The sequence below is a fragment of the Paracoccus shanxieyensis genome (genome assembly GCF_009711265.1).
Lineage (GTDB): Bacteria > Pseudomonadota > Alphaproteobacteria > Rhodobacterales > Rhodobacteraceae > Paracoccus > Paracoccus shanxieyensis.
In genome coordinates, this window is the sequence record NZ_WMII01000001.1 from 224,755 (window position 1) to 279,627 (window position 54,873).

At 65.5% G+C, this 54,873-nt stretch carries 60 protein-coding genes (2 of these 60 cut by a window edge); 35 read left to right on the plus strand and 25 right to left on the minus strand.

Going from position 1 to position 54,873, the window contains the following annotated elements:
* Positions 1–312 carry the 5' portion of an L-threonylcarbamoyladenylate synthase gene (locus tag GL284_RS01105; protein WP_155042804.1) on the minus strand. It extends 645 nt beyond the left edge of the window, so 312 of the gene's 957 nt are visible here — the first part of the coding sequence; it begins with the start codon at positions 310–312; its stop codon lies off the left edge, out of view.
* Positions 313–421: 109 nt separating this feature from the next.
* Here GL284_RS01105 and GL284_RS01110 point away from each other — a divergent pair, with 109 nt between their 5' ends.
* From GL284_RS01110 to GL284_RS01125, 4 genes are read left to right on the plus strand one after another with little or no spacing between them, the layout of a single operon-like run.
* Positions 422–2,113 carry an acyl-CoA dehydrogenase family protein gene (locus GL284_RS01110; RefSeq protein WP_155042805.1) on the plus strand — a complete coding sequence of 564 codons (1,692 nt, stop codon included), beginning with the start codon at positions 422–424 and terminating at the stop codon, positions 2,111–2,113.
* Complete coding sequence (locus GL284_RS01115) at positions 2,110–3,132, plus strand: MBL fold metallo-hydrolase (protein ID WP_341870259.1); 1,023 nt, start codon at positions 2,110–2,112, stop codon at positions 3,130–3,132. The genes GL284_RS01110 and GL284_RS01115 overlap by 4 nt, the downstream gene beginning before the upstream one ends.
* A gap of 60 nt (positions 3,133–3,192) precedes the next feature.
* Entirely contained in the window at positions 3,193–3,345 is a 153-nt protein-coding gene (locus GL284_RS01120) for an aa3-type cytochrome c oxidase subunit IV (RefSeq protein ID WP_155042806.1), read from the plus strand.
* A gap of 17 nt (positions 3,346–3,362) precedes the next feature.
* On the plus strand, positions 3,363–4,010 hold the full coding sequence (locus tag GL284_RS01125; protein WP_155042807.1) for a hypothetical protein: 648 nt from the start codon (positions 3,363–3,365) through the stop codon (positions 4,008–4,010).
* Here the strand turns inward: GL284_RS01125 and GL284_RS01130 are convergent.
* Both GL284_RS01130 and GL284_RS01135 read right to left on the minus strand, forming a co-directional pair.
* Positions 3,995–4,324 (minus strand): AzlD domain-containing protein, encoded by a 330-nt coding sequence (locus tag GL284_RS01130; protein WP_155042808.1) that lies wholly within the window; start codon positions 4,322–4,324, stop codon positions 3,995–3,997. The genes GL284_RS01125 and GL284_RS01130 overlap by 16 nt on opposite strands.
* A complete protein-coding gene (locus GL284_RS01135; protein ID WP_155042809.1) occupies positions 4,321–5,136 on the minus strand; it encodes an AzlC family ABC transporter permease in 816 nt (271 codons plus the stop codon). The genes GL284_RS01130 and GL284_RS01135 overlap by 4 nt, the downstream gene beginning before the upstream one ends.
* An 80-nt stretch (positions 5,137–5,216) precedes the next feature.
* On the opposite strand from GL284_RS01135, the gene GL284_RS01140 reads away from it, so the two are divergent.
* The gene (locus tag GL284_RS01140; protein WP_155042810.1) at positions 5,217–5,804 is read left to right on the plus strand and encodes a GNAT family N-acetyltransferase; all 588 of its coding nucleotides are present in this window, start codon (positions 5,217–5,219) and stop codon (positions 5,802–5,804) included.
* Positions 5,805–5,810: 6 nt separating this feature from the next.
* Here GL284_RS01140 and GL284_RS01145 read toward each other — a convergent pair whose 3' ends face one another.
* On the minus strand, positions 5,811–6,818 hold the full coding sequence (locus GL284_RS01145) for a hypothetical protein (protein ID WP_196216687.1): 1,008 nt from the start codon (positions 6,816–6,818) through the stop codon (positions 5,811–5,813).
* A gap of 9 nt (positions 6,819–6,827) precedes the next feature.
* Entirely contained in the window at positions 6,828–7,298 is a 471-nt protein-coding gene (greA, locus tag GL284_RS01150) for a transcription elongation factor GreA (RefSeq protein ID WP_196216686.1), read from the minus strand.
* A 286-nt stretch (positions 7,299–7,584) separates the two neighbouring features.
* On the opposite strand from greA, the gene GL284_RS01155 reads away from it, so the two are divergent.
* From GL284_RS01155 to GL284_RS01205, 11 genes are all read left to right on the plus strand, one after another.
* Positions 7,585–9,231 (plus strand): electron transfer flavoprotein-ubiquinone oxidoreductase, encoded by a 1,647-nt coding sequence (locus tag GL284_RS01155; protein WP_155042811.1) that lies wholly within the window; start codon positions 7,585–7,587, stop codon positions 9,229–9,231.
* Positions 9,232–9,333: 102 nt separating this feature from the next.
* Positions 9,334–11,178 (plus strand): tetratricopeptide repeat protein, encoded by a 1,845-nt coding sequence (locus GL284_RS01160; protein WP_341870258.1) that lies wholly within the window; start codon positions 9,334–9,336, stop codon positions 11,176–11,178.
* Positions 11,179–12,000, plus strand: coding sequence for a 4-(cytidine 5'-diphospho)-2-C-methyl-D-erythritol kinase (locus GL284_RS01165; RefSeq protein ID WP_155042812.1), 822 nt, complete (start codon positions 11,179–11,181; stop codon positions 11,998–12,000).
* Positions 12,001–12,028: 28 nt separating this feature from the next.
* Entirely contained in the window at positions 12,029–12,763 is a 735-nt protein-coding gene (locus GL284_RS01170) for a pyridoxine 5'-phosphate synthase (protein WP_155042813.1), read from the plus strand.
* Between the two features lie 43 nt (positions 12,764–12,806).
* Positions 12,807–13,220, plus strand: a complete 414-nt coding sequence (acpS, locus tag GL284_RS01175; protein WP_155042975.1) for a holo-ACP synthase — start codon at positions 12,807–12,809, stop codon at positions 13,218–13,220.
* Between the two features lie 78 nt (positions 13,221–13,298).
* Entirely contained in the window at positions 13,299–14,090 is a 792-nt protein-coding gene (lepB, locus tag GL284_RS01180; RefSeq protein WP_155042814.1) for a signal peptidase I, read from the plus strand.
* Between the two features lie 37 nt (positions 14,091–14,127).
* Positions 14,128–14,817, plus strand: a complete 690-nt coding sequence (gene rnc / locus GL284_RS01185; RefSeq protein WP_155042815.1) for a ribonuclease III — start codon at positions 14,128–14,130, stop codon at positions 14,815–14,817.
* Entirely contained in the window at positions 14,814–15,725 is a 912-nt protein-coding gene (era, locus tag GL284_RS01190) for a GTPase Era (RefSeq protein WP_155042816.1), read from the plus strand. The genes rnc and era overlap by 4 nt, the downstream gene beginning before the upstream one ends.
* Before the next feature lie 24 nt (positions 15,726–15,749).
* Positions 15,750–16,085 carry a DUF1491 family protein gene (locus GL284_RS01195; RefSeq protein ID WP_155042817.1) on the plus strand — a complete coding sequence of 112 codons (336 nt, stop codon included), beginning with the start codon at positions 15,750–15,752 and terminating at the stop codon, positions 16,083–16,085.
* A gap of 268 nt (positions 16,086–16,353) precedes the next feature.
* A complete protein-coding gene (gene gyrB / locus GL284_RS01200; protein WP_155042818.1) occupies positions 16,354–18,792 on the plus strand; it encodes a DNA topoisomerase (ATP-hydrolyzing) subunit B in 2,439 nt (812 codons plus the stop codon).
* Positions 18,793–19,016: 224 nt separating this feature from the next.
* The gene (locus tag GL284_RS01205; RefSeq protein ID WP_155042819.1) at positions 19,017–19,724 is read left to right on the plus strand and encodes an outer membrane protein; all 708 of its coding nucleotides are present in this window, start codon (positions 19,017–19,019) and stop codon (positions 19,722–19,724) included.
* Between the two features lie 69 nt (positions 19,725–19,793).
* On the opposite strand, the gene GL284_RS01210 is transcribed toward GL284_RS01205, so the two are convergent.
* A complete protein-coding gene (locus GL284_RS01210; RefSeq protein ID WP_155042820.1) occupies positions 19,794–20,495 on the minus strand; it encodes a glutathione S-transferase C-terminal domain-containing protein in 702 nt (233 codons plus the stop codon).
* A gap of 97 nt (positions 20,496–20,592) precedes the next feature.
* Here GL284_RS01210 and mscL point away from each other — a divergent pair, with 97 nt between their 5' ends.
* Together mscL and GL284_RS01220 are read left to right on the plus strand one after the other, a co-directional pair.
* Positions 20,593–21,033, plus strand: coding sequence for a large conductance mechanosensitive channel protein MscL (gene mscL, locus GL284_RS01215; protein ID WP_155042821.1), 441 nt, complete (start codon positions 20,593–20,595; stop codon positions 21,031–21,033).
* A gap of 119 nt (positions 21,034–21,152) precedes the next feature.
* A complete protein-coding gene (locus GL284_RS01220) occupies positions 21,153–21,614 on the plus strand; it encodes an Lrp/AsnC family transcriptional regulator (RefSeq protein ID WP_155042822.1) in 462 nt (153 codons plus the stop codon).
* 70 nt (positions 21,615–21,684) lie between these two features.
* On the opposite strand, the gene rpsU is transcribed toward GL284_RS01220, so the two are convergent.
* The gene (gene rpsU / locus GL284_RS01225; RefSeq protein ID WP_011748553.1) at positions 21,685–21,891 is read right to left on the minus strand and encodes a 30S ribosomal protein S21; all 207 of its coding nucleotides are present in this window, start codon (positions 21,889–21,891) and stop codon (positions 21,685–21,687) included.
* 113 nt (positions 21,892–22,004) lie between these two features.
* On the opposite strand from rpsU, the gene GL284_RS01230 reads away from it, so the two are divergent.
* From GL284_RS01230 to GL284_RS01240, 3 genes are all read left to right on the plus strand, one after another.
* Positions 22,005–22,682 (plus strand): COQ9 family protein, encoded by a 678-nt coding sequence (locus GL284_RS01230; protein WP_155042823.1) that lies wholly within the window; start codon positions 22,005–22,007, stop codon positions 22,680–22,682.
* Entirely contained in the window at positions 22,679–23,668 is a 990-nt protein-coding gene (locus GL284_RS01235) for an NAD(P)H-quinone oxidoreductase (protein WP_155042824.1), read from the plus strand. Before GL284_RS01230 ends, GL284_RS01235 begins: the two co-directional genes overlap by 4 nt.
* Positions 23,669–23,758: 90 nt before the next feature.
* Positions 23,759–24,088: a TM2 domain-containing protein gene (locus tag GL284_RS01240; protein ID WP_155042825.1), complete on the plus strand. Its 330-nt coding sequence runs from the start codon at positions 23,759–23,761 to the stop codon at positions 24,086–24,088.
* Between the two features lie 57 nt (positions 24,089–24,145).
* Here GL284_RS01240 and pheS read toward each other — a convergent pair whose 3' ends face one another.
* The 7 genes from pheS to pyk all read right to left on the minus strand — a co-directional run bounded on the left by pheS (position 24,146) and on the right by pyk (position 29,758).
* Positions 24,146–25,228 carry a phenylalanine--tRNA ligase subunit alpha gene (pheS, locus tag GL284_RS01245; protein WP_155042826.1) on the minus strand — a complete coding sequence of 361 codons (1,083 nt, stop codon included), beginning with the start codon at positions 25,226–25,228 and terminating at the stop codon, positions 24,146–24,148.
* 59 nt (positions 25,229–25,287) lie between these two features.
* The gene (locus GL284_RS01250; protein WP_155042827.1) at positions 25,288–25,626 is read right to left on the minus strand and encodes an arsenate reductase family protein; all 339 of its coding nucleotides are present in this window, start codon (positions 25,624–25,626) and stop codon (positions 25,288–25,290) included.
* Between the two features lie 32 nt (positions 25,627–25,658).
* Complete coding sequence (locus GL284_RS01255) at positions 25,659–27,008, minus strand: cytochrome P450 (protein WP_155042828.1); 1,350 nt, start codon at positions 27,006–27,008, stop codon at positions 25,659–25,661.
* Positions 27,009–27,172: 164 nt separating this feature from the next.
* Positions 27,173–27,532 carry a 50S ribosomal protein L20 gene (gene rplT, locus GL284_RS01260; protein WP_028721130.1) on the minus strand — a complete coding sequence of 120 codons (360 nt, stop codon included), beginning with the start codon at positions 27,530–27,532 and terminating at the stop codon, positions 27,173–27,175.
* 12 nt (positions 27,533–27,544) lie between these two features.
* Positions 27,545–27,745, minus strand: coding sequence for a 50S ribosomal protein L35 (gene rpmI, locus GL284_RS01265; RefSeq protein WP_024843601.1), 201 nt, complete (start codon positions 27,743–27,745; stop codon positions 27,545–27,547).
* 108 nt (positions 27,746–27,853) lie between these two features.
* Positions 27,854–28,270: a hypothetical protein gene (locus tag GL284_RS01270; RefSeq protein ID WP_155042829.1), complete on the minus strand. Its 417-nt coding sequence runs from the start codon at positions 28,268–28,270 to the stop codon at positions 27,854–27,856.
* Positions 28,271–28,312: 42 nt separating this feature from the next.
* Positions 28,313–29,758: a pyruvate kinase gene (gene pyk / locus GL284_RS01275; RefSeq protein ID WP_155042830.1), complete on the minus strand. Its 1,446-nt coding sequence runs from the start codon at positions 29,756–29,758 to the stop codon at positions 28,313–28,315.
* A gap of 122 nt (positions 29,759–29,880) precedes the next feature.
* Here pyk and GL284_RS01280 point away from each other — a divergent pair, with 122 nt between their 5' ends.
* Positions 29,881–30,621, plus strand: a complete 741-nt coding sequence (locus tag GL284_RS01280) for an N-formylglutamate amidohydrolase (protein WP_155042831.1) — start codon at positions 29,881–29,883, stop codon at positions 30,619–30,621.
* A gap of 26 nt (positions 30,622–30,647) precedes the next feature.
* Here GL284_RS01280 and GL284_RS01285 read toward each other — a convergent pair whose 3' ends face one another.
* The gene (locus GL284_RS01285; protein ID WP_155042832.1) at positions 30,648–31,133 is read right to left on the minus strand and encodes a MarR family winged helix-turn-helix transcriptional regulator; all 486 of its coding nucleotides are present in this window, start codon (positions 31,131–31,133) and stop codon (positions 30,648–30,650) included.
* Between the two features lie 439 nt (positions 31,134–31,572).
* Positions 31,573–33,774 (minus strand): primosomal protein N', encoded by a 2,202-nt coding sequence (locus tag GL284_RS01290; protein WP_341870257.1) that lies wholly within the window; start codon positions 33,772–33,774, stop codon positions 31,573–31,575.
* A gap of 252 nt (positions 33,775–34,026) precedes the next feature.
* Between GL284_RS01290 and fsa the strand changes: the two genes are divergently transcribed.
* The 4 genes from fsa to GL284_RS01315 all read left to right on the plus strand — a co-directional run bounded on the left by fsa (position 34,027) and on the right by GL284_RS01315 (position 37,172).
* Positions 34,027–34,680, plus strand: a complete 654-nt coding sequence (gene fsa / locus GL284_RS01300; protein WP_155042834.1) for a fructose-6-phosphate aldolase — start codon at positions 34,027–34,029, stop codon at positions 34,678–34,680.
* Positions 34,680–35,390 (plus strand): DUF484 family protein, encoded by a 711-nt coding sequence (locus tag GL284_RS01305; protein WP_155042835.1) that lies wholly within the window; start codon positions 34,680–34,682, stop codon positions 35,388–35,390. Before fsa ends, GL284_RS01305 begins: the two co-directional genes overlap by 1 nt.
* On the plus strand, positions 35,387–36,325 hold the full coding sequence (locus GL284_RS01310; RefSeq protein WP_155042836.1) for a tyrosine recombinase XerC: 939 nt from the start codon (positions 35,387–35,389) through the stop codon (positions 36,323–36,325). The genes GL284_RS01305 and GL284_RS01310 overlap by 4 nt, the downstream gene beginning before the upstream one ends.
* 94 nt (positions 36,326–36,419) lie before the next feature.
* On the plus strand, positions 36,420–37,172 hold the full coding sequence (locus tag GL284_RS01315) for a TSUP family transporter (RefSeq protein WP_155042837.1): 753 nt from the start codon (positions 36,420–36,422) through the stop codon (positions 37,170–37,172).
* 13 nt (positions 37,173–37,185) lie between these two features.
* Here the strand turns inward: GL284_RS01315 and GL284_RS01320 are convergent, their stop codons facing one another.
* A complete protein-coding gene (locus GL284_RS01320) occupies positions 37,186–38,172 on the minus strand; it encodes an asparaginase (RefSeq protein ID WP_155042838.1) in 987 nt (328 codons plus the stop codon).
* 150 nt (positions 38,173–38,322) lie between these two features.
* On the opposite strand from GL284_RS01320, the gene GL284_RS01325 reads away from it, so the two are divergent.
* The 7 genes from GL284_RS01325 to GL284_RS01355 all read left to right on the plus strand — a co-directional run bounded on the left by GL284_RS01325 (position 38,323) and on the right by GL284_RS01355 (position 46,104).
* Positions 38,323–38,850: an invasion associated locus B family protein gene (locus GL284_RS01325; RefSeq protein ID WP_155042839.1), complete on the plus strand. Its 528-nt coding sequence runs from the start codon at positions 38,323–38,325 to the stop codon at positions 38,848–38,850.
* Between the two features lie 119 nt (positions 38,851–38,969).
* Positions 38,970–40,142 (plus strand): dual-specificity RNA methyltransferase RlmN, encoded by a 1,173-nt coding sequence (gene rlmN / locus GL284_RS01330; RefSeq protein ID WP_155042840.1) that lies wholly within the window; start codon positions 38,970–38,972, stop codon positions 40,140–40,142.
* Positions 40,143–40,238: 96 nt separating this feature from the next.
* On the plus strand, positions 40,239–41,330 hold the full coding sequence (locus GL284_RS01335) for a transglutaminase-like domain-containing protein (protein WP_155042841.1): 1,092 nt from the start codon (positions 40,239–40,241) through the stop codon (positions 41,328–41,330).
* Positions 41,331–41,445: 115 nt separating this feature from the next.
* Entirely contained in the window at positions 41,446–42,969 is a 1,524-nt protein-coding gene (gpmI, locus tag GL284_RS01340) for a 2,3-bisphosphoglycerate-independent phosphoglycerate mutase (protein WP_155042842.1), read from the plus strand.
* Positions 42,966–44,192, plus strand: coding sequence for a murein hydrolase activator EnvC family protein (locus tag GL284_RS01345; protein ID WP_155042843.1), 1,227 nt, complete (start codon positions 42,966–42,968; stop codon positions 44,190–44,192). Before gpmI ends, GL284_RS01345 begins: the two co-directional genes overlap by 4 nt.
* Positions 44,189–45,604, plus strand: a complete 1,416-nt coding sequence (locus tag GL284_RS01350) for a S41 family peptidase (protein WP_155042844.1) — start codon at positions 44,189–44,191, stop codon at positions 45,602–45,604. The genes GL284_RS01345 and GL284_RS01350 overlap by 4 nt, the downstream gene beginning before the upstream one ends.
* Positions 45,601–46,104, plus strand: a complete 504-nt coding sequence (locus GL284_RS01355) for an RNA pyrophosphohydrolase (protein ID WP_155042845.1) — start codon at positions 45,601–45,603, stop codon at positions 46,102–46,104. Before GL284_RS01350 ends, GL284_RS01355 begins: the two co-directional genes overlap by 4 nt.
* Here GL284_RS01355 and GL284_RS01360 read toward each other — a convergent pair whose 3' ends face one another.
* Positions 46,105–46,497, minus strand: a complete 393-nt coding sequence (locus tag GL284_RS01360) for a RidA family protein (RefSeq protein ID WP_155042846.1) — start codon at positions 46,495–46,497, stop codon at positions 46,105–46,107. It lies immediately after the preceding gene.
* Between the two features lie 108 nt (positions 46,498–46,605).
* Between GL284_RS01360 and GL284_RS01365 the strand changes: the two genes are divergently transcribed.
* Complete coding sequence (locus GL284_RS01365) at positions 46,606–47,262, plus strand: TetR/AcrR family transcriptional regulator (RefSeq protein ID WP_155042847.1); 657 nt, start codon at positions 46,606–46,608, stop codon at positions 47,260–47,262.
* Between the two features lie 45 nt (positions 47,263–47,307).
* Entirely contained in the window at positions 47,308–47,628 is a 321-nt protein-coding gene (locus GL284_RS01370) for a DMT family transporter (protein ID WP_155042848.1), read from the plus strand.
* Between the two features lie 21 nt (positions 47,629–47,649).
* Here the strand turns inward: GL284_RS01370 and GL284_RS01375 are convergent, their stop codons facing one another.
* From GL284_RS01375 to GL284_RS01405, 7 genes are all read right to left on the minus strand, one after another.
* A complete protein-coding gene (locus GL284_RS01375) occupies positions 47,650–48,117 on the minus strand; it encodes an SRPBCC family protein (protein WP_155042849.1) in 468 nt (155 codons plus the stop codon).
* Positions 48,118–48,153: 36 nt separating this feature from the next.
* Positions 48,154–48,867: an urea ABC transporter ATP-binding subunit UrtE gene (urtE, locus tag GL284_RS01380; RefSeq protein ID WP_196216684.1), complete on the minus strand. Its 714-nt coding sequence runs from the start codon at positions 48,865–48,867 to the stop codon at positions 48,154–48,156.
* Entirely contained in the window at positions 48,864–49,607 is a 744-nt protein-coding gene (urtD, locus tag GL284_RS01385) for an urea ABC transporter ATP-binding protein UrtD (RefSeq protein WP_155042850.1), read from the minus strand. The genes urtE and urtD overlap by 4 nt, the downstream gene beginning before the upstream one ends.
* Entirely contained in the window at positions 49,604–50,761 is a 1,158-nt protein-coding gene (gene urtC, locus GL284_RS01390; RefSeq protein WP_155042851.1) for an urea ABC transporter permease subunit UrtC, read from the minus strand. The genes urtD and urtC overlap by 4 nt, the downstream gene beginning before the upstream one ends.
* 1 nt (position 50,762) lies before the next feature.
* Positions 50,763–52,685 (minus strand): urea ABC transporter permease subunit UrtB, encoded by a 1,923-nt coding sequence (gene urtB / locus GL284_RS01395; RefSeq protein ID WP_155042852.1) that lies wholly within the window; start codon positions 52,683–52,685, stop codon positions 50,763–50,765.
* 45 nt (positions 52,686–52,730) lie between these two features.
* Positions 52,731–54,014, minus strand: a complete 1,284-nt coding sequence (gene urtA / locus GL284_RS01400; protein ID WP_155042853.1) for an urea ABC transporter substrate-binding protein — start codon at positions 54,012–54,014, stop codon at positions 52,731–52,733.
* A 206-nt stretch (positions 54,015–54,220) separates the two neighbouring features.
* A protein-coding gene (locus GL284_RS01405; protein WP_155042854.1) for a lytic murein transglycosylase crosses the window boundary here: on the minus strand, positions 54,221–54,873 show its 3' portion. 601 nt of this gene lie beyond the right edge of the window; the window shows 653 of its 1,254 coding nt (coding positions 602–1,254); its start codon lies beyond the right edge, outside the window; the stop codon is at positions 54,221–54,223.

Genomic DNA, 54,873 nt, shown 5'->3' on the forward strand with positions numbered 1-54,873 from the left:
GCCCGCATCCTTGCGCAGCGGCAGAACCATGGTCAGCGCGCCGGGCCAGAAAGCCTGCGCGAGCGCCAGCGCGGGCGCGTCAAAGACCGCAATGCGCTGCGCCGCCTGCAGGTCGGGCAGATGCACGATCAGCGGATTGAAGCTGGGCCGCCCCTTTGCGGCATAGATCGCGGCCACCGCGGCCGGATTGCGCGCATCGCCCGCCAGCCCATAGACCGTCTCGGTCGGAATCGCCACGACCTGCCCTGCGGCCAGCAAGGCGCTGGCTTCGCTAAGCCCTTCGGCATCGGGTTGGATCAGGCGGGTCTGCATCTGTTACGTTGGGTAGCGGTTGCTGAGAAAGGCGCGGCACATATGATAGCACTCGGGGAACAATTATGCGCCACAGCGCAATTTGCCAAGGCGCCGGAGGGAACGGGACATGGCCTATCAAGCACCGGTCGAGCAGATCGCATATATCCTTGACCGCGTGGTGGACTTCGCCCGCATCGGCGACACCGACCGGTTTGCCGAGGCCACGCCCGAAACCGTGACCGCCATCCTGACCGAGGCGGGCAAGCTTGCGACCGATGTGATCGCCCCGGTCAACCGGGCGGGCGACCTGCATCCGGCGCGGCTGGAAAACGGTGTGCTGCGCTCATCTCCGGGGTTTGCGCAGGCGTTCCGGGCCTTGGCCGAAGGCGGCTGGATCGGTCTGGCCGCCGATCCCGAACATGGCGGCATGGGGCTGCCGCAGGCGCTGAACATGGCGGTGAATGAAATGACCGCCTCGGCCTGCCTTGCGCTGCAACTGAACCCGCTGCTGACGCAGGGCCAGATCGAGGCGCTGGAGCATCACGGCAGCGATGCGCTGAAGGCGCTGTATCTGCCCAAGCTGAATTCCGGCGAATGGTCCGGCACGATGAACCTGACCGAACCCGGCGCGGGATCGGATGTGGGCGCGCTGACGACCAAGGCCGAACGCGCGCCCGACGGCACTTATCGCATCACCGGACAAAAGATCTTCATCACCTGGGGCGACAGCGATGTGACCTCGAACGTCTGCCATCTGGTGCTGGCGCGGCTGCCCGATGGCGGCGCGGGGACCAAGGGCATCAGCCTGTTCATGGTGCCGAAGCTGATCCCAGACGATGCGGGCGATCCCGGCCAGCCCAACGATCTGCGCGTGGTCAGCCTTGAACACAAGCTGGGCATCCATGGCAGCCCGACCTGCGTCATGTCCTTCGAGGGCGCGACCGGCTGGATCGTCGGCGAGGAGCACAAGGGCATGGCGGCAATGTTCACCATGATGAACTGCGCCCGGCTTGGCGTGGGCATCCAGGGCGTGGCGCAAGCCGAAGCCGCACTGCAACAGGCGGCGGCCTATGCGTCCGAACGGGTGCAGATGGGGCCGATCATCCGCCACCCAGATGTGCGCCGGATGCTGGCGACATCGCGTGCGGAAATCTTTGCCGCGCGGTCGATCTGTCTGGCCTGCGCCGTCGCCATCGACATGTCGCGCGCCTCGGGCGAAGCCGACTGGGCGGCACGGGCGGCCTTCCTGACCCCGATCGCCAAGGCGCATGGCACGGATGTCGGCACCCGCGTCGCCGATACCGCCGTGCAGGTCCATGGCGGCATGGGCTATATCGAGGAGACCGGCGCGGCGCAGTATCTGCGCGATGTGCGCATCACCTCGATCTATGAGGGCACGAACGGCATTCAGGCCATGGACCTCGTGGGCCGCAAATTCGCCGATGGCGGCGCGGCGGCGATGACGCTGCTGGACGAAATCCTTGACGGGGCCAAGTCGGCGCAGGGCGAACAGCCGGATCTGGCGCATGATGTCTGGCAGGCCGCCGAAACGCTGCGCGAGGCCACGCAGGATCTGCTGGACCGCGACCTGACCGACCGTTTTGCGGGGGCCGTGCCCTATCTGGCGGCCTTTGCCCGTGTTCTGGGCGCGCATTACCACCTGCGGGCGGCGACGCGCGGCGGCTCGGTCGCGCTGGCGCGGGTCTATGTCAGCCGCGTCCTGCCGCAATATGCCGGAGATCTGGCGGCGGCACGGGCCGGGCTCGCGGATCTTGAGGCGCTTGACGATGCGGTGTTCCTGGGCCAGATGGCCGGGTGATCCGAAACATCCCCCATCAAGCGCCCGCCGAAGGCGAGGCCGTCGAAATCGCCCCGGGCGTTCTGTGGATGCAGATGCCCCTGCCCTTCAAGCCGACCGTGGTGAACGTCTATGCCTTCCGCGACGAGGATGGCTGGACGGTGGTCGATACCGGCATCGACACGCGGCGCGGACGGGCCATCTGGCAGGTGCTGCTGGACGGGCCGATGGCGGGCGCGCCGGTCACCCGGCTGATCGCCACGCATCACCACATCGACCATATGGGTCTTGCGGGCTGGTTCGTGGCACAGGGCGCCCAGCTTTGGACATCGCGCACCGCGTGGCTGATGGCGCGCATGTCGATGCTGGACGTGCAGGACCGCCCGACGCCGCAGGCCGTGGCCTTCTGGCGCGATGCGGGCATGCCGCCCGACCTGATCGCCGAGCGGTCGCGGGAACGCCCCTTCAACATGTCCGATGCCAGCACGCCGCTGCCCCCCGGCTATCTGCGCCTGCACGAAGGCCAGACGGTCAGCTTCGGCAATCGCCGCTGGGCCGTCCGCATGGGCGAAGGCCATGCGCCGGAACATGTCACGCTGTGGTCCCTTGACGATCATCTGGTGATCGGCGGCGATCAGCTTCTGGCCTCGATCTCGCCCAATCTGGGGGTCTATCCGAATGAGCCGGGGGCCGATACCGTCGGCGCGTGGCTGGACAGCTGCCGCGCCTTTCTAAGCCATGCCCATGCCGATCAGCTTGTCCTGCCCGGCCACAAGCTGCCGTTCAACGGTCTGCCCACGCGGCTGCGGCAGTTGATCGACAACCAGATGGCGGCCAATGACCGGCTGGCGGCGGGTCTTGCCGCCCGGCCCCGCACGGTCGTCGACTGTTTCGAGCTGCTGTATCGGCGCATCATCGGCAAGCCCGAACTGGGTCTGGCGCTGGCCGAGGCGATGGGCCATGTGAACCATCTGCAGGCCACCGGCCGGGCGTGGCCCACGGGCCGCAATGGCGATGGCGCCATCCTTTGGGGGGCGTGACAGGTCGTCCGCGCTGCGCTATCCCTTTTTGCGACGACAGCGCAGGAGAAGGGGGGAGCCATGGCCTCGCATCACGAAGTCACCGAACACAAGCACGGCGAAATGGACATCACCGATCACCAGAAAACCTTTGCGGGTTTCGTGAAGGTCTCGACCTATACGGCGATTGCGGCGATCGTGGTGCTGATCTTCATGGCGCTGACAAACGCCTGACCACCCCGGAGTAAAACATGCAAAGACGTGCCTTCCTCGCGCTGGCTTTGCCGGCTGCGCTTGCAGCCTGCGGTGCCGACAATGTCTGGAGCAGCGACGAGGCGGTGCGCAATGCCCGCTATGTCTCGAACGAACCGCCCTCGATCACGCTGCTGACGGTGATCGGCATTCCGCGCGGACAGGGCGGCCATTCGGCGCTGATGATCAATGGCAGCCAGCGCGTCATCTATGACCCGGCAGGCAGCTGGACCCACCCCTCGATCCCTGAACGCCATGACGTGCTTTACGGGATCACGCCGAATTTCAAGAACTTCTACATCGACTATCACGCCCGCGAAACCTATTGGGTCGCCGAGGATACCGTGCAGGTTTCGCTGGCGGTGGCCGATGCCGCCATCCGCTCGGTCGAGCAGCAGGGCTCATCCAGCAAAAGCTTCTGTGCGGTGAATACCGGCAAGGCGCTGCAACGCGTGCCGGGCTTCGAGGGCGCGCCGACCGGCTTTTCGCCGATCAACCTGCGCCGCTGGTTCCTGACCCTGCCGGGCGTGGTGTCGAAAAAGAACATGGATGGCGATCCGGCCAACAACCACAACGTCCTGCTGCGGCAAAAGGATGGCGTCATCACCGGCTATGGGGCCGACGGCCAGCTTCACGCCCAAAGATAAAGCGTGCCGAACAGCGTCACCATGCCCGCAATCACCGCATAAAGCAGGTTGCGGGTCAGATAGCCCACGACCAGCGTGACACCCGCCGCCGTCAGGCGCGCGGGATCGGGCTGGCCGCCGGTCGCCGCAGGCCAGACCACCAGCGGCGCGACCAGTGCGGGCAGCACCGCCACGGCGGTATAGCGCAGCGCACGCTGGGCCCAGCTTGGCAATTGCCGCGTGCCGATGGCCCCCAGAAACGACCAGCGCAGCAGGAACGTCCCCACGCCCAGCGTCACGATCACCAGCCAGATCGTCAGATCCGATGCCATCATGCGCGCCCCGCCCCGCGTTTCTCGGTCCAGATTTCCACCCAGACGCCCGCCGCCATGGCGATGGGCGCGGCCAGCAGCACCCCCATCCCCGAGGGCAGCCCGCTGAAGGCCAGCGAACACAGGATCGACACCAGCGCCGCCGCGATATGGGCGGGCGTGCGCAGCATCGGCGCGACCATGGCCAGAAAGGTGATGGGCAGCGCGAAATCCAGCGCCCAGCTTTCCGGGATCGCCCGGCCCAGCGTGAATCCCAGCGCACAGGCGATGGCCCATGGGATGCAGCAACTGATCGCCGCACCGAAGAAATAGGCCAGCCGCTGATCCAGACGCAGGTTCGGGTTGGTCTCATAGAAGCGGATCGACTGGGCATAGGTCTGGTCGATCAGCACATAGGCCAGCAGCCCCTTGGCCCTTGGCGACGCCGCGCCCAGCCATGGCACCAGCGAGGCCGAATACATCGCCATGCGCAGGTTCACCGCCAGGGCCGAGGCGATGACGATGATGGCGGGCGTATGTTCGCTGAGCAGTTGCACGGCGGTGAATTGCGACGCCCCCGCCAGAACCAGAATGGCGAAGCCCAGCACCTGCGGCAGGTTCAGCCCGGCCTCGGATGCCACGACGCCGAACAGCATCCCAAAGGGCATCAGCACCAGCAGGAACGGCAGCGACTGGATCATGCCATGGCGCAGGCATGCCGCCGGGCTGCGCGCCAGAACGCGGGCCTGTGCGCTGGCCCGTGCGCTGGCCAGAACGCTGGACTGCACGGGCGTCGGCTGATGCCCGCCGGATGCCGGGCCTGGATCATTGGGCATGATGGAAACGCTGCCGTCATATGCTTATGGTTTCGCGGCAGAGTGGCGAAAGCCGCAGTCCAGCGCAAGGTCGCCCAAGGATGCAGCCCCAGATCCAGATCCGCCACGGCATTCCGCCCGCGCTTTGCGGGGCCGCGGCGCGGCTGTATTGGCGGCATTTCGCGGCGGCGCTTCAGCCTCTGCCGACCGCGCCCCGGCAGGGCGCCGCGCTGGTGCGCAGCGCCATGCAGCCCGACCGGGCCATCATCGCGCTGACGCCGCAGGGCGGGCTGATCGCTCTGGCCGGATTGCGCAATGCAGATGGCGGTTTTCTGTCAGGCTCGGTTTCGGGGTTCATCGCGACATTCGGCCCGGCGCGCGGCAGGCTGCGGCATCTGGCGACCGGGCTGCACCGGGGCGGGACCCAGACCGGCGATCTGATCCTTGACGGGGTGGCGGTGCGGCGCGGCTGGCAAAGGCGCGGCATCGCCCGCGCCCTTGTTCTGGCCGCCGAGGCCGAGGCACGGCGGCAGGGTTATCCCGCCCTGCTGGCCGAGGTCGAGGCGGCGAATGATGCCGCCCTTGCCGCATGGCAGCGTCTGGGCTTTTGCCCCATCGGCCGCCAGCGGCAGGGCTGGCCATGGAACCGACCCGCGCATGTGCTGCGCCGTCCGGTTCCCGCGTCCTGATCCAATTCAGGACACCGGCGTCTGGTCTGCGTCCTGATCCTGCGGCGCTTCATCGGGCTGCGTGCGACCACCCAGCATGCCGGTGACCTGCGCCAGCAGAATGAAGGCGCGCCCCGAGCGGGTTTCGGCCAGCACGGCCAGAACATGGGCATCCTCGGTTTCGGCGCGGCGGGCCAGCAGCCGGTCGAAATGGCGCAGGAAGTGATGCGCCACGTCGCGGAACACCTCATCCTGACGCACCATCTGGGCGGCGGTCTGCATGGCGGCTGCGTCCTCGATCACGGCAAGCCCGGCCACGGCGTCGCCGCGCGTGCCATCGGCAAAGGCCGCCCACAGCGCGGGGTCGGTTTCCGGGACCAGCAGATCGTCCATATAGACGCCCTGACCGGCCAGCAGCGTGACCACATCCTGCGCCGCGCGGATCAGGCGGGCCAGATCGGGATCGGCCAGCGCCAGACGCAGGCAGCGAATCGCCTCGCGGTCTTCGGGACCATCGGGAAAATTCAGCGCCAGAAACAGCTCGGTCGCGGTCAGATCCGGCGCGGCGGGCGGCTCGAACTCCAGCCGGGCCTGCCGGGTATCCAGGGGCGCGGCGGATGGCGCACGCTGCGGCGGGGCGGGGATCGCGGCACGGCGCTCGGCGCTCGGGCGCAGCGGCTGGGCTGCGGGAAGCGGGCGCGAGACGGGGGAGGCCATGGAAGCCGCCGCCGGTCGTTCGGGCTGCCCGCCCTGCCGCATGTCGGCCAAGGCCGCGCGCAGATCGTCCGCCTCGGCCCGCAGCGCGACCAACGCATGGGCGGACCAGACCGCAAACCAGATCAGCGCCAGCGGCAGGACCACGCCAACCAGCCAGATCAGCCACGAGGACAGGTCGCGCGCCTGATCCTCGGGGCCAAGCCATGCAAAGATCAGCACCAGAAACAGCCAAGCGGCGCTGGCAAGGACACCGATCCGCGTCAGCCGGTCTGTCCCTTGCTCAAGGACCATACGGCGCAGGCTTTCCAAGGCACTCATCACATGGCCTCAGACGAAGCGGATCGACATGATTTCATAGGATTTCCCGCCGCCGGGGGTGACGACTTCGACGCTGTCGCCTTCGTCCTTGCCGATCAGCGCGCGCGCCAGGGGCGAGCGGATGTTCAGCAGACCGCGTTCCAGATCGGCCTCGGATTCGCCGACGATCTGATAGGTGCGCTCTTCCTCGGTCGCCTCGTCCAGCAGGGTGACGGTCGCACCGAACTTGATGCTGCCCGACAGTTTCGCCGGGTCGATGACTTCGGCGCGCGAAATCAGCCCCTCAAGTTCCTTGATGCGGCCTTCGACGAAGCTCTGCTTTTCGCGGGCGGCGTGGTATTCTGCGTTCTCGGACAGATCGCCATGCTCGCGCGCTTCGGCGATGGCACGGATCACGGCAGGACGCTCGACCGTGCGCAGGTCGCGCAGCTCGGCGTCAAGCTGGTTAAAGCCCGCACGGGTCATCGGTATCTTTTCCATTCGGGTCCTTCCGGCCGCATCCTGGGCGGCATCAATCTGCGCGAAACAAAGGTGTTGGAACGCCCCCGGCTTTTCATGGCCGGAGGCGTCCCATAAACTTCACGGCATGGTGGCGCGATTGGTGCAGCGTTTCAAGTCCCGCAGTCGTCGCGCACCGCCATCCTGCGCCTTGCCGCGTAAATCCGGCGTTTTACGACACGTCGCCGTCGCGTTGTGATTGCTGTGGCCTGTCTTCCAAGCTAGTGCTGCCAGCAACGAATACAAAGCTAGGGAGCAGCGCCAAGCCATGTCCGAGATCGAACGCGAGTCGATGGAATATGACGTTGTGATCGTGGGTGGCGGGCCGTCCGGCCTGTCCGCGGCGATCCGGTTGAAGCAGATCAATCCCGAACTCAGCGTGGTGCTGCTGGAAAAGGGCTCCGAGATCGGCGCGCATATCCTGTCCGGCGCGGTGCTGGACACGGCGGGTCTGGACAAGCTGATCCCCGACTGGAAAGAAAAAGGCGCTCCGGTGGAAACCGAGGTGACCGAGGATAACTTCTTCATCCTTGGCGAAGGCGGCCACATGCGCGTGCCGAACTGGCCCATGCCGCCCCTGATGTCGAACCATGGCAAATACATCGTCAGCATGGGCAATGTCTGCCGCTGGCTGGCCGAGCAGGCCGAGGCGCTGGAGGTCGAGATCTTTCCGGGCATGGCCTGTTCGCAACTGGTCTTTGACGGCGACCGCGTGGTCGGCGTCGTCGCGGGCGAAATGGGACTGAACAGCGACGGCACCCCCGGCCCCGGCTATGAGCCGGGCATGGAGCTGCGCGGCAAATACGTCCTGATCAGCGAAGGCGTGCGCGGCAGCCTGGCCAAGGAACTGATCGCGAAATACGACCTGTCCGCAGGGCATGAGCCGCAGAAATTCGGCCTTGGCATGAAAGAGATCTGGGAAATCGACCCCGCCAAGGCGAAACCCGGCACCGTGACGCATACGATGGGCTGGCCCTTGGGCAAGAATGCCGGCGGCGGCAGCTTCATCTATCATCTGGGCGGCAATCAGGTGCTGGTCGGCTTTGTCGTCCACCTGAATTACAAGAACCCCTATCTGTATCCCTATATGGAATTCCAGCGCTTCAAGCATCACCCGGTGGTGGCCGAGCTGCTGGAGGGCGGCAAGCGCGTGGCCTATGGCGCGCGGGCGATCAGCGAGGGCGGCTTCCAGTCGATCCCCAAGATGGTCGTGCCGGGTGCGGCGCTGCTGGGATGCAGCGCAGGGCTGGTCAACGTGCCCCGCATCAAGGGCAACCACAACGCCATGCTGTCGGGCATCGCTGCGGCGGACGCGGCGGCGGCGGCGATTGCCGCGGGCCGCGAGGGCGATGAGCTCTCCGACTATGAAACCGAAGTGCGCACCGGCGCCATCGGCAAGGATCTGCGCCCGGTGCGCAACGTCAAGCCGCTGTGGTCGCGCCTTGGGCTGTGGCCGTCGCTGGCTTTGGGCGGCTTCGACATGTGGGTGGCGAACCTGACCGGCTGGAACCCGCTGGGGACGTGGAAACACGGCAAGACCGATGCGCAGGCCACCGGCAAGGCGGCCGATTACACGCCCATCGACTATCCCAAGCCCGATGGCAAACTGTCCTTTGACCGACTGACCAATGTCAGCTTCAGCTTCACCAATCACGAGGAATCGCAGCCCTGCCACCTGCGGCTGAAAGACCCCTCGATCCCGATTGCGGTGAACCTGCCCGAATATGCCGAACCCGCCCAACGCTACTGCCCGGCAGGCGTCTATGAGGTGCTGGAGGGCGAGAATGGCCCGAAATTCCAGATCAACTTCCAGAACTGCGTGCATTGCAAAACCTGCGACATCAAGGATCCCAGCCAGAACATCAACTGGACCACGCCGCAGGGCGGAGATGGGCCGAACTACCCGAATATGTGATCCAAAGCCGCAGCGCCGGGGACCGCCCGGCGTTGCCCATCGCCGACAAGGCGGCTAGGGTCGGCGCGCGATATTGACGACGCGAAGGACTGGGGCCAAGCCGTGACGAAGAAACTCATCTCGCTGGCGCTGATGGCGCTGACCGCCGCGCCGCTGACCACGGGTGCCGCCTTGGCGCTGCCGCAGCTTGCGCAGGAAACGCCGCCCCGGCATCGCCCCGCCGACCGCGAAACCCCCGCCGCGCCCGCCGCCCCGGCCCCCGAGCTGCGCGGGCTGTCCGGCCCCTATCTGGCCGCGCGTCAGGCCGCGATCGAAAACGACTACGCCACCGCCGCCAATTACTTCCTGCAGGCCATGGCGCAGGACGACACCGACGCGTTCCTGCAAGACAGCGCGCTGGTCGCGCTGATCTCGGCCGGAGAGATGGAGCGGGCGGGCGCTCTGGCCGTCACCATGTCCGATCAGGGCCGCGCCACCGAACTGGCCCGGCTGATGCAGCGCTCGGAGCTGGCCAAGGCGGAACGCTGGCAGGATCTGGTCAATGCCGTCGACACCGCGCCGCCGCCGCCCGCGGGCGATGCGGCCTTGCCGGGCGGTGCCGATCTGCTGGACAAGATGGTGCGTGCATGGGCGCTTTTGGGCGCAGGCAATGCGCGCCAGTCGCTTTCCGCCTTCGAGGAACTGGGCAAGGTGCGCGGCGCCCGTCCGATGGTGAATTACCATCTGGCGCTGGCCAAGGCCAAGGTCGGCGATTACGAAGGGGCCGAGCAATTGCTGGCCGATCCCAATACCGGCGCGCATATCCTTGGCGTCATCGCCCGCGCGCAGATCCTGTCGCAGCTTGAACGCAATCAGGATGCCGTCGCCATGCTGGAAGGCACGCCCGGCTTTGCCGAGGAACCCCAGCTTGTCAGCCTGCGCGACCGCCTTGCCAGGGGCGAGACCCTGCCCTTCGACAGCATCCGCACCCCCGCCGACGGCATTGCGCAGGTCTATCTGACCTTTGCCAGCGTTCTGGCCAGCAATGACGACCCCGATCCTCTGGCGCTGATCCATGCGCGGCTGGCCACCTATCTGGCCCCCGACATGGGCGAGGCGCGGCTGGTCACGGCCCAGTTGCTGCAAGGCTTCGGCCAGTTCGATCTGGCCGAGCAGGAATTCGAGGCGCTGCGCGAGCTGGGCGAGATGCGCCCGATGGCGGAACTGGCGCGCATCGACGCCCTGACCCGCGCCGAACGGCTGCCCGATGCGGAAAAGGCCGCGCTGTCGCTGACCTCGGCCTATCCCGACCTGCCGCAGGGCTGGATCGCGCTTGGCGATCTGCTGCGCCAGCAGGACAAGTTCGCGCAGGCGGTCCCGGCCTATGACAAGGCGCTGGCGCTGATCGGTGCGGATGCGGGCGAAGCGCGATGGTTCCCGCTTTACGCGCGCGGCATCGCGCTGGAACGCGCCGGGCAATTCCCCAAGGCCGAGGCCGATTTCCGCGAGGCCCTGAAGCTGCGCCCCGACAGCGCGCAGGTGCTGAACTATCTGGGCTACAGCCTTGTCGACCGCAACGAAAAGCTGGACGAGGCGCTGCAGTTGATCCAGCGCGCCGTCGATCTGCGCCCCGATGACGGCTATATCCTTGATTCGCTGGCATGGGCCTATTACCGGCTGGGCCGCTATGACGAAGCCGTGGCGCCCATGGAACGCGCGGTCTCGGCCATGGCCAGCGACCCCTTGGTCAACGACCATATGGGCGACATCTACTGGATGACCGGTCGCCACCGCGAAGCCGAGATTCAATGGCACCGCGCCCTGTCGCTGAAGCCCGAGACCGAGGCTGAAACCCATCGCATCCGCGTCAAGCTTGACCGTGGCCTTGGTGCCGTGCTGGCCGAGGAAAAGGCCAATGGCGGCACGCTGCCCATGCCGCGCCCCGCCGCCGACGCGCCGCGCGACTGAATGGGCCTGCCCCGGCGCGAGCCTGCGCCCGCCAAGCTGAACCTTGCCCTGCATGTCACGGGCCGCCGCGACGATGGCTATCACCTGCTGGATTCGCTGGTGGTGTTTCTGACCGTGGGCGATGTGGTGACGGTTGCGCCCGGCCCGCTGTCGCTGACGCTGACCGGGCCCTTCGCCGCGGGGCTGGCGGCGGATCCCGACAATCTGTGCCTGCGCGCCGCGCGTCTGGCGGGCCGCGATGTCGCGATCACGCTGGAAAAGAACCTGCCCGTGGCTTCGGGCATCGGCGGCGGCTCGGCGGATGCGGCGGCGGTGCTGCGGGCGCTTGGCGCACAGCCCCGGCGGCCGCAGGATCTGGGGGCCGATGTCCCGGTCTGCCTTGCCAGCCGCCCGATGCGGATGCAGGGGCTGGGCGAGCTGCTGACCCCGCTGCCCCCGCTGCCGCCCTTGCATCTGGTGCTGGTCAACCCGCGTCTGGCCCTGTCCACGCCCGCCGTCTTCAAGGCGATGACGCGACGCGACAATGCGCCGATGCCGGACCTCTTGCCCGATTTCCCGGATGCGCCCGCACTGATCGGCTTTCTTGCCGAATGCCGCAACGATCTGCAGCCCCCGGCCATCGCGCTGCTGCCGCAGATCGCGGATTGCCTTGCCGCGCTGGAGGCTGCGGGGGCCGCGCTCCCGCGCATGTCGGGATCGGGCGCGACCTGCTTCGGGCTGTTTGCGGATGCCCCCGCCGCGCAGGCGGCCGCAGATGCCATCGCTGCGGAAAACCCCGGCTGGTGGGTCACGGCATCTGGACTTGCGCCCGCTTCCGTCTAAACCTGCGGCGGCAAACCTTGGGGGAACCATGCTTCGTCTTGGCGTGAATATCGACCATGTCGCCACCATCCGCAACGCGCGCGGCACGCCCTGGCCCGATCCGGTGCGCGCGGCGAAACTGGCCGAGGACGCCGGTGCTGACGGCATCACCGCCCATCTGCGCGAAGACCGCCGCCATATCTCGGATACCGATATCGACAAGCTGATGGCCGCGCTGCGCCTGCCGCTCAATCTGGAAATGGCGGCCACGGCGGAAATGCAGACCATCGCGCTGCGCCACCGCCCGCATGCCGTCTGCATCGTCCCGGAAAAGCGCGAGGAACGCACCACCGAAGGCGGCCTCGACGTGGCCGGAAACGAGGCCGCGCTGGCCCGCTATATCGCCCCTTTGCGCGACGCAGGCAGCCGGGTGTCGCTGTTCATCGGCCATGAACCAGCGCAGATCCGCGCCGCCGCCCGCATCGGCGCCGCCGTGGTGGAACTGCATACCGGCGCCTATTGCGATTTCGACACCGAAGGCCGTCCCGCCGAACGGGATGCCGAACTGGCCGCCCTGCGCGACGGCGCGGCGCTGGCCGCGAGCCTTGGGCTCGAGGTCCACGCGGGCCACGGCCTGACCTTCGACACGGTCGGCCCCATCGCCGCCATCCCCGAATTCATGGAATTGAACATCGGCCATTTCCTCATCGCCGAATCCGTCTTCATCGGACTGGACAAGGCCATCCAGGAAATGCGCCGCCGGATGGATGCGGCGCGGACATGACTTCTCTGTTCCCCAAATACTCATGCGACGGGACGACCGGGCGATGATCCTGGGCATCGGCACCGACCTGTGCAATATCGACCGCATCGCGAAGGTGCTGGACCGGCACGGCGACCGCTTCCGCAAACGCGTCTATACCGACACCGAACTGGCCCTTGCCGCCCGCCGCATGCGCGAGGCGGAAACCCTGGCCAAACGCTGGGCCGCAAAGGAAGCCTGCTCGAAAGCCTTGGGAACCGGGCTTGCCATGGGCATCGCATGGAAGGACATGGCGGTGCGCAACCTCGCCACCGGCCAGCCGACGATGCAACTGACCGGCTGGGCCGCCGACCGTCTGGCCAAAATGATGCCCCCCGGTCACCGCGCCCATGTCCATGTCACCATGACCGACGATCACCCTTGGGCACAGGCCTTCGTGGTGATCGAGGCGCTTCCCGACGACGTGATCCCCGGCTGATTCCCGGCAGTTCGGCTTGACTTTCCCGCCCGGCGCGCCCCATGAACGCGGGACTTTCGCAGGATGGGAACGGCATAGATGGCCAAAAGCGAAGCCCGCAAGGATGGCGGCATCTGGGAAACGGTTAAGACGATCTTCTGGGCGCTGCTGATCGCAGGCGTCTTCCGCACGCTGTTCTTCCAGCCGTTCTGGATCCCCTCGGGGTCGATGAAGGACACGCTGCTGATCGGCGACTTCCTGTTCGTGAACAAGATGGCTTACGGCTATTCGGCGGTCAGCTGCCCCTTCTCGGCCTGCCCGATCAGTGGCCGCATTCTGGCCTCGGAACCCAAGCGCGGCGATGTGGTGGTCTTCCGCCACCCGACGCGCGGCGACGATTTCATCAAGCGGCTGATCGGCCTGCCGGGCGATCGCGTGCAGATGCGCAACGGCATCCTCTATATCAACGGCGAGGCCGCGCCGCAGGTGCCCAACGGCACCTTTGCCGAAGTGCAGGAGCCGCAGGGTCCGGGCGAAAGCATGCCCTGCCCGCCGCAGATCCGCCCGCCGGAAAACGGCCAATGCCTGGCGGAACGCTTTACCGAAACGCTGCCCGGCGGCGTCAGCCATGACGTGCTGAACCTTGCCGCGAACGGTCCGGGCGACAACACGCCGGAATTCACCGTCCCGGAAGGCAATTACTTCTTCATGGGCGACAACCGCGACAATTCCGGCGACTCGCGCTGGCCCGCGACGGCGGGCGGCGTGGGCATGGTCCCGGCGGAATACCTGATCGGCCGCGCCGACCGGATCATGTTCTCCTCGGCTGGCAAATCGCTTCTGTATTTCTGGACATGGCGCGCCGACCGCTTCTTCAAGGCGGTGGATTAAGGAAGCATTGCCGCGCCCGCCGTGGCATGATGACACGATGAAACTATCCGCCGAACTGCACGCCTTCTCGGACCGGCTGGGCCATGAATTCGCCCGGCCGGAACTGCTTGTGCGCGCGCTGACGCATGGCTCGATCTCGACGGCGACCCGACCCGACAATCAGCGGCTGGAATTTCTGGGTGACCGCGTGCTGGGCCTGACCATGGCCGAGGCGCTGTTCACCAGCGACCGCAGCGCCACCGAAGGCCAGATGGCCCCGCGCTACAACGCGCTGGTCAAGGGCGAAACCTGCGCGGCCGTCGCGCGCGAAATCGGGCTGGGCGAGGTGCTGAAACTGGGCCGGTCCGAAATGATGTCGGGCGGCCGCCGCAAAGAGGCGCTTCTGGCCGACGCCATGGAGGCGGTGCTGGCGGCCATCTATCTGGATGCCGGACTGGATGCGGCGCGTCGCGTGATCCTGACGCTGTGGGCCAACCGTCTGGCCACCGTCGATCAGGACAGCCGCGACGCCAAGACCGCGCTTCAGGAATGGGCGCAGGCGCATGGCATGGGTCCGCCCCGCTATGTGCAGACCGCGCGGTCCGGCCCGGACCACGCGCCGGAATTTGAAATCACCGTGCGGCTGGATGACGGCCGCGAAGCCAATGCCACCGGCAAAGGCACCAAACGCAGCATCGAGCAGGCGGCAGCCACCGCGCTGCTGACGCAGATCGAAGGAACCACATGACCGAAACGCGCGCGGGCTTTGTCGCCCTGATCGGCGAACCCAATGCCGGGAAATCCACTCTGCTGAACCAGATGGTCGGGGCGAAAGTCTCGATCGTGACGCATAAGGTGCAGACGACCCGCGCCCGCATCCGCGGCATCGCCATGCACGAGGACTCGCAAGTGGTGTTCGTCGACACGCCCGGCATCTTCCGCCCGCGCCGCCGTCTGGACCGCAGCATGGTCAAGGCTGCCTGGGGCGGCGCTGCCGATGCCGATCTGATCCTGCTGCTGATCGAGGCGCATCGCGGCCTGACCGATGGCGCGCAATCCATCATCGACAGCCTGCGCGACCATGCCGGCAAGACCCCGGTGGCGCTGGTCATCAACAAGATCGACCGCGTCAAGGCCGAGCAATTGCTGGAACTGTCGCAACAGGTGAATGAGACATTCCCCTTTGCCAGGACCTTCATGATCTCGGCCGAAAAGGGCTATGGCTGCGGCGATCTGATGGACTGGCTGGCCGCCGAAGTGCCCGCAGGCCCGTGGCTTTATCCGGAAGATCAGGTCGCCGACCTGCCCATGCGCATGATTGCCGCCGAAATCACCCGTGAAAAGCTGACGCTGCGCCTGCACGAAGAAATTCCCTATCAGCTGACGGTGGAAACCGAAGCCTGGGAGGAAAAAAAGGATGGCAGTGCCCGCGTCGATCAGATCGTCTATGTCGCCCGCCCCGGCCACAAGGGCATCGTGCTGGGCAAGGGCGGCGAAACCATCAAGGCGGTCGGTCAGGCCGCCCGCGCCGAGATGGTCGAATTCATGGGCCGCAACGTGCATCTGTTCCTGCAGGTCAAGGTGCGCGAGAACTGGCTTGAGGAATCCGAACGCTACAGCGAGATGGGTCTGGATTTCCGCGACGGCGATGCCTGAGGCGGCAAATGACTGAGGCCAACCATGGCTGAAGCGCGCCTCGCGGCGGGCATCTGGGTCGCGGCCTATCTGCGCCGCCTGAACCTGTCCGACATTCCCGCCTATGTCACCCGGCATGGCGACGACACCGCAGGCGCGGTGATGGTCAAATGTGCCACGCTGGACGGCCGCGCCAGCCTGTGGTCGCGGGAATGGGATTTCCAGACCGACCAGCGCCCGTGGATCCAGCTCAGCCAAGGCGCCGAGCGCGACATGGACGCCGAGATCGCCCGCCATATCAGCCGCGACCCCGACCTCTGGGTGATCGAGATCGAAAGCCGCGACAGCATCACCCTGCTGGATCAGCAGGGACTGGCATGAAACCCGCTCACGGCCTTGCGTTTCTTCGTTCCCCAAATACTCATGCCAACCGCGCAATCCGGCGTGCGGCACGACATTTGCGCGCTTTCGCAAAACCGGCTGCGGCGGTTCGGACGGCACTGTCGGCATGAGTATTTGAAGAACGAAGAAGCCCAAGGGTGACGCGGGGCGGCAAGGGGCTTTCGGACCACCAAATCTTGTGGCTTTCCCGTGACATTCCGTGCGGCTCACACTATAAGATGTAAGCCCAAGGCAGGATAAAACATCAATGACCGAACCCGCCCCCCAGCCCGTCGAATATGGCGCCGATTCCATCAAGGTTCTCAAGGGCCTGGAAGCCGTGCGCAAGCGTCCCGGCATGTATATCGGCGACACGGACGACGGCTCGGGCCTGCATCACATGGTATATGAGGTGGTGGATAACGGCATCGACGAGGCCCTGGCCGGTCATGCCGATTTCGTGCGCGTCAAGATCCATGCCGACAGCAGCGTGTCCGTCCGCGACAATGGCCGCGGCATCCCCGTCGACATGCACCCGACCGAGGGCGTATCGGCGGCCGAAGTCATCATGACGCAGCTGCATGCCGGCGGCAAATTCGACCAGAACAGCTACAAGGTCTCGGGCGGGCTGCATGGCGTGGGCGTGTCGGTAGTGAATGCGCTGTCGGACTGGCTGGAGCTGCGGATCTGGCGCAATGGCAAGGAACATTACGCCCGCTTTGAACATGGCGACACGGTCGAGCATCTGCGCGTCGTGGCCGATGCCGAGCCGGGCGAAAAGGGCACCGAGGTGCGGTTTCTTGCCTCGTCCAAGGCGGATGGCGGCGATGGCACGTTCTCTAATTTGGATTATGTGTTCAAGACGCTGGAAAACCGCCTGCGCGAACTGGCCTTCCTGAATTCAGGCGTCCGCATCATCCTTGAGGATGAGCGCCCCGCCGAAGCCCTGCGCACCGAACTGTTCTATGACGGCGGCGTGCGGGAATTCGTGAAATATATCGACCGCTCGAAAACCCCGGTTATGGCCGAGCCGATCTTCATGACAGGCGAGAAGAACGGCATCGGCGTCGAGGTCGCGATGTGGTGGAATGACAGCTACCACGAAACGGTGCTGCCCTTTACCAACAACATCCCGCAGCGCGATGGCGGCACGCATATGGCGGGTTTCCGTGGCGCGCTGACCCGCGTCATCAACAGCTATGCCCAGACCAGCGGCATCGGCAAAAGGGAAAAGGTGGACTTCACCGGCGACGATGCGCGCGAAGGCCTGACCTGCGTGCTGTCTGTGAAAGTGCCCGATCCCAAATTCAGCAGCCAGACCAAGGACAAGCTGGTGTCCAGCGAGGTTCGCCCGGCGGTCGAAAGCCTTGTGAATGAAAAGCTGTCCGAGTGGTTCGAGGAAAACCCCGCCGAGGCCAAGCAGATCGTCGGCAAGATCATCGAGGCCGCATTGGCGCGCGAAGCCGCCCGCAAGGCGCGGGAACTGACCCGGCGCAAGACCGCGATGGATGTGGCATCCCTGCCCGGCAAATTGGCCGACTGTCAGGAGAAAGACCCCTCGCTGTCGGAACTGTTTATCGTCGAGGGGGACTCGGCAGGTGGGTCCGCAAAGCAGGGACGCTCGCGCCAGAATCAGGCGGTGCTGCCTTTGCGCGGCAAGATCCTGAACGTCGAGCGCGCGCGGTTCGACCGGATGCTGTCCAGCGATCAGGTCGGCACGCTGATCACCGCGCTTGGCACCGGCATCGGGCGCGATGAATTCAATCTGAACAAGCTGCGCTACCACAAGATCGTCATCATGACCGATGCCGATGTGGACGGCGCGCATATCCGCACGCTGCTCTTGACCTTCTTCTTCCGGCAGATGCCCGATCTGATCGAGGCGGGGCACCTGTATATCGCCCAGCCGCCGCTTTACAAAGTCAGCCGGGGCCGGTCCGAGGTCTATCTGAAAGACGAGGCCGCGCTGGAAGATTACCTGATCGAACAGGGCATCGACGGGGCCAGCCTGCGTCTGGGGAATGGCGAAAACATCTCGGGCGCGGATCTGGCACGCGTGGTCGATGAGGCGCGCACCGTGCGCCGCCTGCTGCGGTCCTATCCGACGCATTATCCCGCGCATATCACCGAACAGGCCGCGATAGCCGGGGCTTTGGTTCAGGGCCGCGTCGATGCCGATGCGCAGGGCGTGGCCGATGCCATCGCCGCCCGTCTGGACATGATCGCCGAGGAATATGAGCGCGGCTGGACCGGCCGTCCGACGCAGGATGCCGGGATCCGGCTGAGCCGCTTCCTGCGCGGGGTCGAAGAGAACCGCACGCTGGACGGTCCCATGCTGCGCAGCGGGGAAAGCCGCCGCCTTGGGTCGATGACCGCCAATCTGCAAGAGATCTATGGCCAGTCCGCCCAGCTTGTGCGCAAGGATCGCGCCCTGCCGATCCACGGCCCGCTGAGCCTGCTGGCGGCAATCTTCCTTGAGGGCGAAAAGGGCCTGTCGCTGCAGCGCTATAAGGGTCTGGGCGAGATGAACCCCGACCAGCTTTGGGAAACCACGCTGGACCCGGTGGCCCGCACCATGCTGCAAGTGCGCATCGAAGACCTCAGCGAGGCGGATGACATCTTCACCAAACTGATGGGCGATGTGGTCGAACCGCGCCGCGATTTCATTCAGCAGAACGCGCTAAGTGTCGAAAATCTGGACATTTGACGGATTACGTGTCGCGATCGTTGCATCGGTCGCGACAATGTTACACAACTTCAGGATGAATGTTGCACAGGAGTCGCGCCCTTGCGCTGGTATTTCAACCATGTCGCTTGTTTTCTTGCAGCGGGCCCGGCCTGGACTTACCTGACGATCAGAACACTGTTTGCAAAGCCCTTATGCGCCGCCTTTCGCTGACGATTGGCCCGCTTTGCCTTAGGAGACTTATGATGATGAAGAAGATTGCCTTCGCGACCGCCTCTCTGACCATCGGCGCCTCCGCCGCCTATGCCGGTGGCTATGCTGCCCCGGTGGTCGAGCCTGTCGTGGCCCCCGTTGTGGTCGAAGCGCCGGTCGGTGACTGGCAGGGTGCCTATGGCGGTGTGACGCTGGGCTATGCCTTCAAGGGCGATGACCGCGTGGGCATCACCGATACCGCGACCGACAGCTTCCTTGGCGACATCGGCGAAGCCGAGCTGAAAGGCGCCAATGCCGGTCTGCGTCTGGGTTACCGCTGGCAGCGCGGCAACTGGGTGTTCGGTCCGGAACTGGGCATCGAAGGCGGCGACATCAAGGGCGACACCACCGGCATCACCGACAGCGGCTTCGCTGGCGAGATGGACTCGAAGGTCAACCACATGGTCGCGCTGCGCTTCAAGACCGGCTATGCCGTGCGCCCCGACATGCTGGTTTACGGCATCGCCGGTGTCGGCAGCATCGACGTGGATTATGAGCTGAACGGCCTCGAAGACAGCTTCAGCAAATCCGGCTATGTCGTCGGTCTGGGCGTTGAAAAGCAGATCAACGACAAATGGTCGGTGACCGGCGAATACGAATACGCCAACTTCGGCAAGGAAAAGCTGGAATTCGACGGCGTCACCACCGAAGCGACCCCGAAATACAACAACATCAAGGTCGGTGTGAACTTCCGCTTCTGATCGGCGGCAGCACCTGAAAACGACAAAGCCGGCACGATTGTGCCGGCTTTTGTTTTTGCGCGGGGGCGTTCAGGCAGCGCCGACCTCGATGCCGCGCTGAACGGCAGGGCGGGCCAGAAACCGTTCCAGATAGGCCTGAACATTGGCGAAACCGTCCATACCGGTTTCCTGTTCCGCCTGATAGTTGACCCGAACGGTGCGCAGCCAGGGCGCGACGGCCATGTCGGCGATGGAATATTCGCCGGTGATCCAGTCGCGGCCGTCAAGCTGACGGTCCAGCACGCCCAGAATGCGCCGCGCCTCATTGTAATAGCGGGTGCGGGGGCGCGGATCCTCGATCTCGGATCCCTTGTAGCGGTGGAAATAGCCGACCTGACCGAACATCGGCCCCAGCCCGCCCATCTGCCACATCAGCCACTGGATCGTGTGATACCGCGCCGCGCCCTCGGCGGGCAGGAACTGGCCGGTCTTGTCGCCCAGATAGATCAGCATCGCGCCGGTCTCGAACAGGCCGATCGGCTGCCCGCCCGGCCCGTTCGGGTCGATCATCGCAGGGATCTTGTTATTGGGGTTCAGCGACAGAAACTCGGGCGTGAACTGGTCTTCCGGGTCGCTGATGCTGATGCGATGGGCATCATAGGCCAGCCCGCATTCCTCAAGCATGACCGAGGTCTTGATGCCATTGGGCGTGTTCAGCGTGTAAAGCTGGATGACATCCGGCCGGACCGGCGGCCAACGGCGGGTGATCGCGAAATCGGAAAGATCTGCCATTTGGGAAACTATCCTGTCGTGTCTTTGCTGGATTTACACCGCATGATGTGCCCACTATGGCCCACGTCAGTCGGCATGTCTGAGAAAAGGTAAGCACATGATCAAGGAATTCAAGGAATTCATCGCCCGCGGCAACGTCGTTGATCTTGCGGTCGGTATCATCATCGGCGCGGCGTTCACGGCCATCGTCAACTCTCTGGTCGCCGACCTCATCAACCCGATCATCGGCCTGTTGACCGGCGGCACGGATTTCAGCGGCCATTACTTCGTGCTGAAGGGCGAGGTTCCGCCCGGTGCCAGCCTGCAAGCCGCGCGCAATACCGGCGCCTCGATCTTTGCATGGGGCTCGTTCATCTCGGCGATCATCAACTTCCTGATCATCGCATGGGCGGTCTTCCTGCTGGTGAAGGCAGTCAACAAGGTGCAAAGCAGCACCATGCGCAAGAAAGAGGCCGAGGAAGCTGCCGCCCCCGCCGGTCCCAGCCAGGAACAGCTGCTGATGGAAATCCGCGACGAGCTGCGCGCGCACCGCGTCTGATCGCCTACGGAGGTTCAGAACGGCGCGAGGCATCTTCGCGCCGTTTTCTTTTGCCTCTGCCGCAGCTAGACTGGCAGGACCTTCTGCAAAACCCGCAAAACGGCGCAAAGTATCCCCAGATGTCCGAGATTGACGCAACAGATCGCCGCATTCTGAACGCCCTGCAACGCGACGGGCGCATCACCAATGCCGATCTGGCGGCCAAGGTCGCGCTGTCCCCCAGCGCCTGCCACCGTCGCGTGCAGCGGCTGGAAGAGGTCGGGCTGATTCAGGGCTATGTCGCACTTCTGGATGCGCGCAAGCTGGAACGTCCGACCACGGTTTTCGTGGAAATCACCCTGTCCGGGCAGGCCGACGAATTGCTGGACGCCTTTGAAAAGGCGGTGCGCACGATTCCCGATGTTCTGGAATGTCACCTGATGGCCGGGTCCGCGGATTACCTGTTGAAGGTCGTCGCCGCCGATACCGACGATTTTGCCCGCATTCACCGCACGCGGCTGGCCAAGCTGCCCGGCGTGGCGCAGATGCATTCGTCGTTTTCGCTGAAAACCGTGGCTCAGACCACCGCCCTGCCTATATGACTGCCCTACCCATATAGAAAACCCCCGCACGCAGGGTGCGGGGGTTTTCAAAACGACTGTGTCGCTTGTCTTACAGTGCGCCTTCGCGTTGTGCCTTTTTACGGGCCAGCTTGCGGGCGCGGCGAACGGCCTCGGCTTTTTCACGAGCCTTCTTGACCGAGGGCTTCTCGAAATGCTGCTTCAGCTTCATCTCGCGGAACACCCCTTCACGCTGAAGTTTTTTCTTCAGGGCGCGAAGCGCTTGTTCGACGTTATTGTCGCGAACACTTACCTGCATGTGGTTGTCACCACCTTCCTAGGTTAGAGTTGATCGAAATTGCAGGACGCGACCTGATAACAGGGCGAATCGCGTTTGTCCAGAATTTCTGGACGCTGGAAAGGAGTATCGCCATGACAAGCGAACGGGACCGGTTGATCGACGCCGCCCTGAACCATGTGATCTTCGAGGGCATGGGCGACAAGGCCATCACCGCCGCCGCGCAGGAACTGGGCATGTCCGTCGAACTGGCACGGGTCTATCTGCCGCGCGGGGGTGCCGATCTGGCCGCCGCCTATCACCGCCGGGGCGATGCCGCCTTGCGCGAATGGCTGGCGACCAGCCCCTTGCAGGGGCGGTTCCGCGACCGGATCACCGATGCCGTGATGCATCGCCTGTCGCTGTCGGATCGCGAAATGGCGCGGGCCGGGGCGGTGATCCTTTCGCTGCCGCAGAATGCCGCGCTGGGGGCGCGGCTGATCTGGGAAAGCGCCGATGCGATCTGGGACGGGCTTGGCGACACCTCGGACGATGTGAACTGGTATTCCAAGCGCGCCACGCTGTCGACGGTCTATGGCGCGACGGTGCTGTATTGGCTGGGCGATGTCAGCCCGGATGCGGAAGACACCCGCGCCTTCCTTGAACGTCGGATCGAAGGTGTGATGCGCTTTGAAAAGATCAAGGGCCGCGTGAACGCCCTGCCCGGCATTTCAACGCTGTCATCGCTGGCGACCGGCTGGATCCGGCGTCCCGCACCCCGCCACGGACCCGGACGCGCGACGGCGCAGCCCTCGCACGGGGCCGACGCATGATCCCGCACGACATGCGCGCCGTTGAAATCACCGCCCCCGGCGATGCCGATGTGCTGAACCTGACCAGCCGGCCCGTGCCCGCTGCCGGCCATGGCCAGATCCTGATCCGTCTGGCGTGGGCGGGAGTGAACCGTCCCGACGTGCTGCAACGCGGCGGAACCTATGCGCCGCCGCCCGGCGCGTCCGATCTGCCCGGTCTGGAATGTTCCGGCACGGTCGCGGCCATCGGTCCGGGCGTCACCCGCTGGCGCGTCGGCGATCAGGTCTGCGCGCTACTGCCCGGCGGCGGCTATGCCGAATATGCCACCTGCCCCGAGGCGCATGCCCTGCCGATCCCGCAGGGCCTGTCGCTGCGCGACGCGGCCGCTCTGCCCGAGACCGCCTTTACCGTCTGGTCCAATATCGTCACCCGCGGCGGCCTGACAGCGGGTGAGCGGTTTCTGGTGCATGGCGGATCGTCTGGCATCGGCACCATGGCGATACAGGTGGCGCGGGCGCTTGGCGCGCAGGTATTTGCCACCGCAGGCTCGGACGAGAAATGCGCCGCCTGCGCCGCCTTGGGCGCACAGGCGATCAACTACCGCGAACAGGATTTCGTTTCGGTGCTGAACAAGGCGGGCGGGGCGCAGCTTATTCTGGACATGGTGGGCGGCGACTATATCCCGCGCAACATCAAGGCTTTGGCGGATGAAGGGCGGTTGGTCATGATCGCGTTTCTGGGGGGGGCAAAGGCTGAACTGAACTTTGCCCAGATCATGATGCGGCGGCTGGTGGTGACGGGATCGACGCTGCGCCCGCAATCGGATGCCGCCAAGGCCGCGATCGCCGCCGAATTGCAGGATCGGCTGTGGCCGCTGGTTCAGTCCGGCGCGGTCCGCCCGCTGATCGACAGCTGTTTTCCACTGGAAAAGGCTGCCGACGCCCATCGCCGCATGGAAAGCAGCGGGCATATCGGTAAGATCATGCTGGAGGTGGCGGGGGGTTAGCGCCGTTAACCGGATATCCATTCTTATCCCTGACAATGACGGGCGCTGAGCCTATGGTTCGCTCCGTCATTTCAAAAGGATAGGTTACCCATGTCGCTTGATACCCAGCAGCAGATGCTGATCGAACAACGCGTCGGCAACGACGCCAAATCGCCGCTTCTGGCCTATCTGCTGCTGATCTTTGTCGGCGGTCTGGGTGTCCACCGCTTCTATCTTGGCCGCACGGGATCGGGCATCGCGATGCTGGTGCTGGCGATCCTTGGCGCCGTCACGCTGCCCATCGGCGTCGGGCTGTTGCTGCTGGCCGTGCTGGGCATCTGGATGCTGGTCGATCTGTTCCTGATCCCCGGCATGGTCAACAAACAGCGCGATGAGATGCGGCGGATGCTGCAATCCGAATACGCCATCCGCAATGCCTGAGCGCGGCAAACCTGCGACGATCATTTTACGTCGCAGGTTGATCAGGGCTGTGCTGCGTTAACGCGACAGACCGCCTGCGACGCTGGGCACATCCCCCGCCGCAAAGCCGTAATGCCGCAGCCAGCGCAGGTCGCTTTCAAAGAAGGCGCGCAGGTCGGGAATGCCGTATTTCAGCATGGCAATCCGGTCGATCCCCATGCCAAAGGCAAAGCCCTGCCATTGATCGGGGTCGATCCCGCCTGCCGCCAGCACCTTGGGATGCACCATGCCCGAGCCCAGGATCTCCAGCCACGAATTGCCCTGCCCGATGGTCAGCTTGCCGCCTTCCCACGAACAGCGGATATCCACCTCGGCCGAGGGTTCGGTGAACGGGAAGTGGCTGGCACGGAAGCGCAGCTCGACCTCATCGACCTCGAAAAACGCGCGGCAGAACTCCTCAAGCGTCCATTTCAGGTTCGCCATCGAGATATCCTTGCCAAGGGCCAGCCCCTCGACCTGATGGAACATCGGCGCGTGGGTCTGGTCCATGTCCATGCGGTAAACCCGGCCCGGCGCGATCACGCGGATCGGCGCGCCGGTTGCCTGCATGGCGCGGATCTGCACCGGCGAGGTATGGGTCCGCAGCACATGCGGCGGACGCAGATCGCCTTCGGCGCGGGCCATGAAGAAGGTGTCGTGTTCCTGCCGCGCGGGGTGTTCCGGCGGGATGTTCAGCGCATCGAAGTTGAACCAGTCCGATTCGATCTGCGGCCCTTCGGCCACGCGAAAGCCCATATCGGCAAAGATCGCGGTGACTTCCTCGGTCACCTGGCTGACCGGATGGATGCTGCCTTGCGGGCGCGGGCGGCCCGGCAGGGTCACGTCCAGCCATTCATCCTTCAGCCGGGCATCAAGGGCCGCGTCCTCCATCCCCTGCTTGCGGGCCCGCAGCGCGGTGTCGACCTCATCACGCAGCCGGTTCAGCTCGGCACCGCGGGTCTGGCGCTCTTCGGGCGACATGCGGCCCAGTTCCTTCATCATGCCGCTGATCTCGCCCTTTTTGCCAAGGGCGGCCAGCCGCACCGCCTCAAGCGCATCGCCATCGGCAGCGCCCGAGATGCGTTCAAGATAGGACTGGCGAAGGGTGGTCAGATCGGACATGTCGGCTTTCCTTGCGGTTCCCGCGCGGATTAGCACGCGCAGCCGCAGGGGAAAAGCCTTCAGCGGGTCAAGGTCTGGGTCAGCAGATCGATCGGACGGCACAGCCGCACCCCGCCGGGGCCGCAGACAAAGGGCCGCTCGACCAGCACCGGGTCGGCGATCATGGCGGCGATGATCGCCTCATCCCCGGCGTCGCGCAATTCCTTCGCGGCGGCTTCCTTGATGCGCAGCGCCTGACGCGGGGTCAGACCGGCGGCGCTGAACAGCCCCCAAAGCTGGCCGCGCGTCCAGCCGTCCTGCAGATAGTCCACGACCACCGGATCATGCCCGGCATCGCGGATCATCTTCAGCACATTACGCGAGGTCGAACAGTTGGGCTTGTGATAAATCGTAATCATGGCGCGACATTAGCCTGCGGAAGGACTGCGGTTCAAGCGCGCGGCGCGACGCGCAGCCAGACCCCGCCATGCGGACGCAGGGTCAGGATCATGCGCGGTTCGGGCTGGCGCGCGGTCAGCGAAAACCGCAGGCGCGCAACCAGCGTGGCCAGAATGATCACCGCCTCTTGCAAGGCAAAGCTGGCGCCGATGCAGATGCGGGGACCGGCCCCAAAGGGCAGGAAGGCGAAGCGGTCGCGTTCGACCCCCGGCGCGAAACGGTCGGGATCGAAGCGGTCGGGATCGTCCCACAGCATGTGGTGGCGGTGCAGCGCATAAATCGGCAGCACGATGGTATCGCCGGGCCGCACCTCGCGCCCGCCCAGCCGGTCGTGGATGCGCGATGTGCGCGACAGAAAGGCGGCGGGCGGATAAAGGCGCAGGGCCTCTTCGACGATCTGCCGGATATAGGTCAGATGCGGCACATCCGCCGCGGTGGCGGCGCGCGCGCCCAGGACCGCGCGGGCCTCGATGGCCGCGCGGTCCTGCACCTCGGGATCGAAGGCCAGCAGATACAGCGCCCATGCCAGCGTCAGGGCCGTGGTCTCGTGCCCGGCGACGATGAAGGTCAGCAGGTTGTCGCGCAGCTCCGCCCCCGACATGCGGCGTTGGGTCTCGGGGTCCATCCCCGCCCGCAAGAGGTCCAGCAGGTCCGGCACCTGACGCGGCCCGGTCCGCGCCCGCGCCCGGATCGCCTCATCTGCCACGCGCTTCATCCGCCGCAGATCGCCGCCCGAACTCAGCCGCCCCAGACGCGGCACCCAGCGCGGCGCGCCGATGATATCCAGAACCGAGACCTTCGCCGCCCCGGCAATATAGGCGTCGATCGCGCCATGCACCGCGTCGCGGTCAAAGCCCTCATCCCCCGAAAACGTCACGTCCGAGATCACATCGAAGGTCGCGGCCACGGTTTCTGCAAAGACATCGACCTCGCCGCCCTGCGCCAGCCTGCGGCTGGAGGCCTCGGCGGCGGCGGTCATCACCGGACCCAGCGCCTCGACATTTCGTTGCGCAAAGGCCGGTGCGGCGGCGCGGCGCTGCCAGCGCCAATGCGCACCCTCGGCCACGAACAGCGACTGACCGATCGCGGGTTCAAGGATCAACTGCGTGATCAGCGATTTCGGATAATCCTCGACCCGGTCCTTCAGCACGATGCGCAGCGCGTCCGGGTCCATGACCATATGCCAGCGCAAGCCCGTGCGCCCCGACACCATCGGCTGTCGCAAGGCCAGCTCCGGGATCAGTTCCAGCACATTGCGCCGCGCCAGCAAGGCCGTGCCGATCACGCCCAAGGGCTTGCGGTTCAGGCGGATGCGGGCGGGATAGCGGGGATCGTCGGTCATCAGGATGAAGGGCGCAGAGGCGGCGAAGGTTCCCCCAGCGGATCACCACGGCTTGCGGAATTCAACCCCGCACGCGTGTTGCAACGCCGATGACACCCGTCGCCGCAGAATGAAAAAACCCGCGCCAAGGCGCGGGTTTCGCTATTCCGGTCTGTTGCCAGAAATCAGGCGGCAGCTTTTGCCTGAGCGACGACGGCAGCGAATGCCTCGGGCTCATGCACGGCCAGATCGGCCAGAACCTTGCGGTCCACCTCGATCCCGGCTTTCGCCAGAGCCGCGATGAAGCGCGAATAGGTCATTTCCGCATCGACCGCGCGCACGGCGGCGTTGATGCGCTGGATCCACAGGGCGCGGAAGTTGCGCTTGCGCGTCTTGCGGTCGCGCGTGGCGTATTGGTTCGCCTTGTCGACCGCCTGCGTGGCGGTGCGGAAGTTGCGCGAACGGTTGCCGTAATAGCCTTTTGCCGCGTCAAGAACCTTCTTGTGGCGGGCGTGGGTGACTTTACCCGATTTGACTCGTGCCATATCCGGTTCTCCTTAGCGGTTGTAAGGCATGTATTTCTTGACGATCTTCGCGTCCGCATCGGACAGGATCATGGTCCCGGTCACATCGCGGATGAATTTCGTCGAGCGCTTGATCATGCCGTGGCGCTTGCCAGCCGGGCCAGCTTTCACTTTGCCCGAGGCCGTCATCGAGAACCGCTTTTTCGCGGCCGATTTGGTCTTCATCTTCGGCATTTTACTCTCCTTGCGGTCAGAGTGAACGCACGACTCGGCAATGCCATATCGGCCGGCCGCGCGGGTGGAAGGGCGCCCTATACGCGGGCGCCGCGAAATTGGCAAGCCTTATTGCGCGGGCTGCGCAGCTTCAGGCGTGGCGGCGGGGGCTTCGACGCCGGGCGCTGCAGGCTCGGCCTCGGGATTGGCCTCCCCGCCATTGCCCTGCATCGGGGCCTGCGGCGCGGGTTCCGAAGCGGCGGGCGCATCCGTCGCGCCCTGATCTTCGGTCACGGCCGCGGGCGGCACGGTGATGCTGCCCGTGCCGAAGCTTTCACCGCTGACCAGACGCTGCCACGACTGGCCAAGGCTTTCGATGCCGAAAGGCCGTTCGTCCAGCGCGCTGCCCGCAAACAACGCCACGATGCCCAGCACCAGCGTCACAGCCGCGCCGCGCGGCGCTTCGGTGCGAAGCAGCGACACCACCGCCCAGAGGACCGAGATCACGCACAGCGCGACACCCGCCAGCAACAGAAGGTCGATCATTCCGAAACCCTTTCGGTAAGCAGATCCATTCGGATCAAGGGCCTATTCCGGATCGGTGCGATAGATCAAGCGTTCGTCGCAAGGGGCGATGCGCAGGATGTTCGTCGTGCCCGTCTGGTTGAAGGGCACGCCCGCCATGACGACAATCTGGTTCGTTTCATTGGCAAAGCCGAAATCGCGCGCCGCCTTGGCCGCATTGACCACCGCCTGCTTGAACCGCGCCAGTTCCGGGGTCAGCACGCAATGCGTCCCCCATGTCAGGCACAGCCGCCGCAGCGTTTCCGCCTCGGAGGTCAGGGCGATGATCGGCACGCGCGGGCGTTCGCGCGCCGTCAGGCTGACCGTGGTCCCCGACGAGGTATAGGCGCAGATCGCGGAAATATCGGTCGTCTCGGCAATCTCGCGGGCGGCGGCGACGATGGCATCGGCGACGGTCTGGCGCTTGGCCACGCGCGAGCTTTCGATGATTTCCAGATAGGTCGGGTCCGATTCGACCGAGCGGGCGACGTTGTCCATCGTCGCCACCGCCTCGATCGGATAGGCCCCGGCGGCACTTTCAGCCGACAGCATGATCGCATCCACGCCCTCATAGATGGCGGTCGCCACGTCCGACACCTCGGCGCGGGTCGGCATCGGGCTTTCGATCATCGATTCCAGCATCTGCGTTGCGACGATCACCGGCTTTGCCGCCGCGCGGCAGGCCCGCGTCAGGCGCTTCTGGATCGGCGGCACGGAATGCACCGGCAATTCCACACCCAGATCGCCCCGCGCCACCATGATCCCGTCCGAGACCTTCAGGATTTCGCTGAAGGCGCGCACGGCGGCAGGTTTTTCGATCTTGGAGAGGATCGCGGCGCGGCCCTTGGCCAGCTCGCGCGCCTCGATCACGTCCTCGGCGCGCTGGACAAAGGACAGCGCCAGCCAGTCCACGCCCAGCTCGCAGGCGAATTCCAGATCGTCGCGGTCCTTGTCCGACAGCGCGGCCAGCGGCAGCACGACATCCGGGACGTTCACGCCCTTGCGGTTCGAGATGGGGCCGCCCGCCGTCACCACGCAATCGGCGAAATCCTGTCCGCAGGTTTCCACGCGCAGACGGATCTTGCCATCATTGACCAGCAGTTCCGCACCGGGTTCCAGCGCGGCGAAAATCTCGGGATGGGGCAGTTGCACGCGGGTTTCGGTGCCGGGCGTGTCGTCCAGATCAAAGCGGAACGACTGGCCGTTCTGCAGGTCATGCGGGCCATTGGCGAACGCGCCCACGCGCAGCTTCGGCCCCTGCAGATCGGCCAGCACTGCGATGGGGCGCCCCGATTCGCGTTCGACACGGCGAATGATGTCATAGCGCGCGCGCTGTTCGTCATGGGTGCCGTGGCTCATGTTCAGGCGGAACACGTCCGCGCCCGCCTCGAACAGCGCGCGGATGGTGGTGAAATCGCTGGAGGACGGGCCCAAAGTTGCAACGATCTTGACCTTGCGATGGCGTCTCATACGAATTTCTCCTTCGCTGTTTGCGCTAGCATCCGCTGTATAGCCGTTTTGTCTGCCGGACGGCAACTGGCTGACATGTCAGGCCTTGCAGTATTCAATGCCCCATGCAAGGCAAAGAAACCATGACGGAACCGGCTTTTACAATCATCGGGGCGGACCGCCCCTCGCGTTGGCTGATGACCTGCGATCATGCCACCAATCGCGTGCCCGAATGGATCAATGGCGGCGATCTGGGTATAGCCCCCGAAGATATGGCCCGCCACATCGCCTATGACGTGGGCGCGGCGGGGCTGACGCGCAAACTGGCGCAGCGCCTTGATGCCCCGGCGATTCTTTCGGATTTCTCGCGCCTGGTGATCGACCCGAACCGGGGCGAGGATGACCCGACCCTGCTGATGCGCATCTATGACGGCACGGTGATCCCCGCAAATCGCGACGCGGATCTGGCCGAGCGGGAACGGCGGCTGAACCTGCTTTATCGCCCCTATCACGCGGCCTATGCCGATCTGGCCGACCGCCATCCCCGGCGGGCGATCTGCGCCATCCACAGCTTTACCCGCCAATTGCGCGGACGCCCGCGCCGCCCGTGGTCGGTGGGGGTGCTGTATTCGCATATCGACGAACGGGTCGGCCCGGCGCTGATCCGCGAATGCCGCGAGATGGGCTGGATCACCGGCGACAATGAACCCTATTCCGGCCATCTGCAGGGCGACGCGATCGACCGGCACGCGCTTGTGCCGGGGCGTCCGAATGTGCTGATCGAGATTCGCAACGACCTGATCGAGGATGAGGCCGGGCAAGAGCTTTGGGCCGAGCGGCTGGCCGGCATCCTGCGCGGTTTTCTGGACCGTCACGGGCTTTGACCGTCACGGGCTTTGACCGGCCAAGCCTAGCCCGGGCGCTGTTCGTTGCGCTCGGCGTGATCGGTCAGATTGCGGCGCAGGCGGTGCATCTGATGGGTCAGCCGCGCCAATTCTTTCACGGAAAGTCCCGTGGCCTTGTTGACGCGGGGCAGGATATCTGTGGCCCGGTCCTGCATCGCGCGCCCGGTCTGGGTCAGATGGATCAGCACGCGCCGTTCATCGGCCGTGTCGCGGCGGCGTTCGATCAGCCCCATGCCTTCAAGGCGTTTCAGCATGGGCGTTAGCGTGTTGGTTTCCAGCGCGACCTGATCGCCCAATGTGCCGATGGTGATGCCATCCTGCGCCCAAAGCACGATCATCGCGACATATTGCGGATAGGTCAGACCCAGCGGCTGAAGCTGCTGGCGATAGACGCGGTTGAACGCCATTCCTGCGGTATAGGTGGCAAAGCAAAGCTGCGCGTTCAGAATCTGCGGCGCGTCGGCCGGATATGTGTGATGTTCGCTTTCCATGCCTCAGAAGGTGCATCGCCCGCGATCTGATCGCAAGCAGATCAAACTTTTGATTTTCCTAAATATTTAAGAAAATCCCACACAGGAAACCCGCCCGCCGCACAGGAAAACGCCGCCCGGAGGCGTGGCAAGGGCAGCGCGGCGCAGATCCGGGCCTATGGTGTTCACGAAAATTAGATCGCGCGGCACTCTATCGCGCATTGACCAATATGTCTGGTGGACGTATAGCAGCCGCAATCCAGATGCCTGATGAAGTTCTGCTTGCTGACGCGGTCGTTTCGCCTGTCGACAGCCATCCCGCGTCCGGCCATAAGTTGTTAAAAAGTCGTATGTTTCTGTTTTAAGTGGTTCCAGACGCGAAGGCAGTTTTGCCTTCCTCAGCCCGGCAAGCTGCCCAGCTTGCCGGGTTTAATTTTGGGCTGTCGCGCCGCACAAATGTCTAGAAAAAACTTTGCGGATCGATATCGACCGACAGGCGCAGATTTGTCGGCGGCTTGGGCGCCAGCGCCAGCCAGTCGCGAATGGCGCTTTGCACCGGAGCCTGACGCGGCGCGCGCACCAGCATCCGCACCCGCACCCGGCCCCTGATGCGCGCAATCGGCGCGGGCGCAGGGCCGAAAAGCTCGGCCCCGATGGCCTGCAGCGGCCCGCTGCGCTGTGCCATGGCGCGGGCGTAATCCTCGACCACCGGCTGATCGGGATGCGACAGGATGATGCCCGCCAGTCGGCCGAAAGGCGGCATGCCCGCCGATTGACGCGCCGCCGCCTCGGCATCCCAGAAGGCTTCGTCCTGACCCGACAGGATGGCGCGGATCACCGGATGATCGGGCTGGTGGGTCTGCAACAGGGCCAGCCCGCGCGCGCCGCCGCCCTCGCGCCCGGCGCGGCCCGCGACCTGCCGCATCAGCTGAAAGCTGCGCTCGGCCGCGCGCAGATCGGCGCCTTGCAGCCCCAGATCGGCGTCGATCACCCCCACCAGCGTCAGGCGCGGAAAGTTGTGCCCCTTGGCCACCAGCTGCGTGCCGATGATGATGTCGGTTTCGCCCGCGCCGATTTCGGCAATCGCCTCTTTCAGCGCCCGCGCGCTGCCGAACAGATCCGAGGACAGCACGCTGGCGCGGGCATCGGGGAAACGCTCGGCCACTTCCTCGGCCAGCCGCTCGACCCCCGGCCCGACGGCGACCATCTTGCCTTCGACGCCGCAGGCCGGGCAGGCCGTGGGAATGGGCTTCGTCGCGCCGCATTGGTGGCAGACAAGGCGGTTCTGGAAGCGATGCTCGACCATGCGGGCGTCGCATTGATCGCAACCGACCTGCTGGCCGCAGGCCCGGCAGGCGGTGATCGGCGCATAGCCGCGCCGGTTCAGAAACAGCAGCGACTGTTCGCCCCGCGCCTTGCGGGCACGGATTTCCTCGGCAAGGCGCGGGCTGATCCAGCGGCCCTTCTCCATCTCGGCCGCGCGCAGGTCGATGGTCCCCATCTCGGGCAGCTCTGCCGAACCGTAGCGCGCCCGCAGATCGACCCGCGCATATTTCCCCGCCGCCGCATTCACCCAGCTTTCGACCGAGGGCGTGGCCGAGGCCAGCACGACCTGCGCCCCCCCGATGCTGGCGCGCAGCACGGCCATGTCGCGGGCGCTGTAGAACACCACGTCTTCCTGCTTGTAGCTGCCGTCATGTTCCTCATCGACGATGATCAGCCCCAGATCGGCAAAGGGCAGAAACAGCGCCGAGCGTGCGCCGACGACCATGCCGACATGATGGGTGGCCGACATCATCCACAGCCGCCGCCGCTCGGAGCGGGTGATGCCGGAATGCCATTCGCCGGGCTGCGCGCCAAACCGCGCCTCGACCCGGGCCAGAAACTCGGCCGACAGCGCGATCTCGGGCAGCAGCACCAGGGCCTGCCGCCCCTGGCGCAGACATTCGGCCACCGCCTCCAGATAAACCTCGGTCTTGCCCGAGCCGGTGACCCCCCGCAGCAGCGTCGTGCCATAGCGGCGCGTGCGCAGCGCCGCGCGCAACTGCTCGGCGGCCTCGGCCTGATCGGCGGCCAGCGGCTTGCCGGGCAGGTCCGGATCCAGCCGGGGATAGGGCAGATCGCGCGGGGCCAGCACCTCGGCCAGCGTGCCCGCCTTGACCAGCCCCTGCACCACGCTGCCGCTGACACCGGCAAGCTGCGCCAGTTCCGCGGGGGCAAACCCCGCGCCGCCATGATCGTCGATCACGCGCAGCACGGCCTCGCGGGCATCGGTCATCCGCGCGGGCGGCGGACCCGCGCGGTGGATGATGCGGCGCGCCTGCGGCGGCTGGTCCAGATCGGGCGCGCGCGTCGCCATCCGCAGCATCGAGGGCAGCGGCGTCAGGGTATATTCCGCCATCCGCTCCAGAAACTCGATCATCTCGGGCGACAGCGGCGGCGCATCGACCAGCCGGGCGACCGGGCGCAGCTTGGCCATGTCGAAATCGCCCATGCCGGTGCCCCAGACCGCGCCCATCACCCGGCGCGGCCCCAGCGGCACGACGACCAGCTGCCCCAGACGGACGCCGCCCTCGGGCGCCAGATAATCCAGCACACCGACGACTTCCTGCGTCAGCACGGCGATGCGCGCGCCATGGGGAAAGAACAGCGGCCGGCTCACAGGGGCAAAAGCCCCAGCCAGATCAGCACCAGCAGCGGCAGATTGCCGGCGATCAGCGGCCCCGCCGCCAGAATCGGCACCAGATCGGTCAGGCCGGGCTGAATGGCTTCCATGGCAAGATCGTCCCCTGAAACGGCCCCCGCCTTGTGCCATGGGCCACACAGCGACCGCAAGGCGGCAGCCCCGCCCTTCCCGCGCGCCATGTTATGCGCTAAACCGCTCGGCAAAGCCGCAAAGCAAGGGTTCACCCGTATGAAATTCTTCGTCGATACCGCAGATGTCGCCGCCATTCGCGAACTGAACGATCTGGGCATGGTGGATGGTGTGACCACCAACCCCTCGCTGATCCTGAAATCGGGCCGCGACATTGCCGAAGTCACCAAGGAAATCTGCGACATCGTGTCGGGCCCGGTCAGCGCCGAGGTCGTCGCCGCCAACGCCGACGACATGATCCGCGAAGGCAAGCATCTGGCCAAGATCGCCTCGAACATCACCGTCAAGGTGCCGCTGACCTGGGACGGGCTGAAGGCCTGCAAGGTGCTCAGCTCGGAAGGCCACATGGTCAACGTCACGCTGTGCTTCAGCGCCGCGCAGGCCATTCTGGCCGCGAAAGCCGGTGCAACCTTCATCAGCCCCTTCATCGGGCGTCTGGACGACATCAACCTCGACGGGATGCAACTGATCGAGGACATCCGCACCATCTATGACAATTACAGCTTCGAGACGCAGATTCTGGCCGCCTCGATCCGTTCGGTGAACCACATCACCGACGCCGCCCGCGTCGGCGCCGATGTCATCACCGCGCCGCCCGCCGTCATCAAGGGCATGGTGAACCACGTTCTGACCGACAAGGGACTGGACCAGTTCAACGCCGACTGGGCGAAAACCGGCCAGAAGATCGGCTGATGTCGGACGCGGCGCCCCAAACGCCCGACCTGACCGATGAGATGCGCAGGCGGCTGCTTGCGCATCCCGAACTGATCCTTGCCGATCGCGACCTGATGCGCGCCCTGATCGGCGCGCGCGAGGCGGATCTGGGCGACAATGTGATCGACATCCGCGGCCGCGCCATGCAGGCGCTGGAATCGCGGCTGGACCGGCTGGAACAGGCGCATGAATCGGTGATCTCGGCGGCCTATGACAATCAGTCGGGCATGAACACCATCCACCGCGCCGTGCTGTCCCTGCTGGAGCCGGTGGATTTCGAGGGGTTTCTGGAAAACCTCGAAATCAGCGTGGCGCCGATTCTCAAGGTCGAAACCCTGCGGCTGATCATGGAATCGGGCAGCCCGAAGGCCGACCCTTCGGGGCCGCTGAACATCGTGACGACGGGCACGGTGGCCGAACTCATCTCGGGCGGCAGACGCGCGCCGCGCGGCGATGACATCATCCTGCGCCGCGCCGCCAGCGAAACACAGCCGTTCCACGGCGATGCCCGCGTCGCCATCCGGTCCGAGGCGCTGGTGCCCATCGACCTTGGCCCCGGCCGCTTCCCGGCGCTGCTGCTGATGGGATCGGGCGATGTCGGGCGCTTTTCGGCGGCACATGGCACGGACCTTCTGCGCTTTTTCGGGCAGGCCTTCCGGCTGGTCCTGATCTCGTGGCTCAGGGAATGACCCAGGGCATCACGCCCCTTGCCCTTGCGCCTCTGATGGCCGATCAGTTGGCCCGCTTTCTGGAAACCGAGCGCAGCACCCGCGACCGCTCGGACAATACCATCCGCGCCTATCAGGCCGATCTGCTGGCCTTTCTGGCCTTCATCGGCGGCCATCACGGCACGCCCGCCCTGCCCGCGACGCTGGGACAGCTGACGCAATCGGACATGCGCGCCTTCGCGGCTGCGGAACGCGCGCGCGGCCTGTCGGCCCGGTCGCTGGCACGGCGCATGTCGGCCACGCGCAGCTTCATCCGCTGGATGTCGGACAGGCACGGCTTTGACGCCTCCAGGGCGCTGGCGGCACGCAACCCGCGCTTCGCCCGCTCGCTGCCCCGGCCGCTGGCCGTCGAACAGGCGCAGGATCTGCTGAACCTCGCCGCCGAAGCCCATCCCGAAGCATGGATCGCCGCCCGCGACGCTGCGGCGCTGACCCTGCTTTACGGCTGCGGCCTGCGCATCTCCGAGGCGCTGTCCTTGAACGGCGCCGACTGGCCGCTGCGCGAGGCGCTGACCATCCGCGGCAAGGGCGGCAAGGAACGGCAGGTCCCGGTCCTGCCGGTGGCCCGCGATGCCATCGCCGCCTATCTGGACCTCTGCCCCTATCCGCTGGAACGCGAGGCGGCGCTGTTTCGCGGCGCGCGCGGCGGACGGCTGAACCCGTCGGTGCTGGATACCGCCATGCGCAACCTGCGCCAGTCACTGGGCCTGCCGGCCAGCGCCACGCCGCATGCGCTGCGCCATTCCTTCGCCACGCATCTTCTGGCAGCGGGCGGCGATCTGCGCACGATTCAGGAACTGCTCGGCCATGCCAGCCTGTCCACCACGCAGGTCTATACCGGGGTCGATGACGCGCATCTGCTGACCGTCTACCGCGCCGCGCATCCACGGGGCTGAACGCCCGGCCTCCTTGTTTTTCAAATACCCATGCGGAGGCCTGCAACCCGAACCCGGCTTTACAATCGGGCAGAGCCGCCGCAACAGTCGGATCATGCCGGAACTCCACCTCATCCTCATGCTCATGGGCGCGGCTTTCGCTGCGGGCTTCGTCGATGCCATCGCGGGCGGCGGCGGGCTGATCACCGTGCCGGCGCTGATGCTGGCAGGCGTTCCGCCCGCGCAGGCGCTGGCCACGAACAAGATCCAGGGGGTCTTCGGCACCGCAACGGCGGCGCTGTCCTATGCCCGGCGCGGCCTCGTGGATCTGCGCGCCCAAAGGACCCAGGCGGCGGTGGCCTTCGCGGGCGGCCTCACGGGCGCGATCTGTGTCACGGCCCTGCCCACGGACCTGCTGCGCTATGTCCTGCCGGTGGTGCTGATCGGGATCGCCATCTTCTTTGCGCTGAAACCCGGCCTGAACGACACGGACCGCGCCAGACGCATGGCACCGGCGCTGTTCACCGCCACCGTCGTCCCCGCCATCGCCTTTTACGACGGCCTGCTGGGCCCAGGGGCCGGAGCGTTCCTGATGCTGGGCTTCGTCATGCTGGCGGGATACGGCATCCTGAAGGCCACGGCGCATACGAAACTGCTGAACTTCGCCTCGAACCTTGGCGGTCTGGTGGCCTTCGCCTTCGTCGGCAAACCGCTCTGGCTGCTGGGTCTGGCCATGGCCGCCGCGCAGATCGCCGGGGCCACGCTTGGCGCGCGGCTTGCCATGCGGATCGGCGCGCGCGTCATCAAGCCGCTTCTGGTGCTGACCTCGACGGGGCTCGCGCTGCGACTGATCTGGCAGATGCTCTGAGCCTCAGACCCGCTCAGGTCGGAAACCCGTCCGCGCGGCGCAATTCGCCGGTCACCCGCCCGCGCCAGTTCGTCTGCGGCCCGGTCAGATATTCGGCGACGACCGGCGCATCGGCGGCCAGCAGCCCCAGATGCAGCAAAACCGCCACGATCGCCGCTTCCGAGGCGCGGGTCGCACCATCCGCCACCTTCAGCGCGAGACCCAGTCCGCGCTCGGGTGCAATCGCCACGAACACCCCCTCTGCCCCGGTCTTGACCGCGACCTTGCCCGCCATGGCGCGCATCAACGCGGTGCAGGCACGCCCCTCGCCCGCGACCAGTTCGGGATGGGCCAGCATCGCCTCGACCAGCCGCTGCTGCGCCTGGCCGCGCAGCCCGGCCTCGGGTGCGGCGAACCCGGCCATGGCGCGGGCCAGACCCTCGACGGTGCAGGCGAAATTCGGGGCCGAACAGCCGTCGATCCCCCAGCCCGACGCCACTTCGCCCGTCACCTCCTCGAAGGCCTGCCGGACGGCTTTCTGCACGGGATGGTCGATCTCGACATAATCGGGCCCGGCGCGCAGATGGCGCGTCAGCGTCAGAAACCCCGGATGCTTGCCCGAGCAGTTGTTATGCGCCTGACAGGGATCGGCATCCGAACAGCACAGCCGCTTCTTCTCTGCCGGATCGCGCGGCATATGGCTGCCGCAACGCAAATCAGCGTCGCCAAGACCCAGACCCGAAAGCCACGCCTCGACCCGGTCCACATGGATGCGCGCGCCATTGTGGCTGGCACAGGCCAAGGCCAGTTGCTCGGTCCCCAGACCGGCGGCATCGGCCGCACCGCTTTCGATCAGCGGCAGTGCCTGCACCATCTTGCACGAGGATCGCGGAAAGATCACCGCGCCGGGATTGCCCCATGCCTCGACGATGCCGCCCTTGTCGGCGATGACCACATGGCCCAGATGGCGGCTTTCCATCAGACCGCCGCGCCACAATTCCACCAGTTTCGCTGCTGTCATGGGTCGTTTTCCTCTGACAATCGCGCGATTTTCCTGCATCAGGGGTTTTTCACGCCGGGTTTTTCGAATTATCCTGATAACAGATGGTTGAAAATACCACATCTATCAGCAACAAGCCGGGATAACCGGACCATGGCAGGAGGCCAGAGCATGTTGAAATCCGCGCCGCGCGTGGCGGCGGCAGCCACCGCATTCGCAATTGCGCTTACCGCGCCCGCATTCGCGCAGGACTCGACCAACGTGATTGGCTCCGAGGGCGACTGGACCGCATTTTCGGCAAACAGCCCCAAGGAATGCTGGGCCGTTTCGGCGCCGAAATCCACACAGAACACCGATAGCAGCGGAAACCCGCGCGAAGTGACCCGGGGCGATATCCGCCTGTATGTCGCCTATCGTTCGGGCGGCGCGGGCGAGGTGTCGTTCTCGGGCGGCTATCCCTTCGCACCGGATTCGGCGGTCGACGTGAATGTCGGCGGCCAGATGTTCAAGATGTTCACCGATGGCGAAAGCGCGTGGACCGGATCGCCTGCCGAAGACGGCAAGCTGGTTTCGGCACTGCGGGCCGGTTCCTCGGTCGTTATCACCGGGCGCTCGGCGCGCGGCACGGTGACCAAGGACACGTTCAGCCTGTCGGGCATCACCGCCATGACCAATCAGGCACAAGCCGCCTGCAAATAAGGCCACCCGGCCACATTCGCGGAAAAAACACCGGACAGGGGCCTTGCGCCCCTGTTTCCTTTTTGCGCCATTTGCCCTATATAGGCTGCTTGCCACATCCGCCCGGACCCCGCCCAGCCATGAACGCCCCCATTTCGCAAGACTATCTGACCGTGCCGCGCAAGCTGCCCTTGTCGGCCCTGACCAATATCGTCGGCCTGACGCGCGATCAGCTGCGCGACGCGCTGGTGGCCGCCGGCACGCCCGAAAAGCAGGCCAAGATGCGCGTGGGCCAGATCTGGCAATGGGTCTATCACTGGGGCGTGCGCGACTTTGCGCAGATGACCAACCTTGCCAAGGATTACCGCGCCTTTCTGGCCGAACGGTTCGAGATCTCGGTCCCGGAAATCGTCACGCGTCAGGTCAGCGCCGATGGCACGCGCAAGTATCTGCTGCGCATCGCCGGCGGGCATGAGGTGGAAACCGTCTATATCCCCGAAGAATCGCGCGGCACGCTGTGCATCTCCAGTCAGGTCGGCTGCACGCTGACCTGTTCGTTCTGCCACACCGGCACACAGAAACTGGTGCGCAACCTGACGGCGGGCGAAATTGTCGGTCAGGTCATGGTGGCGCGCGACGATCTGGGCGAATGGCCACAGCCCGGCGCGCCCAAGGACGAAACCCGTCTGGTCAGCAACGTCGTGCTGATGGGCATGGGTGAACCGCTGTACAATTTCGACAATGTGCGCGACGCGATGAAGGTGGTGATGGACGGCGAAGGCATCAGCCTGTCGCGCCGCCGCATCACGCTCTCGACCAGCGGCATCGTGCCGGAAATCGCCAAGACGGCCGAGGAAATCGGCTGCCTTCTGGCCGTCTCGTTCCACGCCACCACCGATGAGACCCGCAACAAGCTGGTGCCGGTGAACAAGAAGTGGAACATCGAAACCCTGCTGGGCGCGCTGCGGGAATATCCGCGCCTGTCCAATTCCGAACGCATCACCTTTGAATATGTGATGCTGGACGGCGTGAACGACAGCGACGCCGATGCCCGCCGTCTGGTCAGGCTGATCCAGGGCATCCCGGCCAAGATCAACCTGATCCCGTTCAACGAATGGCCCGGCGTCGAATACAAGCGCAGCAGCTGGGAACGGATCGAGGCTTTTGCCGACATCGTGCACAAGGCCGGTTACGCCTCGCCCATCCGCACCCCGCGCGGCGAGGATATCATGGCCGCCTGCGGCCAGCTGAAATCCGCGACCGAGCGTGGCCGCAAGTCGGCAGCCCAAATCGCGGCAGAAGCCAGCGCCTGAATGCCTTGAGCCCTTGGGCAATCGGTCCTAGCATCGGGTTCGTGTGGCAGGTCCGCCCTGCCTTGCGTAATCCAAGCCACGCAAAGGATCGGAAACATGACGGCTCAGCCCCGACGCAACTTCCTGAAACTGGCCCTTGCTGCGGGGATCGCCCCCGCACTGGGCCTGCCCCGCGCAGCTTATGCCACCGAAGCCCGAACCTTCGCGCCGCAGGTCAGCGACTGGCAGGATCACGGCATCGTGACACGGGTGAATATGCCCGGCGGCAAGCCCGCGCAGATCTGGTTGCCGGTGCCCGCGCTGGACAATGACTGGCAGCGCAGCGTCTCGAACGACTTCACCGGCAATGCCACCAGCGCCCGGATCGTCACCGCCCCCGGCGGGGCTGCATGGCTTTATGCCCGGTTCGAGGGCAATGGCCCGGCCCAGCTGGAACTGACCAGCCGCGTCCAGACCCGCAACCGCGTCATCGACTGGCAGAACCCGACGAACCCCATCGAAGATCCCGCTGTGCTGCAAGCCGCCCTGTCGCCTTCGGGCATGAAGCCGCTGGACGGCATCGTCGCACAGCACGCGGCAAAGATCACCGCGGGCGCCGCAAGCGATGTGGACAAGGTGCGCGCGATCTATGCGTGGATCGTGGCGCATTGCTATCGCAACATGGATACCGCCGGTTGCGGTCCGGGCGATGCTGTGGCCACCCTGACCAGCGCCGGTCTGGGCGGCAAATGCGCTGATCTGAATGGGCTTTTCGTGGCGCTGGCCCGCGCCTCGGGTGTGCCTGCCCGCGACATCTATGGCGTGCGGGTCGCGCCTTCGGCCTTTGGCTTCAAGCAGCTTGGCGCCAACAGCGCCAGCCTGACCGGCGCGCAGCATTGCCGGTCGGAAGTGTGGCTGTCGGGCTTTGGCTGGGTGGCGATGGATCCTGCCGACGTGCTGAAGGTCATGCGCGCGGAAACCGACACATGGATCAAGGATCCCGCCGATCCGCTGGTGACGCAGGTCAATGCGGCGCTGTTTGGCAATTGGGAAGGCAACTGGGTCGGCTATAACACCGCCGAGGATCTGCGCCTGACCGATACCGACCAGCCCCTGCCCTTCCTGATGTATCCGCAGGCCCAGATCGATGGCCAGCGCCGCGACGAGCTGGACGCCAAGGCCTTCGCCTACCAGATCAGCACGCTGTAAGCACAGGCGCCGCCGGGCGATCACGTTCGGCGGCGCGGCTGGGCTGGTCTCAGCCGATCCTTGCCCCCCGCCTCGCGCCGTCCTAGAAGCAATCCGATCCGGCAATGAGGCGCAAATGACCCATCCCCGACCCGTCGTCCTGTGCATCCTTGATGGCTGGGGCATCTCGACCCGGCCCGAACAAAGTGCGCCGGATCAGGCGGCAACGCCGAATTTCGACCGCCTGATGCGCGATTGCCCGCATGGCACGCTGGTGACCTTCGGTCCCGATGTCGGCCTGCCGAAAGGCCAGATGGGCAATTCCGAGGTCGGCCACACCAATATCGGCGCCGGCCGCGTCGTGGCGATGGATCTGGGCCAGATCGATCTGGCGATCGAGGATCACAGCTTTTTCGACAATACCACGCTTGGCGACTTCATCCGCAAGATGCGGGCCAGCAAGGGCACGGCGCATCTGATGGGCGTGATTTCCGACGGCGGCGTGCATGGCCATATCCAGCACGTCATCGCCGCCGCCCGCGCGGTCGCCGAACAGGGCGTGCCGGTGGTGATCCACGCCATCACCGACGGGCGCGACGTGCCGCCGAAATCGGCGCAGGGCTTCATGACCGAACTGATGGGCAACCTGCCCGCAGGCGCACGCATCGGCACGGTGATCGGGCGCTATTTCGCGATGGACCGCGACAACCGCTGGGACCGGGTCAGCCGCGCCTTTGCCGCGATGACGCGGGCCGAGGGGCTGGCCGCAGCCGCTGCCGATCAGGCCGTGGTGGACGCCTATGCGCGCGGGGAAACCGACGAATTCATCCAGCCCACGGTGATCGGCGATTACGCGGGCGCGGTGGATGGCGACGGGTTTTTCTGCCTGAATTTCCGCGCCGACCGCGCGCGGGAAATCCTTGCGGCGCTGGGTCAGCCCGGTTTCGACGCATTCGACACCGGCCCGCGCCCGCATTGGGCGGCGCTGCTGGGCATGGTCGATTACTCGGCCCGGCATGATGAATACATGACCTCGGCCTATCCCAAGCGGCAGGTGCAGAACACGCTGGGCGCATGGGTCGCGGCCAAGGGCCTGCGCCAGTTCCGGCTGGCCGAGACCGAGAAATACCCCCATGTCACCTTCTTCCTGAACGGCGGCAAGGAAACCCCCGAGCCGGGCGAAGACCGCTTCATGCCGCAAAGCCCCAAGGTCGCGACCTATGACCTGCAGCCGGAAATGGCCGCGCCCGAGGTCAGCGCCAAGCTGGTTCAGGCCATCGCCGAGGGCTATGATCTGATCGTGGTCAACTATGCCAATCCCGACATGGTGGGCCATACCGGCAGCCTGACCGCCGCCGCGAGGGCCTGCGAGGCGGTGGACACGGGACTGGGCATGATGCTGGAGGCACTGGACGCCGCAGGCGGCGCCGCGGTCATCATCGCCGATCACGGCAATTGCGAAACCATGGTCGATCCGCAGACGGGCGGCCCGCATACCGCGCATACGGTCAATCCCGTTCCGGTCATCGTCTATAACGGCCCCGCAGGCGCGCGGGTCGAAAGCGGGCGGCTGGCCGATGTGGCGCCGACCGTGCTGGACCTGATGGGCCTTGACCTGCCGCCCGAAATGACCGGCCATTCGCTGATCGGGCGCGCATGAAACTGAAGCTGCTTCTTTCGACGGCACTGGCCGCCTGCCTGATGGCGGTCGCCCCCGCCAGTTCGGCCCAGCAGGCCGATGAGCCGCTGACGCAGGCCGCAGCCGAAGCCGCACAGGCCGCCGACATGCTGCGCGCGGCCACCGGCCAGCTGGATCAGGCGCTGACCAAGGACGATCAGGTGCGCTCGCTGACCGAAATGATCCGCGCCTATGAACAGGGCCTGTCGGCGCTGCGCGACGGTCTGCGCCGGGCGGGCATCCGCGAACAGGAAATCCGCGCCGAATTCGACGCCCGCCGCGACAAGCTGGGCCGGGTGCTGGGCGTGATGACCTCGATGCAGCGTTCGCCCGAAACCATGCTGCTGCTGCATCCCGCCGGACCCGAGGCATCGGCCCGCGCGGGCATGATCCTGTCCTCGGTCGCGCCGGGGCTGGAGGCCGAGGCCACCGAGATGCAAAAGCAGCTTGAGGAAATCCGCGCCGTCCGCACCATCCAGCTGAACGCCGCCAATACGCTGGCGCAGGGGCTGGGGCAGGTGCAAGAGGCGCGCCGCCTGCTGGCCTCGGCCACCGCCGACCGGCAGGACATGCCGACGCGTTATGGCGAAGAACCCGAAGAACTGCGCCAGTTGCTGCAATCGGCCGACACGCTGGACAGCTTCGCCTCGGGGATTTCGGGGATGGAAACCGATGTCGGCGCGCCGATGGCCGATTTCGAAGGCGCGCAGGGCAGCCTGCCCCTGCCCGCGCTGGGGACCGTGCTGCGCCGCTATGACGAACCCGATGCGGCGGGCGTGCGCCGCCCCGGCTGGGTCATCGCGACCGGCCCCGCCGCGCTGGTGACGACGCCTTGGCCCGCGACGATCCGCTATCGCGGCCCGCTGCTGGATTACGGCAATGTCATGATCATCGAACCGGCACGCGGCTATCTGATGATCTTTGCCGGGCTGTCGCAGGTCTTTGGCGAAACCGGCGACGTGCTGGCCGCCGGAGAGCCTTTGGGCCTGATGGGTGGCAACGAACCGCCTGCGCAAGAGTTCGGCGCGGAATTTGTCGCCGATGCCTCGACAGGATTGGGTGCCGAACAAAGCGAAACACTGTATGTTGAACTGCGCAGGGGCAAGGAAACTCTGGACCCGGCAGAGTGGTTCGTGATGAATCCCATCATGGGCGAAGATAGCCAAGGCCAAAACGCAACCGGGCAGGACGGAACGACGGAATGAAACATTACCTTCTGGCCGGCGCGATCGGCACCCTTGCAGGCGCGGTTGTCGCCACGCAATTCGCGGGGCCGCTGGTCGCGCAAGAGACCGGCAAGAATGCGTCGGTCTATGAACAACTGGATCTGTTCGGCAACGTCTTTGAGCGTGTGCGTTCGGATTATGTCGAACAGGTCGATGACAAGAAGCTGATCGAGGCGGCGATCAACGGCATGTTGACCTCGCTTGATCCGCATTCCTCGTTCCTGTCGGCGCGCGATTACGAAGACATGCAGACCCAGACCCGTGGCAGCTTCGGCGGTCTGGGCATCGAGGTCGGGCAGGAAGACGGGCTGGTCAAGGTCATCTCGCCCATCGACGACACCCCGGCGGCAGAAGCGGGCGTGAAGCCCGGCGATTTCATCACCCATGTGAACGGCGAATCGCTGATGGGGCTGAACCTTGACGAGGCCGTGGAAAAGATGCGCGGGCCGGTCGGTTCGGAAATCAAGATCACCATCCTGCGTCAGGGCGAAAACGAGCCCTTCGACCTGACCATGACCCGCGACACCATCAAGCTGACCGTGGTCAAGACCCGCATCGAAGGCCACGCGGTCGTGCTGCGCGTGTCGACCTTCAACGACGAAACCATGTCGACGCTGAAGTCCGAACTGGAAAAAGGCATCAAGGACGCGGGCGGCATCGACAAGGTCAACGGTTTCGTTCTGGACCTGCGCAACAACCCCGGCGGCCTGCTCAATCAGGCCATCGAGGTCTCGGACGCCTTTCTCGACAAGGGCGAGATCGTCTCGACCCGCGGCCGCAAGCCCGAGGAATCGGAACGCTGGAACGCGCAGGCGGGCGATCTGGCGCAGGGCAAGCCCATGGTCGTGCTGATCAATGGCGGCTCGGCCTCGGCGTCGGAAATCGTCGGCGGCGCGCTGCAGGATCATCGCCGCGCCATCGTCGTGGGCACGAAATCCTTTGGCAAGGGTTCGGTCCAGACGGTGATGCCGGTCACCTCGGACAGCGCGATCCGGTTGACCACAGCGCGGTATTACACCCCCTCGGGACGCTCGATCCAGTCGCTGGGCATCCAGCCCGACATCATCGTGGAACAACCCGCCGCCAAACCCGCCGAGGATGAGGCGAACAAGCCCCGCACCGAATCCAGCTTCCTGAATTCCGAGGCCGATCTGCGCGGCGCGCTCAGCAACGATGCCGTGTCGGACGAGGAAAAGAAGCAGATCCAGGAAGAGGCCAAGCAGGTCGAAGCCACCGCCAAGCTGCGCGATGAGGATTATCAGCTGGCCTATGCCGTCGATATCCTGAAGGGCCTGACGGCGGTCAATTTCCGTGCCGATGCCGTCCCCGAGGATGCCAAGCCCGCCGTCACCGGCGAGGACGCGGCAAGTCAGGGCGCGCAGCAGCAATGACCGAACAGTTGCTGGGCCCGTCGGGCCTGCCCTATCGCCCCTGCGCGGGTGTGGTGCTGATCAATCGCGACGGGCTCGTCTTTGCGGGCCGTCGCATCGACAATCAGGGCACGGCGGGCAACAGCGCATGGCAGATGCCACAAGGCGGGATCGACGCGGGCGAAACCCCGCGCGAAGCCGCCCTGCGCGAGCTGGTCGAGGAAACCGGCGTCACCCGCGAACAGGTCGAGGTCATCGCCGAATCGCCCGACTGGGTGACCTATGACCTGCCGCCCGAATTGCTGGGCAAGGTCTGGAAAGGCCGCTTCGGCGGTCAGCAGCAGAAATGGCTGGCCATGCTGTTCATGGGTCAGGACAGCGATGTGCAGATCGCCACGGAACATCCCGAATTCAGCGAATGGCGCTGGATGCGGGCGCAGGATGTGACCGCCAGCATCGTGCCCTTCAAGCGCGGCGTCTATGAGCAGGTGTTCCGTGATTTCGCCGATCTGGTGGCCTGATCAGCCCGGCAGCCGGGCGATCACCTTGATTTCAAAATCGAAACCCGCCAGCCAGTTCACCCCCACCGCCGTCCAGTTCGGATAGGGCGGTGCGGGGAATACCTTGTCCTTCACCGCCAGCACCGTCGCAAACTGGGTTTCGGGATCGGTGTGAAAGCTGGTGACATCGACGATATCTTCCAGCGAAGCGCCCGCCGCCTGCAGGACGGCGGTCAGATTGGCGAAAGCGCGTTCGACCTGCGCGCGGAATTCAGGCTCGGGGCTGCCGTCGTCCCGGCTGCCGACCTGCCCCGAGACGAACAGCAGATCGCCCGAGCGGGTGGCGGCGGAATAGCTGTTCTTGTCGTAAAGCGCCTGCCGGTTTGGCGGAAAGACGGGCTGTGGCTTTGTCATCGTCAACTCCTGTCGCTTTGCTGCGCAATCAGATACGCTGTGTATGTGATTAACCCAGATACATGCCGTATGTCAATTCGCATACGCCATGTATGCGAAAGGATGCACATGGCCAGACGCCCCCGTGCCGAAACGATGCAGGAAAACCGCCAGCGGCTGATGGCGGCGGCGCGAAAGGCGTTTGCGGAAAAAGGCTATGCGGCAGCCTCGATGGATGAACTGACGGCGGATGTCGGGCTGACGCGCGGCGCGCTTTATCACAATTTCGGCGACAAGCGCGGGTTGATGGCGGCCGTCGTGCATCAGATCGACGCCGAAATGGCCGCCGAGGCCCGGCGCATCGCCGAAAGCACCGCGCCCGGCTGGCCCGCCCTTCTGGCCGAGGGCGAGGCCTATATCGCCATGGCGCTGCGCCCCGAGGTGCAGCGCATCGTGCTGCTGGACGGCCCTGCCGTGCTGGGCGATCCGTCGAAATGGCCCAGTCAGGACAGTTGCCTGCACGCGACCCGCGACGCCGTGGACGCGCTGATTGCCGATGGCACCTTGCTGGCGCTGGACCCCGAGGCGATGGCGCGGATGCTGACGGGCGCTGCGCTGAATGCGGCGCTGTGGGTTGCGGCCAGCGATCAGCCCGATCTTGTGCTGCCGCGCGCGGTGGTGGCCTTTCGGCAACTGGCGACGGGTTTTCTGGCAAAACCCGGCCCGGGTCTTGCCCCCACGCGCTCGGGTCCCCAGATCAGGGGTCTGAGGACGACCTCACCATGATGGACATCGCGCGGGACGGCCCGATCTGACCTGAAAGGTTTGGTCATGGCTTGCTTCTATCTGCTTGTCGCGGGTCTTCTGGAAATCCTGTGGGCCTTCTCGATGAAAAAGTCCGCAGGCTTCACGCAACTGACCCCCACCCTCATCACCCTTGTGGCGATGGTCGCAAGCTTCGGGCTGCTGTCCATGGCGATGAAGACCCTGCCGCTGGGCACGGCCTATACCATCTGGACCGGCATCGGCGCGGTCGGGGCGTTTGTCATCGGCATCACCGTGCTGGGCGAGGCGATCACCCCCCTGCGCGTCATCGCGGCGCTGCTGATCGTCGCGGGCATCGTCACGATGAAGCTGTCGGGCGGGCAGTAAGCGACCGGCAAACGGCGCTGGCTAAAGCGTTCTGGCCAGCGCCTCAAGCTGATCGGCGGCAGTGCCCCAACCCTGATGAAAGCCCATCGCCTCGTGCTGGGCCTTGGTTTCGGCGTTCCAATGCATCGCGCGCGCCACATAATCGGTGCGCCCGTCATCGGTATCCGACAGCACGATGCTGGCTGTCATGAAGGGTTTGCCGTTCGGACGCCAGCCGGGAACGAAGGCATCGGTAAAGATCAGCCGTTCGCCCGGCACGATGTCCAGAAACACGCCCAGATTCTCGAACCGCTCTCCGGCGGGACCGTTCATGACGGTAAAGAACTCACCGCCGGGCCGCAGGTCGATCCGCGCATCCGAGACATGCCACGGCTTGGGGCAGAACCATGTCCGGATCAGGGCGGGTTCGGTCCAGCAGCGCCAGATCACGGCGCGCGGCGCGTTCAGGACACGTTCCAGAACCAGATCGTTCGGCGTTTCATCGGTCATCTGCAATCCTCCGCTAAGCCCGCGCAGGATAGCACATCAGGCCGCCGCACCCAGCCCCGCCAGACGCGCCTTCAGCACCTCGCGCGGGACCTCATCGCGGGTGCCCGACACCACCGCCTGCCCGCGTTCCAGCATCAGGAAACGGTCGCCAAGATCATAGGCGAAATCGAAGAACTGTTCGACCAGCACGATCGCCATATTGCCCTGTTCGCGCAGCCCGCGGATCACCCGGCCGATCTGCTGGATGATATTGGGCTGGATGCCCTCGGTCGGTTCGTCCAGCAGCAGGACCTTGGGGCGCATGATCAGCGCGCGGGCAATCGCAAGTTGCTGCTGCTGGCCACCCGACAGATCGCCGCCGCGCCGGTGGCTCATTTCGCCCAGCACGGGGAAGTGGTCAAAGATTTCCTCGGGGATGCGGCGTTCGCCCGCAGGCAGGACCGACAGCCCGGTTTCCAGATTTTCGCGCACCGTCAGCAGCGGAAAGATCATCCGCCCCTGCGGCACATAGCCCACACCCTTGGTCGCCAGCATCTGCGGCGTCACGCGGCCCAGTTCCTCACCGTCCAGAACCAGCGACCCGCCCGAGCGCGGATGGCTGCCCGACAGAACCTTCAGCAGGCTGGTCTTGCCGACGCCGTTATTGCCCATGACGCAGGTGACCTTGCCGGGTTCGGCGATCAGGTCGATGCCGTGCAGGATCTGGCTTTGCCCGTAATGCAGCGTTATTCCCTTGGCTTCCAGCATCATCCACGCCCCAAATAAACTTCGATCACCTGCGGGTTGGCGGTCACATGGTCCAGACTGCCCTCGGCCAGAACCGAGCCTTCGTGCAGCACGGTGACCTTGCAATCCAGCCGCCGCACGAAATCCATGTCATGTTCGACGACCACGACCGCGTGCTTTTCCGCCAGCTTGCGCAGCAGCGTCGTCGTCTGTTCGCGTTCGGCCAGCGTCATGCCCGCCGCCGGTTCATCGACCAGAAGCAGGCGCGGATCCTGTGCCAGCAACATGCCGATTTCCAGCCATTGCTTCTGCCCGTGGCTGAGTTCACCCGATTTGCGCGGCAACTGCGCCAGCAGGCCGACCTCTTCGGCCAGTTCGGCCACCCGCGCCTCGCTTTCCGCCGAAGGACGCCAGCGCAGCACCGCGAACGGCCCGCGTGCGGCAGACAGCGCCATGGTCAGGTTTTCGGCGACCGTCTGTTCCTCAAAGACGGTGGGGCGCTGGAACTTGCGGCCGACGCCCGCGCGGGCAATCTGCGCCTCGTTCATCTTCAACAGGTTGCGCGAATTTTCGCCCCACAGCACCTGCCCGTCATTCGGGCGGGTCTTGCCGGTGACGATGTCCATGAAGGTGGTCTTGCCCGCGCCGTTCGGCCCGATGATGGCGCGCAATTCGCGTTCGGCAATGGCAAAGGACAGGTTGTTGATGGCGCGGAACCCGTCAAAGCTGACCGAGATGCCGATGACCTCAAGAAGCGCGCTCATTTCGCACCCCGCTGCAACAGACCGGCAATGCCCTGCGGCGCAAACAGCGTCACCAGCACGAAGGACAGACCCAGCAGCACCTGCCACCAATCCACCCAGTTGATCGTGTAAAAGCCAAGGTCGATGGCCGGCGCGCGGCCGCCGGTGAACCAGCTGGACAGCAGCGATACGAAGACGGCGCCGATGGCCGCGCCATACAGCTTGCCGCGCCCGCCGATCGCCACCCAGACCGCCAGATAGATCGAGGCGATGGGCGCAAGCTCGGCCGGGTTGATGATGCCCGCCTGCGGATAATACAGCGCCCCGGCAACGGCGGTGACGATGGCCGACAGGGTAAAGATCACCAGCTTGTAGCCCTCGACGGAATAGCCCAGAAAGCGGACCCGCGCCTCATCGTCGCGAATGGCGCGGGTGACGCTGCCGAACTTGCCCGAGGCGACCCATGCGATCAGCAGATAGCCCAGCCCCAGCGCGACGGCGGATGCCCACAGGAACCAGACCGACAGCTTTTCCTGCCCCACGGCGTCAAGGCCGGGGATGTTTTGCAGACCCGACAAGCCGTTATTGCCGCGCAATCCGCTGTCGTTCTGAAACAGATACAGCGCCAGCGCCAGGGTCATCGCCTGCGTCAGGATCGACAGATACACCCCGTTCACGCGCGACCGGAAGGCCAGCCAGCCAAAGACCAGCGCCAGCAGCCCCGGCACCAGCACGATCAGCGCCAGTTGCGCGGGCAGCGATCCGGCAAAGGCCCAGATCGCCGGAAAATCGCTGGAGCCCACCACACCGAAGATCTGGGTGGCGGTGGCCTGCGAAATCTCGGCCTCGGTCGGGGGGATGGGCATGTTGGCCAAGGACGCCGCGACGATGCCTTCGGTCCGCGCGACCATCAGCCACATGCCGATCATATAGCCGCCAAGCGCGAAGAACGCCATTTGCCCCAGCGACAGGATGCCCGCATAGCCCCAGACCAGATCCATCGCGACCGCCGCCAGCGCCAGACACAGGGTCTTGCCCAAGGTCTTGACCATGCTGGTGGAAATCACGCCCGTGCCATAGCCCGCCGACAGGATGGTGACGGCGACGGTGAACACCGCCAGCACCGCCAGAAACACCAGAATCGAGGGGTGACGCAGCACCAAAGGTTTACGCATGTCAGGCCCCCACGGCGGCGCGGCCCTTGGCGGCGATGATGCCGCGTGGCCGGAACTGGATGAAGATGATGATGAACAGGATCATGTAGGTCTGCGCCGCCAGCGTATTGGCGGGGTTCAGCCATTCGATCCCCTTCTGGAAAAAGCCGATCAGCGCCGCGCCTGCCAGCGTGCCCCAGATGCTGCCGACACCGCCCACGACGACCGTCATGAAGCTTTGCACGATATATTGCTGGCCGATTTCCGAGGTGACCTGCGCAAACAGCCCGATGGCCACACCGGCGATCCCGGCGATGCCCGAGCCAAGCCCGAAGGTCAGCATGTTGATGCGGTCGGGGCTGATGCCCATGCTGGCCGCCATGCCGGGGTTCTGCGTCACCGCGCGCACCTCAAGCCCCAGCCGGGTGCGGTTCATGATGATCAGGTAAAGCGCCAGAAACACCAGCGCCAGCACGAAGATCGCGATGCGGATATAGCTGATCGAGACGACATCGTTCAGCGTCAGCGCGCCGTCCAGCCAGCCCGGCGCGGTCAGTGGACGGGCCTGTGTGCCGAAGATGTTCTTGGCCAGCTGCTGCAGCGCGATGCTGACGCCGAAGGTGGCCAGCAGGGTCTCCAGCGGGCGCTTATACAGGTGACGGATCACCAGCCGCTCCAGCGCGACACCGGCGGCGAAGGTGACGATGAAGGCCAGAGGCAGCGCGACGATCAGCGACAGCGTGCGGTTGGCGATGAACTGCTGCACGACATAGCCCGTATACGCGCCCATCATGATGAATTCGCCATGCGCCATGTTGATGACCCGCATGACGCCAAAGGTGATCGCCAGCCCGATGGCCGCAAGGAAATAGATCGAGGCGAGCGACAGGGCGTCCAGCGACAGATCCGCCGCCTGCATCAGCCCGATCCGGGTTTCCGTGCCCCGCAGCGCCGCGCGGGCGGCCGAAGTCACATCGGCATCAGGTTCGACATACAGATCAAGGAACTGGAACCGGTCCAGCGCTGCGGTCACCTCGGCCTCGCTGGCGGCGGGCTGAACCAGCCCCTGCGCCTCAAGCGCGGTCCATGCGCGGTCGCGCGCGGCCTCATCGCCAAGCTGCGCCAAAGGCACGCCGCCGACCGAGCCCTGATTGATATGCTGGGCCAGCACGGCGCGTTCGGCCTGCGGCGTCATCTGCGCCGGGGCCAGATCGGCGGCCACCAGCAGCGCATAGGCGTCATCGCGCGAAATCGCGCCGCCCGGCGTCAGCTCGGCGGCGATATTGGCGTCGGCGGGCACGGTTTCCAAGGCCACACGGCGGGTGGCAAGAATCGGGTTCAGGCTGGCGCGGAAATCCAGCCCGGTATCGCCGCCAAAGCTTTCGATGGCCGCGATGCGGGCGGCGGGATCGGTGTCGTATTGGATGGTCAGCAACCGCTCCAGCCGCTGCTTGCGCGCGGCCAGACCGGGATCGGGGTCGTCCAGCGCATCGCGCAGCAGCGCCAGTTGCCCGGCATCGGCGCGACGCGACAGCGCGTCCAGCGCCTGACTGCGGCGCGTGGCATCGGGATCTGACAGCGCATTCCCCGCCAGCGCGGCCGAGATGATGCCCCGCACGCCGGAATTCGGGCGCAGCATGGTCACATCCTCGGGCGGAAGCTCGGCCCCGGTCGCGGCATCGGTCAGCTTGTCATCTGCGACGATCACCAGCAGCCCGTCGCTTTTGCGCAAGCCCAAGGCCCGGTCGCCCCAGGCCTGCAGCAGCGCGGCGCCCTGCGGTCCGGTGGCGGCAATGGCTTGCACGACAGGCTCGATGGTCTGGCGCGAGGGCTTTTCGATCTGTTCGCGGTTCTCTGCGATGACCGCGCCCAGATCCTGCGCATGGGACGGCAGGGCAAGCGTCAGGAGGGCCGCAAAAGCGACAAGAGACAGGAAAAGGCGCATGGATTTCTCCGAAGGATGGGGCGGCGCGCGGCCGCCCCGATGTCGTCAGTAGTTCGACTGAACCTGCACACAGCTGTTGGTTTCGGTGTTCCACATGCCGCATTGCTTGCCCGGCCAGTCGGCGTCCAGCTTGGCGCTATCCGGCAGGAAATCGGTCCATGCATCGCCTGCGACTTCTTCGGTCTGGCTGATGATGTCGAACTGACCATCGGCGCGGATCTCGCCGATCAGCACGGGCTTGGTCAGGTGGTGGTTCGGCAGAACCTTGGCCATGCCGCCGGTCAGGTTCGGAACCTCGACCCCGACGATCGAGCCCAGAACGGCGTCGGTATCGGTCGAGCCGGCCTTTTCAACCGCCGCAACCCATGCGTTGAAGCCGATCATCGTGGCTTCCATCGGGTCATTGGTCACGCGCTTGTCGTTCTTGGTGAAGGCATGCCACTGGTCGATAAACGCCTTGTTTTCGGGCGTATCGGCGCTTTCAAAATAGTTCCAGGCGGCAAGGTGGCCGACAAGGTTCGCGGTATCCAGACCGGCCAGTTCCTCTTCGCCGACCGAGAAGGCCATGACCGGAATGTCATCCGCCGACACGCCCGCCGCCGCCAGTTCCTTGTAAAAGCCGATATTCGCATCGCCGTTGATGGTCGACACGACGCCGACTTTCTTGCCGTCCGCCCCCAGCGCCACCACGTCGGCGACGATCTTGGACCAGTCGGAATGGCCGAACGGGGTATAGTTCACGAAGATGTCGCCCGCAGCGACGCCCTTGCCCTTCAGATAGGCGTCCAGAATGTTGTTCGTGGTGCGCGGATAGACATAGTCGGTGCCCAGCAGCGCCCATTTCTCGACGCCCAGTTCCTCCATCATGTAATCCACGGCCGGGATCGCCTGCTGGTTCGGCGCGGCGCCGGTATAGATGACGTTCTTGGACGATTCCTCGCCCTCATACTGCACGGGATAGAACAGCAGGCCGTTCAGTTCCTCGATGACCGGCAGCACGGATTTGCGGCTGACGCTGGTCCAGCAGCCAAAGATCGCGTCGACGCCGTTCACCGAGATCAGTTCGCGCGCCTTTTCGGCAAACAGCGGCCAGTCCGAGGCGGGGTCGACCACGACCGCCTCGATCTTCTTGCCCAGCAACCCGCCCTTGGCGTTCTGCTGGTCCACCATCATCAGCACGGTGTCCTTCAGCGTGGTTTCCGAAATAGCCATGGTGCCGGACAGCGAATGCAAAACGCCGATCTTGATCGTGTCGTCCTGCGCGACAGCGGCGCCTGCCAGACCCGCAACAATGGCGGCGGCGGCGCATGCGCTGGTAAAAATCTTCATCCCCGTTTCCCCTTTTTTCGCGCCGCGTTCAGCGGCTAGGGAAATCAGGGCGAAATGCCGCCGGTCTGCCAATATGTTCGGCATTCCCGGGCGGCGAGATTCTGCGTTGCCCAAAATTATGCCAGATTTTTCGACAAATATGTATGCCGCAGGGCAGCAACGAAAAAGGGCGACCATCTGGCCGCCCGTTTGCCTATCCGCTTTGCTTATCCGCGCAGCGCACCCAGCAGGGCGGCATCGGCATAGCCGTCCGGCACCATCCCGCGCGAGCGCTGGAAGCCCCGGATCGCCTCGACCGATTTCGAGCCCAGCTTGCCGTCCACCCCGCCGGTATCGAAGCCGCGCGCCATCAGCAGGCGCTGGATCTCGGCCTTTTCGGTGTTCGACAGGTTGCGGTCGCCGCGCGGCCATGCGCCCTGAATGCCGGGCCGACCGGCAATCGCCTCGCCCAGATAGGCGACGGCCAGCGCATAGCTGTCCGAGGCGTTGTATTTCAGGATCGCCCGGAAGTTCTGGGTGATCAGGAAGGCCGGCCCCCGCGCGCCTGCCGGCGCGATGATCGAGCCGGCGGGAACCGCCGTGCCATTCGTCGTCCGCACGCCCATCGCCGCCCATTGGCTGCCCGACATGGTGACGGATTTGCTGACGCGGTTGTAATCAAAGCCCTGCGGCAGCACGACCTCGGCCACGGCGGGCTGGCCCGGTTGCCAGCCCATCTGGCGCAGGTAATGCGCGGTCGAGGCCAGCGCGTCGGTCGGATCGTTCGACCAGATGTCGCGCCGCCCGTCGCCGGTGAAATCGACGGCATGGGCAAGGAAGGAACTGGGCATGAACTGGGTGTGGCCCATCGCGCCCGCCC

Excerpts from the sequence above, each read along its gene's own strand:
- GL284_RS01125 (WP_155042807.1), top strand. The coding sequence starts at position 3,363 with ATGCAAAGACGTGCCTTCCTCGCGCTGGCTTTGCCGGCTGCGCTTGCA.
- GL284_RS01195 (WP_155042817.1), top strand. The coding sequence starts at position 15,750 with ATGGCTGAAGCGCGCCTCGCGGCGGGCATCTGGGTCGCGGCCTATCTG.
- GL284_RS01250 (WP_155042827.1), bottom strand. The coding sequence starts at position 25,626 with ATGATTACGATTTATCACAAGCCCAACTGTTCGACCTCGCGTAATGTG.
- GL284_RS01350 (WP_155042844.1), top strand. The coding sequence starts at position 44,189 with ATGAAACATTACCTTCTGGCCGGCGCGATCGGCACCCTTGCAGGCGCG.
- GL284_RS01240 (WP_155042825.1), top strand. The coding sequence starts at position 23,759 with ATGTCGCTTGATACCCAGCAGCAGATGCTGATCGAACAACGCGTCGGC.
- GL284_RS01120 (WP_155042806.1), top strand. The coding sequence starts at position 3,193 with ATGGCCTCGCATCACGAAGTCACCGAACACAAGCACGGCGAAATGGAC.
- GL284_RS01255 (WP_155042828.1), bottom strand. The coding sequence starts at position 27,008 with ATGACCGACGATCCCCGCTATCCCGCCCGCATCCGCCTGAACCGCAAG.
- GL284_RS01365 (WP_155042847.1), top strand. The coding sequence starts at position 46,606 with ATGGCCAGACGCCCCCGTGCCGAAACGATGCAGGAAAACCGCCAGCGG.
- gyrB (WP_155042818.1), top strand. The coding sequence starts at position 16,354 with ATGACCGAACCCGCCCCCCAGCCCGTCGAATATGGCGCCGATTCCATC.
- GL284_RS01370 (WP_155042848.1), top strand. The coding sequence starts at position 47,308 with ATGGCTTGCTTCTATCTGCTTGTCGCGGGTCTTCTGGAAATCCTGTGG.
- mscL (WP_155042821.1), top strand. The coding sequence starts at position 20,593 with ATGATCAAGGAATTCAAGGAATTCATCGCCCGCGGCAACGTCGTTGAT.
- GL284_RS01130 (WP_155042808.1), bottom strand. The coding sequence starts at position 4,324 with ATGATGGCATCGGATCTGACGATCTGGCTGGTGATCGTGACGCTGGGC.
- GL284_RS01305 (WP_155042835.1), top strand. The coding sequence starts at position 34,680 with ATGTCGGACGCGGCGCCCCAAACGCCCGACCTGACCGATGAGATGCGC.
- urtD (WP_155042850.1), bottom strand. The coding sequence starts at position 49,607 with ATGAGCGCGCTTCTTGAGGTCATCGGCATCTCGGTCAGCTTTGACGGG.
- GL284_RS01375 (WP_155042849.1), bottom strand. The coding sequence starts at position 48,117 with ATGACCGATGAAACGCCGAACGATCTGGTTCTGGAACGTGTCCTGAAC.
- GL284_RS01110 (WP_155042805.1), top strand. The coding sequence starts at position 422 with ATGGCCTATCAAGCACCGGTCGAGCAGATCGCATATATCCTTGACCGC.
- greA (WP_196216686.1), bottom strand. The coding sequence starts at position 7,298 with ATGGAAAAGATACCGATGACCCGTGCGGGCTTTAACCAGCTTGACGCC.
- GL284_RS01325 (WP_155042839.1), top strand. The coding sequence starts at position 38,323 with ATGTTGAAATCCGCGCCGCGCGTGGCGGCGGCAGCCACCGCATTCGCA.
- GL284_RS01140 (WP_155042810.1), top strand. The coding sequence starts at position 5,217 with ATGCAGCCCCAGATCCAGATCCGCCACGGCATTCCGCCCGCGCTTTGC.
- era (WP_155042816.1), top strand. The coding sequence starts at position 14,814 with ATGACCGAAACGCGCGCGGGCTTTGTCGCCCTGATCGGCGAACCCAAT.
- lepB (WP_155042814.1), top strand. The coding sequence starts at position 13,299 with ATGGCCAAAAGCGAAGCCCGCAAGGATGGCGGCATCTGGGAAACGGTT.
- GL284_RS01360 (WP_155042846.1), bottom strand. The coding sequence starts at position 46,497 with ATGACAAAGCCACAGCCCGTCTTTCCGCCAAACCGGCAGGCGCTTTAC.
- GL284_RS01270 (WP_155042829.1), bottom strand. The coding sequence starts at position 28,270 with ATGATCGACCTTCTGTTGCTGGCGGGTGTCGCGCTGTGCGTGATCTCG.
- pyk (WP_155042830.1), bottom strand. The coding sequence starts at position 29,758 with ATGAGACGCCATCGCAAGGTCAAGATCGTTGCAACTTTGGGCCCGTCC.
- rlmN (WP_155042840.1), top strand. The coding sequence starts at position 38,970 with ATGAACGCCCCCATTTCGCAAGACTATCTGACCGTGCCGCGCAAGCTG.
- GL284_RS01315 (WP_155042837.1), top strand. The coding sequence starts at position 36,420 with ATGCCGGAACTCCACCTCATCCTCATGCTCATGGGCGCGGCTTTCGCT.
- GL284_RS01165 (WP_155042812.1), top strand. The coding sequence starts at position 11,179 with ATGGGCCTGCCCCGGCGCGAGCCTGCGCCCGCCAAGCTGAACCTTGCC.
- GL284_RS01220 (WP_155042822.1), top strand. The coding sequence starts at position 21,153 with ATGTCCGAGATTGACGCAACAGATCGCCGCATTCTGAACGCCCTGCAA.
- GL284_RS01320 (WP_155042838.1), bottom strand. The coding sequence starts at position 38,172 with ATGACAGCAGCGAAACTGGTGGAATTGTGGCGCGGCGGTCTGATGGAA.
- GL284_RS01345 (WP_155042843.1), top strand. The coding sequence starts at position 42,966 with ATGAAACTGAAGCTGCTTCTTTCGACGGCACTGGCCGCCTGCCTGATG.
- GL284_RS01280 (WP_155042831.1), top strand. The coding sequence starts at position 29,881 with ATGACGGAACCGGCTTTTACAATCATCGGGGCGGACCGCCCCTCGCGT.
- GL284_RS01230 (WP_155042823.1), top strand. The coding sequence starts at position 22,005 with ATGACAAGCGAACGGGACCGGTTGATCGACGCCGCCCTGAACCATGTG.
- urtB (WP_155042852.1), bottom strand. The coding sequence starts at position 52,685 with ATGCGCCTTTTCCTGTCTCTTGTCGCTTTTGCGGCCCTCCTGACGCTT.
- GL284_RS01170 (WP_155042813.1), top strand. The coding sequence starts at position 12,029 with ATGCTTCGTCTTGGCGTGAATATCGACCATGTCGCCACCATCCGCAAC.
- acpS (WP_155042975.1), top strand. The coding sequence starts at position 12,807 with ATGATCCTGGGCATCGGCACCGACCTGTGCAATATCGACCGCATCGCG.
- rpsU (WP_011748553.1), bottom strand. The coding sequence starts at position 21,891 with ATGCAGGTAAGTGTTCGCGACAATAACGTCGAACAAGCGCTTCGCGCC.
- GL284_RS01205 (WP_155042819.1), top strand. The coding sequence starts at position 19,017 with ATGATGAAGAAGATTGCCTTCGCGACCGCCTCTCTGACCATCGGCGCC.
- GL284_RS01310 (WP_155042836.1), top strand. The coding sequence starts at position 35,387 with ATGACCCAGGGCATCACGCCCCTTGCCCTTGCGCCTCTGATGGCCGAT.
- urtC (WP_155042851.1), bottom strand. The coding sequence starts at position 50,761 with ATGCGTAAACCTTTGGTGCTGCGTCACCCCTCGATTCTGGTGTTTCTG.
- GL284_RS01235 (WP_155042824.1), top strand. The coding sequence starts at position 22,679 with ATGATCCCGCACGACATGCGCGCCGTTGAAATCACCGCCCCCGGCGAT.
- rplT (WP_028721130.1), bottom strand. The coding sequence starts at position 27,532 with ATGGCACGAGTCAAATCGGGTAAAGTCACCCACGCCCGCCACAAGAAG.
- urtE (WP_196216684.1), bottom strand. The coding sequence starts at position 48,867 with ATGATGCTGGAAGCCAAGGGAATAACGCTGCATTACGGGCAAAGCCAG.
- fsa (WP_155042834.1), top strand. The coding sequence starts at position 34,027 with ATGAAATTCTTCGTCGATACCGCAGATGTCGCCGCCATTCGCGAACTG.
- GL284_RS01145 (WP_196216687.1), bottom strand. The coding sequence starts at position 6,818 with ATGAGTGCCTTGGAAAGCCTGCGCCGTATGGTCCTTGAGCAAGGGACA.
- GL284_RS01335 (WP_155042841.1), top strand. The coding sequence starts at position 40,239 with ATGACGGCTCAGCCCCGACGCAACTTCCTGAAACTGGCCCTTGCTGCG.
- gpmI (WP_155042842.1), top strand. The coding sequence starts at position 41,446 with ATGACCCATCCCCGACCCGTCGTCCTGTGCATCCTTGATGGCTGGGGC.
- pheS (WP_155042826.1), bottom strand. The coding sequence starts at position 25,228 with ATGTCCGATCTGACCACCCTTCGCCAGTCCTATCTTGAACGCATCTCG.
- urtA (WP_155042853.1), bottom strand. The coding sequence starts at position 54,014 with ATGAAGATTTTTACCAGCGCATGCGCCGCCGCCGCCATTGTTGCGGGT.
- GL284_RS01355 (WP_155042845.1), top strand. The coding sequence starts at position 45,601 with ATGACCGAACAGTTGCTGGGCCCGTCGGGCCTGCCCTATCGCCCCTGC.
- GL284_RS01210 (WP_155042820.1), bottom strand. The coding sequence starts at position 20,495 with ATGGCAGATCTTTCCGATTTCGCGATCACCCGCCGTTGGCCGCCGGTC.
- GL284_RS01135 (WP_155042809.1), bottom strand. The coding sequence starts at position 5,136 with ATGCCCAATGATCCAGGCCCGGCATCCGGCGGGCATCAGCCGACGCCC.
- GL284_RS01285 (WP_155042832.1), bottom strand. The coding sequence starts at position 31,133 with ATGGAAAGCGAACATCACACATATCCGGCCGACGCGCCGCAGATTCTG.
- rnc (WP_155042815.1), top strand. The coding sequence starts at position 14,128 with ATGAAACTATCCGCCGAACTGCACGCCTTCTCGGACCGGCTGGGCCAT.
- GL284_RS01155 (WP_155042811.1), top strand. The coding sequence starts at position 7,585 with ATGTCCGAGATCGAACGCGAGTCGATGGAATATGACGTTGTGATCGTG.
- rpmI (WP_024843601.1), bottom strand. The coding sequence starts at position 27,745 with ATGCCGAAGATGAAGACCAAATCGGCCGCGAAAAAGCGGTTCTCGATG.